At 68.2% G+C, this 54,770-nt stretch carries 54 protein-coding genes and 2 pseudogenes (2 of these 56 running past the window's edge); 22 read left to right on the top strand and 34 right to left on the bottom strand.

Annotated elements, in window-relative coordinates; genetic code table 11:
* On the top strand, positions 1–910 hold the 3' portion of the coding sequence (locus tag ACFY1U_RS30770) for an NlpC/P60 family protein (protein WP_390697372.1). 98 nt of this gene lie to the left of the window's left edge; 910 of the gene's 1,008 nt are visible here — the last part of the coding sequence; its start codon lies off the left edge, out of view; the stop codon is at positions 908–910.
* Positions 911–1,142: 232 nt separating this feature from the next.
* Positions 1,143–1,850 carry a phosphatase PAP2 family protein gene (locus ACFY1U_RS30765; protein ID WP_390697371.1) on the top strand — a complete coding sequence of 236 codons (708 nt, stop codon included), beginning with the start codon at positions 1,143–1,145 and terminating at the stop codon, positions 1,848–1,850.
* A 77-nt stretch (positions 1,851–1,927) separates the two neighbouring features.
* Here ACFY1U_RS30765 and ACFY1U_RS30760 read toward each other — a convergent pair whose 3' ends face one another.
* Positions 1,928–3,484 carry an FAD-binding oxidoreductase gene (locus ACFY1U_RS30760; protein ID WP_390697370.1) on the bottom strand — a complete coding sequence of 519 codons (1,557 nt, stop codon included), beginning with the start codon at positions 3,482–3,484 and terminating at the stop codon, positions 1,928–1,930.
* A gap of 338 nt (positions 3,485–3,822) precedes the next feature.
* Here ACFY1U_RS30760 and pstS point away from each other — a divergent pair, with 338 nt between their 5' ends.
* From pstS to pstB, 4 genes are all read left to right on the top strand, one after another.
* A complete protein-coding gene (gene pstS / locus ACFY1U_RS30755; RefSeq protein ID WP_390697369.1) occupies positions 3,823–4,953 on the top strand; it encodes a phosphate ABC transporter substrate-binding protein PstS in 1,131 nt (376 codons plus the stop codon).
* Positions 4,954–5,091: 138 nt separating this feature from the next.
* A complete protein-coding gene (gene pstC / locus ACFY1U_RS30750) occupies positions 5,092–6,096 on the top strand; it encodes a phosphate ABC transporter permease subunit PstC (RefSeq protein ID WP_390697368.1) in 1,005 nt (334 codons plus the stop codon).
* Positions 6,093–7,157 (top strand): phosphate ABC transporter permease PstA, encoded by a 1,065-nt coding sequence (pstA, locus tag ACFY1U_RS30745; RefSeq protein ID WP_390697367.1) that lies wholly within the window; start codon positions 6,093–6,095, stop codon positions 7,155–7,157. The genes pstC and pstA overlap by 4 nt, the downstream gene beginning before the upstream one ends.
* A 41-nt stretch (positions 7,158–7,198) precedes the next feature.
* Positions 7,199–7,975 (top strand): phosphate ABC transporter ATP-binding protein PstB, encoded by a 777-nt coding sequence (gene pstB / locus ACFY1U_RS30740; RefSeq protein ID WP_389086934.1) that lies wholly within the window; start codon positions 7,199–7,201, stop codon positions 7,973–7,975.
* Between the two features lie 111 nt (positions 7,976–8,086).
* On the opposite strand, the gene ACFY1U_RS30735 is transcribed toward pstB, so the two are convergent.
* Positions 8,087–9,085, bottom strand: a complete 999-nt coding sequence (locus tag ACFY1U_RS30735) for an anion permease (protein WP_390697366.1) — start codon at positions 9,083–9,085, stop codon at positions 8,087–8,089.
* A 7-nt stretch (positions 9,086–9,092) separates the two neighbouring features.
* Positions 9,093–9,713: a DUF47 domain-containing protein gene (locus ACFY1U_RS30730; protein WP_030941586.1), complete on the bottom strand. Its 621-nt coding sequence runs from the start codon at positions 9,711–9,713 to the stop codon at positions 9,093–9,095.
* A 224-nt stretch (positions 9,714–9,937) separates the two neighbouring features.
* Here ACFY1U_RS30730 and ACFY1U_RS30725 point away from each other — a divergent pair, with 224 nt between their 5' ends.
* The gene (locus ACFY1U_RS30725; RefSeq protein WP_390697365.1) at positions 9,938–10,276 is read left to right on the top strand and encodes a metal-sensitive transcriptional regulator; all 339 of its coding nucleotides are present in this window, start codon (positions 9,938–9,940) and stop codon (positions 10,274–10,276) included.
* Positions 10,277–10,304: 28 nt separating this feature from the next.
* On the opposite strand, the gene ACFY1U_RS30720 is transcribed toward ACFY1U_RS30725, so the two are convergent.
* From ACFY1U_RS30720 to ACFY1U_RS30710, 3 genes and pseudogenes are all read right to left on the bottom strand, one after another.
* On the bottom strand, positions 10,305–10,478 hold the full coding sequence (locus tag ACFY1U_RS30720) for a hypothetical protein (protein WP_390697364.1): 174 nt from the start codon (positions 10,476–10,478) through the stop codon (positions 10,305–10,307).
* Between the two features lie 112 nt (positions 10,479–10,590).
* Positions 10,591–11,418 carry a hypothetical protein gene (locus ACFY1U_RS30715; protein WP_390697363.1) on the bottom strand — a complete coding sequence of 276 codons (828 nt, stop codon included), beginning with the start codon at positions 11,416–11,418 and terminating at the stop codon, positions 10,591–10,593.
* Positions 11,419–11,703: 285 nt separating this feature from the next.
* Positions 11,704–12,045, bottom strand: a pseudogene (locus ACFY1U_RS30710) (NUDIX hydrolase); the annotation flags it as partial.
* A 10-nt stretch (positions 12,046–12,055) separates the two neighbouring features.
* On the opposite strand from ACFY1U_RS30710, the gene ACFY1U_RS30705 reads away from it, so the two are divergent.
* Positions 12,056–13,786, top strand: a complete 1,731-nt coding sequence (locus ACFY1U_RS30705; protein WP_390697362.1) for a recombinase family protein — start codon at positions 12,056–12,058, stop codon at positions 13,784–13,786.
* Positions 13,787–13,956: 170 nt separating this feature from the next.
* On the opposite strand, the gene ACFY1U_RS30700 is transcribed toward ACFY1U_RS30705, so the two are convergent.
* The 6 genes from ACFY1U_RS30700 to ACFY1U_RS30675 all read right to left on the bottom strand — a co-directional run bounded on the left by ACFY1U_RS30700 (position 13,957) and on the right by ACFY1U_RS30675 (position 18,758).
* Entirely contained in the window at positions 13,957–15,408 is a 1,452-nt protein-coding gene (locus ACFY1U_RS30700) for a replication initiator (protein ID WP_390697361.1), read from the bottom strand.
* Positions 15,409–15,567: 159 nt separating this feature from the next.
* Positions 15,568–15,903 (bottom strand): SH3 domain-containing protein, encoded by a 336-nt coding sequence (locus ACFY1U_RS30695; protein WP_390697360.1) that lies wholly within the window; start codon positions 15,901–15,903, stop codon positions 15,568–15,570.
* A gap of 470 nt (positions 15,904–16,373) precedes the next feature.
* Positions 16,374–16,565 carry a hypothetical protein gene (locus tag ACFY1U_RS30690; protein ID WP_390697359.1) on the bottom strand — a complete coding sequence of 64 codons (192 nt, stop codon included), beginning with the start codon at positions 16,563–16,565 and terminating at the stop codon, positions 16,374–16,376.
* Complete coding sequence (locus tag ACFY1U_RS30685; protein ID WP_390697358.1) at positions 16,562–17,902, bottom strand: FtsK/SpoIIIE domain-containing protein; 1,341 nt, start codon at positions 17,900–17,902, stop codon at positions 16,562–16,564. The genes ACFY1U_RS30690 and ACFY1U_RS30685 overlap by 4 nt, the downstream gene beginning before the upstream one ends.
* Positions 17,899–18,375 carry a hypothetical protein gene (locus tag ACFY1U_RS30680; RefSeq protein WP_390697357.1) on the bottom strand — a complete coding sequence of 159 codons (477 nt, stop codon included), beginning with the start codon at positions 18,373–18,375 and terminating at the stop codon, positions 17,899–17,901. The genes ACFY1U_RS30685 and ACFY1U_RS30680 overlap by 4 nt, the downstream gene beginning before the upstream one ends.
* On the bottom strand, positions 18,375–18,758 hold the full coding sequence (locus tag ACFY1U_RS30675) for a hypothetical protein (protein WP_390697356.1): 384 nt from the start codon (positions 18,756–18,758) through the stop codon (positions 18,375–18,377). Before ACFY1U_RS30675 ends, ACFY1U_RS30680 begins: the two co-directional genes overlap by 1 nt.
* Positions 18,759–19,029: 271 nt before the next feature.
* Here ACFY1U_RS30675 and ACFY1U_RS30670 point away from each other — a divergent pair, with 271 nt between their 5' ends.
* From ACFY1U_RS30670 to ACFY1U_RS30650, 5 genes are all read left to right on the top strand, one after another.
* Positions 19,030–19,818 carry a GntR family transcriptional regulator gene (locus tag ACFY1U_RS30670; protein WP_390697355.1) on the top strand — a complete coding sequence of 263 codons (789 nt, stop codon included), beginning with the start codon at positions 19,030–19,032 and terminating at the stop codon, positions 19,816–19,818.
* A 180-nt stretch (positions 19,819–19,998) separates the two neighbouring features.
* The gene (locus ACFY1U_RS30665; protein WP_390697354.1) at positions 19,999–20,781 is read left to right on the top strand and encodes a hypothetical protein; all 783 of its coding nucleotides are present in this window, start codon (positions 19,999–20,001) and stop codon (positions 20,779–20,781) included.
* A 659-nt stretch (positions 20,782–21,440) separates the two neighbouring features.
* On the top strand, positions 21,441–21,872 hold the full coding sequence (locus tag ACFY1U_RS30660; RefSeq protein ID WP_390697353.1) for a hypothetical protein: 432 nt from the start codon (positions 21,441–21,443) through the stop codon (positions 21,870–21,872).
* Positions 21,873–21,874: 2 nt separating this feature from the next.
* Entirely contained in the window at positions 21,875–25,558 is a 3,684-nt protein-coding gene (locus ACFY1U_RS30655; RefSeq protein ID WP_390697352.1) for a tetratricopeptide repeat protein, read from the top strand.
* A 187-nt stretch (positions 25,559–25,745) separates the two neighbouring features.
* A complete protein-coding gene (locus tag ACFY1U_RS30650; protein WP_390697351.1) occupies positions 25,746–26,555 on the top strand; it encodes a leucine-rich repeat domain-containing protein in 810 nt (269 codons plus the stop codon).
* A 1,224-nt stretch (positions 26,556–27,779) separates the two neighbouring features.
* On the opposite strand, the gene ACFY1U_RS30645 is transcribed toward ACFY1U_RS30650, so the two are convergent.
* The 3 genes from ACFY1U_RS30645 to ACFY1U_RS30635 form a co-directional block, all read right to left on the bottom strand.
* On the bottom strand, positions 27,780–28,136 hold the full coding sequence (locus ACFY1U_RS30645) for a hypothetical protein (RefSeq protein WP_390697350.1): 357 nt from the start codon (positions 28,134–28,136) through the stop codon (positions 27,780–27,782).
* Positions 28,137–28,860: 724 nt separating this feature from the next.
* Complete coding sequence (locus ACFY1U_RS30640; protein WP_390697349.1) at positions 28,861–29,157, bottom strand: hypothetical protein; 297 nt, start codon at positions 29,155–29,157, stop codon at positions 28,861–28,863.
* A 292-nt stretch (positions 29,158–29,449) separates the two neighbouring features.
* Entirely contained in the window at positions 29,450–29,914 is a 465-nt protein-coding gene (locus ACFY1U_RS30635; protein WP_390697348.1) for an SH3 domain-containing protein, read from the bottom strand.
* 237 nt (positions 29,915–30,151) lie between these two features.
* Between ACFY1U_RS30635 and ACFY1U_RS30630 the strand changes: the two genes are divergently transcribed.
* A complete protein-coding gene (locus ACFY1U_RS30630; protein WP_390697347.1) occupies positions 30,152–30,817 on the top strand; it encodes a nitroreductase in 666 nt (221 codons plus the stop codon).
* A gap of 65 nt (positions 30,818–30,882) precedes the next feature.
* On the opposite strand, the gene ACFY1U_RS30625 is transcribed toward ACFY1U_RS30630, so the two are convergent.
* The 9 genes and pseudogenes from ACFY1U_RS30625 to ACFY1U_RS30585 all read right to left on the bottom strand — a co-directional run bounded on the left by ACFY1U_RS30625 (position 30,883) and on the right by ACFY1U_RS30585 (position 39,311).
* The gene (locus ACFY1U_RS30625) at positions 30,883–31,686 is read right to left on the bottom strand and encodes an aminoglycoside phosphotransferase (RefSeq protein ID WP_390697346.1); all 804 of its coding nucleotides are present in this window, start codon (positions 31,684–31,686) and stop codon (positions 30,883–30,885) included.
* Positions 31,687–31,777: 91 nt separating this feature from the next.
* Positions 31,778–32,239: a glycine-rich domain-containing protein gene (locus ACFY1U_RS30620; RefSeq protein ID WP_390697345.1), complete on the bottom strand. Its 462-nt coding sequence runs from the start codon at positions 32,237–32,239 to the stop codon at positions 31,778–31,780.
* 670 nt (positions 32,240–32,909) lie between these two features.
* On the bottom strand, positions 32,910–33,350 hold the full coding sequence (locus ACFY1U_RS30615; protein ID WP_390697344.1) for a hypothetical protein: 441 nt from the start codon (positions 33,348–33,350) through the stop codon (positions 32,910–32,912).
* A gap of 56 nt (positions 33,351–33,406) precedes the next feature.
* Positions 33,407–34,636 (bottom strand): helix-turn-helix domain-containing protein, encoded by a 1,230-nt coding sequence (locus tag ACFY1U_RS30610; protein WP_390697343.1) that lies wholly within the window; start codon positions 34,634–34,636, stop codon positions 33,407–33,409.
* Positions 34,637–34,920: 284 nt separating this feature from the next.
* Positions 34,921–35,142, bottom strand: coding sequence for a hypothetical protein (locus ACFY1U_RS30605; protein ID WP_390697342.1), 222 nt, complete (start codon positions 35,140–35,142; stop codon positions 34,921–34,923).
* 157 nt (positions 35,143–35,299) lie between these two features.
* Positions 35,300–35,734, bottom strand: coding sequence for an NUDIX hydrolase (locus ACFY1U_RS30600; RefSeq protein WP_390697409.1), 435 nt, complete (start codon positions 35,732–35,734; stop codon positions 35,300–35,302).
* A gap of 82 nt (positions 35,735–35,816) precedes the next feature.
* A pseudogene (locus ACFY1U_RS30595) lies at positions 35,817–35,927 on the bottom strand (DNA mismatch repair protein MutT); the annotation flags it as partial.
* Positions 35,928–35,977: 50 nt separating this feature from the next.
* A complete protein-coding gene (locus ACFY1U_RS30590; protein WP_390697341.1) occupies positions 35,978–37,096 on the bottom strand; it encodes a CHAD domain-containing protein in 1,119 nt (372 codons plus the stop codon).
* Complete coding sequence (locus ACFY1U_RS30585) at positions 37,077–39,311, bottom strand: RNA degradosome polyphosphate kinase (protein ID WP_390697340.1); 2,235 nt, start codon at positions 39,309–39,311, stop codon at positions 37,077–37,079. The genes ACFY1U_RS30590 and ACFY1U_RS30585 overlap by 20 nt, the downstream gene beginning before the upstream one ends.
* A gap of 388 nt (positions 39,312–39,699) precedes the next feature.
* Between ACFY1U_RS30585 and ACFY1U_RS30580 the strand changes: the two genes are divergently transcribed.
* The 5 genes from ACFY1U_RS30580 to ACFY1U_RS30560 all read left to right on the top strand — a co-directional run bounded on the left by ACFY1U_RS30580 (position 39,700) and on the right by ACFY1U_RS30560 (position 44,298).
* Entirely contained in the window at positions 39,700–40,239 is a 540-nt protein-coding gene (locus ACFY1U_RS30580) for an RNA polymerase sigma factor (RefSeq protein ID WP_365833492.1), read from the top strand.
* 118 nt (positions 40,240–40,357) lie between these two features.
* Complete coding sequence (locus ACFY1U_RS30575) at positions 40,358–41,188, top strand: zf-HC2 domain-containing protein (protein WP_390697339.1); 831 nt, start codon at positions 40,358–40,360, stop codon at positions 41,186–41,188.
* Positions 41,185–42,045, top strand: coding sequence for an ABC transporter ATP-binding protein (locus ACFY1U_RS30570; RefSeq protein ID WP_390697338.1), 861 nt, complete (start codon positions 41,185–41,187; stop codon positions 42,043–42,045). The genes ACFY1U_RS30575 and ACFY1U_RS30570 overlap by 4 nt, the downstream gene beginning before the upstream one ends.
* The gene (locus ACFY1U_RS30565; protein ID WP_390697337.1) at positions 42,042–43,622 is read left to right on the top strand and encodes an ABC transporter permease; all 1,581 of its coding nucleotides are present in this window, start codon (positions 42,042–42,044) and stop codon (positions 43,620–43,622) included. Before ACFY1U_RS30570 ends, ACFY1U_RS30565 begins: the two co-directional genes overlap by 4 nt.
* Positions 43,623–43,638: 16 nt before the next feature.
* Entirely contained in the window at positions 43,639–44,298 is a 660-nt protein-coding gene (locus tag ACFY1U_RS30560; RefSeq protein WP_390697336.1) for an ABC transporter, read from the top strand.
* 95 nt (positions 44,299–44,393) lie between these two features.
* On the opposite strand, the gene mshD is transcribed toward ACFY1U_RS30560, so the two are convergent.
* Entirely contained in the window at positions 44,394–45,320 is a 927-nt protein-coding gene (gene mshD, locus ACFY1U_RS30555; protein WP_390697335.1) for a mycothiol synthase, read from the bottom strand.
* Between the two features lie 182 nt (positions 45,321–45,502).
* Between mshD and ACFY1U_RS30550 the strand changes: the two genes are divergently transcribed.
* A complete protein-coding gene (locus ACFY1U_RS30550; protein ID WP_390697334.1) occupies positions 45,503–46,678 on the top strand; it encodes a DUF2993 domain-containing protein in 1,176 nt (391 codons plus the stop codon).
* A gap of 40 nt (positions 46,679–46,718) precedes the next feature.
* Here the strand turns inward: ACFY1U_RS30550 and ACFY1U_RS30545 are convergent, their stop codons facing one another.
* The 3 genes from ACFY1U_RS30545 to ACFY1U_RS30535 all read right to left on the bottom strand — a co-directional run bounded on the left by ACFY1U_RS30545 (position 46,719) and on the right by ACFY1U_RS30535 (position 48,604).
* On the bottom strand, positions 46,719–47,366 hold the full coding sequence (locus tag ACFY1U_RS30545) for a Uma2 family endonuclease (RefSeq protein ID WP_390697333.1): 648 nt from the start codon (positions 47,364–47,366) through the stop codon (positions 46,719–46,721).
* A gap of 167 nt (positions 47,367–47,533) precedes the next feature.
* Positions 47,534–48,292 (bottom strand): PH domain-containing protein, encoded by a 759-nt coding sequence (locus ACFY1U_RS30540; protein ID WP_390697332.1) that lies wholly within the window; start codon positions 48,290–48,292, stop codon positions 47,534–47,536.
* 150 nt (positions 48,293–48,442) lie between these two features.
* Entirely contained in the window at positions 48,443–48,604 is a 162-nt protein-coding gene (locus tag ACFY1U_RS30535; RefSeq protein WP_390697412.1) for a hypothetical protein, read from the bottom strand.
* Positions 48,605–48,901: 297 nt separating this feature from the next.
* Between ACFY1U_RS30535 and ACFY1U_RS30530 the strand changes: the two genes are divergently transcribed.
* Positions 48,902–49,552 (top strand): hypothetical protein, encoded by a 651-nt coding sequence (locus tag ACFY1U_RS30530; protein WP_390697331.1) that lies wholly within the window; start codon positions 48,902–48,904, stop codon positions 49,550–49,552.
* A 17-nt stretch (positions 49,553–49,569) separates the two neighbouring features.
* Positions 49,570–49,842 carry a hypothetical protein gene (locus ACFY1U_RS30525; RefSeq protein WP_390697330.1) on the top strand — a complete coding sequence of 91 codons (273 nt, stop codon included), beginning with the start codon at positions 49,570–49,572 and terminating at the stop codon, positions 49,840–49,842.
* A 9-nt stretch (positions 49,843–49,851) separates the two neighbouring features.
* Here ACFY1U_RS30525 and ACFY1U_RS30520 read toward each other — a convergent pair whose 3' ends face one another.
* The 6 genes from ACFY1U_RS30520 to ACFY1U_RS30495 form a co-directional block, all read right to left on the bottom strand.
* Positions 49,852–51,240: an ATP-binding protein gene (locus ACFY1U_RS30520; protein ID WP_390697408.1), complete on the bottom strand. Its 1,389-nt coding sequence runs from the start codon at positions 51,238–51,240 to the stop codon at positions 49,852–49,854.
* A gap of 50 nt (positions 51,241–51,290) precedes the next feature.
* Entirely contained in the window at positions 51,291–52,028 is a 738-nt protein-coding gene (locus ACFY1U_RS30515; RefSeq protein ID WP_390697329.1) for a response regulator transcription factor, read from the bottom strand.
* A 79-nt stretch (positions 52,029–52,107) separates the two neighbouring features.
* Complete coding sequence (locus ACFY1U_RS30510; protein ID WP_390697328.1) at positions 52,108–52,308, bottom strand: hypothetical protein; 201 nt, start codon at positions 52,306–52,308, stop codon at positions 52,108–52,110.
* A gap of 29 nt (positions 52,309–52,337) precedes the next feature.
* Positions 52,338–53,384, bottom strand: coding sequence for a S1C family serine protease (locus ACFY1U_RS30505; RefSeq protein WP_390697327.1), 1,047 nt, complete (start codon positions 53,382–53,384; stop codon positions 52,338–52,340).
* Between the two features lie 164 nt (positions 53,385–53,548).
* Positions 53,549–54,571 (bottom strand): LacI family DNA-binding transcriptional regulator, encoded by a 1,023-nt coding sequence (locus ACFY1U_RS30500; RefSeq protein ID WP_390697326.1) that lies wholly within the window; start codon positions 54,569–54,571, stop codon positions 53,549–53,551.
* A 97-nt stretch (positions 54,572–54,668) separates the two neighbouring features.
* Positions 54,669–54,770 carry the end of a winged-helix domain-containing protein gene (locus tag ACFY1U_RS30495; RefSeq protein WP_390697325.1) on the bottom strand. 678 nt of this gene lie beyond the right edge of the window, so only the last 102 of its 780 coding nucleotides appear in the window; the start codon falls outside the window, past its right edge; the stop codon is at positions 54,669–54,671.

Here is a 54,770-nt window from a genome sequence, read left to right as displayed (position 1 = left end):
GAACCTGATCAACGGGGTGGGCGGCGGTACCAAGGCCCTGGCCAAGGGGGCCGTGCCCGCCGCGTACTCGGCCATCGTGCAGAAGTGGGGCAACCTCTGCCCCGCCCTCAACCCCGCGCTGCTCGCCGCCCAGCTCTACCAGGAGAGCGGGTTCAACCCGAATGCGAAGAGCGCCGCGGCCGCGGAGGGGATAGCGCAGTTCATCCCGGGCACCTGGGCCACCCACGGCGTCGACGGCAACGGAGACGGCGTCAAAAACGTCTGGGATCCGGCGGATGCCATTCCGTCCGCCGCCTCCTACGACTGTCAGCTCGCCTCGTACGTCAAGGACGTACCGGGGAACCTGACCGAAAACATGCTCGCCTCGTACAACGCGGGTGCCTACGCGGTCATCAAGTACGGGGGCGTGCCGCCGTACAAGGAGACCCAGAACTACGTCAAGACGATCACCACGCTCGAGGAGAGCTTCGCCGCGCCGGTCAGCCGGGTGGATCCCAGCAAGCAGGCCGCCGGGGCCATCTACTACGCGCAGAAGAAACTCGGCACGCCCTATCTGTGGGGCGGCGACGGGACCGCCGCGGACAACGGGCGTTTTGACTGCTCGGGGCTGACCAAGGCCGCGTACGAGAGTGTCGGGATCACGCTGCCGCGGGTCGCCAACGACCAGTACAACGCCGGGCCGCACCCCAAGCGGGACGAGCTTCTGCCCGGCGACCTCGTGTTCTTCTCCACGGACCCCACCGACTCCCGGGCCATCCACCATGTGGGGATCTATGTCGGTGGCGGGTACATGATCGACGCGCCGAGGACGGGCGCGGTGATCCGGTTCGACCCCATCGACACCTCCGAGTACTTCGGAGCCACGCGAGTCACCGAAGATGGCGCGAAAGCACTGCCCACCACGGTGTGAACCGAGCGTGAACCCACCCCCTGAGCTGCAGAGATGAGTCTCTCTTCGATAACGTCTGCGTGATCATTCGGTGGAGTGTGGAACGTAGTAACTGGGACCGTGCGTTCCTGTTCTCGTAGTCATCCGACAGTCATCCCGGTGGCTGTCCAGGACGTGACCTACAACCACGGGGGTGGGTAAGCGGGCGTGCGCGAGTACGTCCGGCAGCAGACGACGAAGGGGCCTCAGCACCATGGCTGGACTCGCCGAATCCGGGTCGAACCCCGACGTCGACCTGCTCTACGACATCAATGGCCTGGCCAAGGACGCGCCGCACTGGTTCGACCGGCTCGTCTCCTTCGTGGGCGAGTACGGGCTGCTGCTGGCCATGGTGCTGCTGGTGGTGTGGTGCTGGTGGTCCGTGCGGCGGCGGGGCGACGAGGACGCCGCGTCGTCCGTCGCCGCGTTGGTGTGGGCGCCGGTCGCTGCGGCCCTGGCGGTGCTGGTGAATGTACCGATACGAGGGTTCGTCGAGCGGCCTCGGCCGTTTCGGACGCACGACGGGCTTGATGTGCTGGTGTCCGGGAAGACCGACTTCTCGTTCGTGAGCGATCACGCGACGATCACCATGGCCATGGCGGTGGGGGTGTTTGTCGCCAACCGGAAGTTCGGGCTGGTGGGGATCGGGTTGGCGCTGCTTGAGGGGTTCTGCCGCGTTTACATGGGTGTGCACTACCCGACTGATGTGGTCGGGGGGTTTGCGCTGGGGACGGCTGTGGCGTTGCTGCTTTCGCCGGTTGCCATGTTGTTGCTGACGCCTGTGATGAAGGCTGTTGAGGGGTCGGCTTGGGGTGGGTGGCTGGTTCGGAGCCGGGGGCGGGTTGCCGTAGGGCAGGGTGCGTTGATCCCTGGGGCGCGGAATGAGGCTGTGGGGGCGGACGAGCGGGACCTTGCTGCGTAGGCGCTCCGCTCGAAGCCGGTCATTGTCTGCGGGTACGTTGTGGCTGGTCGCGCAGTTCCCCGCGCCCCTTCAGGGCGCTACAGCGACTGGGGATAGGTGAAGAAGCGGTTCGGGTCGTACTGCTTCTTTATGGCCGTCAGGCGGGTTGCCGCGTCGCCGTAGTACGCCTGGCGCCAGTTCGTCAGGGTCGGGTCCGTGTAGTTCTGGTACGCCGCTCCCGAGGCGTACGGGCGCATGGCGTTGTGCGTGTTGGTCAGCCAGGTCTGGGCCGCCCCGCCTGTGGTGCCGGCGCGCCAGGACGTCAGGTACTGGGCCAGCATCCGGGAGCGGCGGTGGACGAAGGCCGTTGCCGTGGGGGAGACGCGGTTGACCGCGCCGCCCAGGGCCGTCAGCGCGATGCTGCCCGCGCCGCCCGGGACCGAGCTGATGTTCCTCAGCAGGGTCTGGATGCCCGCCGAGGAGATCGAGCGGTCGAAGAAGTCCGAGCGGGCCGTGTAGGTCTCCCGGCCCAGGGCGCCCTCAGGGTTGCGGTTGGGGGTGGAGCCGGGGAGGTGGCACTGGGCCTCGGTGCGGAAGGACGAGCAGCCCGCGTACGCCTCCATCGCCCCCTCGTAGGTGTGCCGTTTGAGCGTCTCGCTGCGGGCCGGTGCGCCGACCGCGGAGACCAGGCGGTCGAGGGCGTTCTGCAGTTCGCCGTAGGTGCCGATGGAGAACGCGGCGACCGACACGGTGGGCGAGCCGCCGTTCTCCAGGTGGCAGGAGGACCAGATCTCGTCGGGCTGGTCGGGGCCCCACTCCTGCCAGGCCTTCACCACGGCGGCGGCCTTCGACCAGGGCCAGGTCAGATACGCCGAGACGGCCTGTGGGGCCGGGTGGGTCTTGAAGTGCAGTTCGGTCACGACGCCGAAGTTGCCGTTGCCCGCGCCGCGCAGGGCCCAGAACAGGTCCTTGTTCTCGGTCGCGTCGGCCGTCAGCTGCTTGCCGTCCGCCGTGATCAGGGTGGCCTGCGTGAGGCTGTCGCAGGTCAGGCCGTACGCCCGGGAGACCACGCCGTGGCCGCCGCCCAGGACCAGGCCCGAGACGCCGACCGAGGGGCAGGAGCCCGCGGGTATCGTCACGCCCTTCGCGGTCAGCGCCCGGTAGACGTCGATCAGCTTGGAGCCGGCACCGACGACTGCCTGGTCGCCGCTCACCCGGATCTGCTTCAGCTTCGAGACGTCGACGATCAGCTTGCCGTTGCCGGAGGACCAACCCGCGTAGGAGTGGCCGCCGTTGCGGATCGCGACCCGGATGTTGTGGGCGCGGGCGTAGGAGAGGGTCGTGCGTATGTCGTCGGCGTGGGCGACATAGGCCACGGCCGCGGGCTTCAGGCCGTCGAAGCGGGTGTTGTACAGCTGGTGGGCCGTGGTCCAGGTCGCCTCGCCCGGGCGTATCAGGGCGCCGTCGAGGTCACGGGAGAGCGCGGTCCAGTTCGCGGCGGCGGCCTGCGCGGACGTCGACCTGATCGCCGTACCGGAGGAAGCGGACGACGTGGAGGTGCTGGTGTCCGCGTCGGCGGAACCGCCCCTGCACGCGGCTGTGGCGACCGCGGCCAGCGCGGCCGCGCCGCCCCCTATGAACGTACGACGTTCCATGTTGCGCCCTCCCCGGATTGCTCTCGGGGAACGAGACGGCCCGCCGACCACACGGGTTCCGGCGGAAGTGTCACTGCTGTGTCACCGTGGAGGGAGACACCAAGAGGCCGGAACCTTCGTGTGCCCTCCCCGTAAGCGTTCCGTGACCTAACCACACCGTCGGCAGGGGTTCACCTTCCGTTCATTTCCGGCCGTAGGCGCCTTCACCTGGTCTGCCTAATTTCGGCCCTACGCGATGCGGGTCGTGCCTCGGGGAAGGTGCGTGCTGTCGTCGCCGGGACTTAAACCTCGCACGCCGCCGAATTCAGGACGGCGGCTCCTGGAAGGAACTCTTTCAAGTGAAGCTTCAGCGCATGAATCGGCGGGCCATCGCCCTCGGTGCTCTCGCCGCGTCGAGCGCCCTGGTCCTCACGGCGTGCGGCTCGGACAACACCGGCGGCGGCAGCAGTGGCGGCAGCAGCGCCTCCTCCACCACCGGTGCCAGCAAGATCAAGTGTGACGGTGCCAAGGGTCAGCTGCTCTCCGACGGCTCGTCCGCGCAGAAGAACGCGATCGACGCGTGGGTGGCGCAGTTCTCCCAGGCCTGCGGCGTGCAGATCAACTACAAGGCCGGCGGTTCCGGTGCGGGTGTCACCTCCTTCACCCAGGGCCAGCTCGCCTTCGCGGGTTCCGACTCGGCGCTGAAGCCCGACGCCGTCGCCGCCTCGAAGAAGGTCTGCTCCGGCGGCCAGGGCATCGACCTGCCGGCGGTCGGCGGCGCGATCGCGCTCGGCTACAACCTCTCCGGCGTGGACAACCTGGTCCTGGACGCTCCGACCATTGCGAAGATCTTCGACAGCAAGATCACCAAGTGGAACGACCCGGCGATCGCCGCGCTGAACAAGGGCGTGAAGCTCCCCGACCTCAAGATCCAGGCGTTCCACCGCTCGGACGAGTCCGGCACCACGGACAACTTCACCAAGTACCTCATCGCCACGACGCCCGACAACTGGAAGTACTCCGGCGGCAAGGCCTGGCAGGCCAAGGGCGGCCAGTCCGCCGCGCAGTCCTCCGGTGTGGCCGCCCAGGTCAAGCAGACCAACGGCGCCATCGGCTACTTCGAGCTGTCCTACGTCACCGACGGCGTGAAGGCCGCCAGCATCAACACCGGTGCCAGCGCCCCGGTCGCCCCGAGCAGCGACAGCGCCACCAAGGCCATCGCCGACGCGAAGGTCGTGGGCACGGGCAAGGACCTGTCGCTCAAGCTGAACTACAACACCAAGGCCGACGGCGCCTACCCGATCTCCCTGGTCACGTACGAGATCGTGTGCGACAAGGGCAACAAGGCGGACACCCTGCCCGCCACCAAGGCGTTCCTGCGCTACATCGCCTCCGAGGACGGCCAGGCCCTGCTGCCGGGCCTGAAGTACGCGCCCGTCCCCGCCGACATCATCGCCAAGGTCCGCACCACCATCGAGGGCCTCAGCTGATCCGAGTGCGGTCCGGTCCCGGGCCTGAAAACCCGGGACCGGACCGCATCGTCCGGTGCACCGCCGCCACGAGCCGTACGTCCCGTACGGCTTCGCAGAGCCGCACTCCGCGTGAGGCTCCGCAGACCGGAGAACCCGATGGACACATCTACAGAGATAACTGACACGCCACCCCCCGCCCCGCAGCCCACCGCCGAACAGAAGCGCGCGGCTCGCGGCGCCACCCGACCCGGTGACCGGATCTTCCTCGGTCTCTCCCGTGGGTCGGGCATCTTCCTGTTGGTGGTCATGGCCGCGATCGCGGTCTTCCTGACCTACCGTGCCTCCCTCGCGATCAGCAAGGACCACGGCAACTTCCTCACGACCTTCGAGTGGAACGCCACGTCCGTCCCGCCGGTCTTCGGCATCGCGGTCCTGGCCTTCGGCACGGTGGTCTCCTCGATCATCGCCATGGTCCTCGCCGTTCCGATCGCCGTCGCGATCGCGCTGTTCCTCACGCACTACGCCCCGCGCCGGCTGAGCGGTCCCATCTCGTATGTGATCGACCTGCTCGCCGCCGTGCCGTCCATCGTGTACGGCCTGTGGGGCGCGCTGATCCTCGTACCGCACATGAACGGCCTGTTCGGCTGGCTGAACGACTACTTCGGCTGGACCGGCATCCTCTCCTGGGACGGCGGTACGCCGCGCTCGATGCTCACCGTGGGCATCCTGCTCGCGATCATGATCCTGCCGATCATCACCAACGTGAGCCGCGAGGTCTTCCGCCAGGTCCCGCAGATGCACGAGGAGGCGGCTCTCGCCCTCGGCGCCACGCGCTGGGAGGTCATCCGCATGTCGGTGCTGCCCTTCGGGCGCTCCGGTGTGATCTCCGCCTCGATGCTCGGCCTCGGCCGCGCGCTCGGCGAGACGATGGCCGTCGCCACCGTGCTCTCCCCGGACTTCCTCATCCACGGCAGCCTGCTCAACCCGGGCGGCGGCACCTTCGCCCAGAACATCGCCTCCAAGTTCGGTGAGGCGACGGAGCAGGGCCGGGACGCGCTCATCGCCTCCGGTCTGGTCCTGTTCGTCATCACCCTGCTGGTCAACGGCGCGGCCCGCATGATCATCGCCCGCCGCAAGGAGTACTCGGGGGCCAACGCATGAGCCACAGCGCCAACGCCGCCATCGCCGAAAGGCCCGCCAGCACGCTGCGCGGTGCCAGCCTGCCGAAGTGGTCGCCCTGGGCGATCGCCGCCGGCTCCGTGGCCGTGGCCATCGGCATCGGTCTCGCCGCCGGCCTCGACAGCAAGGTCCAGTGGGGCCTGATCGCCGGTCTGATCTTCCTCGTCGCCACGTACGTCATCGCCGCGAGCGTCGAGGGCCGCCGTCAGGCCAAGGACCGCATCGCGACCGGCCTGGTCTGGGTGGCCTTCCTCGTCGCGGTCGTCCCGCTGGTCTCCCTGGTGTGGGTGACCATCTCGCGCGGTGTGAAGGTCCTCAACGTCTACTTCCTGACCCACTCGATGGGCATCGTCGCCGACTCCCAGCCGGGCGGTGGCATCTACCACGCCATCATCGGCAGCCTGGAGCAGGTCGCCCTCGCGACGCTGATCGCCGCGCCGATCGGCATCCTCACCGCGATCTACCTGGTCGAGTACGGCCGGGGCAGGCTCGCCCGGGCCGTCACCTTCTTCGTCGACGTCATGACGGGTGTCCCGTCGATCGTCGCGGGTCTGTTCATCCTCAGCCTCATGCTGATCTTCCAGCTGGAGCCCTTCGGCTTCGCCGGTTCGCTGGCCCTGGCCATCCTGATGATGCCGGTGGTCGTGCGCTCCACGGAGGAGATGCTCAAGCTCGTCCCGAACGAGCTGCGCGAAGCCTCCCTGGCGCTCGGTGTCCCGAAGTGGCGCACCATCCTGAAGGTGGTCCTGCCGACCTCCATCGGCGGCATCACGACCGGCGTCATGCTGGCGATCGCCCGTATCACCGGTGAGACGGCTCCCGTGCTGCTGCTGGTGTTCGGCAACCGGTTCATCAACAACAACCCCTTCGAGGGTGCGCAGCAGTCGCTGCCGCTGTACATCTATCAGCAGTACGCGGCAGGCGCTGACGCGTCGTATGACAGGGCCTGGGCGGCCTCGCTCACCCTGATCGCCTTCGTGATGATCCTGAACCTGGTGGCCCGCGGCATCGCCCGCTGGAAGGCCCCGAAGACCGGTCGCTGACGCGGCCATATGCGACCGAGAATTCTGGAAGTGACGTAATCATGGCCAAGCGAATCGACGTAAGCGGACTGACCGCCTACTACGGTGCCCACAAGGCGATCGAAGACATCTCGATGACCGTCGAGCCGCGTTCGGTGACGGCCTTCATCGGCCCCTCCGGCTGCGGCAAGTCGACGTTCCTGCGCACGCTCAACCGTATGCACGAGGTCACGCCCGGCGGCCGGGTCGAGGGCAAGGTGCTGCTGGACGACGAGGACCTGTACGGACAGGGCATCGACCCGGTGTCCGTGCGCCGCGAGGTCGGCATGGTGTTCCAGCGGCCGAACCCGTTCCCGACGATGTCGATCTTCGACAACGTGGCGGCGGGGCTGCGGCTGAACGGCTCGTACAAGAAGTCCGAGCTCGCGGAGATCGTGGAGAAGTCCCTCAAGGGCGCGAACCTCTGGAACGAGGTCAAGGACCGGCTGAACAAGCCCGGTTCGGGTCTTTCCGGTGGTCAGCAGCAGCGTCTGTGCATCGCGCGGGCGATCGCGGTCGAGCCGAAGGTGCTGCTCATGGACGAGCCCTGCTCGGCCCTCGACCCGATCTCGACGCTCGCCATCGAGGACCTGATCGGTGAGCTCAAGGAGCGGTTCACGATCGTCATCGTGACGCACAACATGCAGCAGGCGGCCCGTGTCTCGGACCGTACGGCCTTCTTCAACCTGGCGGCCGTCGGGCAGCCCGGCAAGCTGATCGAGATCGACGACACGGAGCGGATCTTCTCCAACCCGTCGGTCCAGGCGACGGAGGACTACATCTCCGGCCGCTTCGGCTGAGCCCTCGAGACCCCTCGCGGTGCTGCATGGCGGTGCCACCGCGAGGACGATGAAGGGCCCGCCCCTGGCTCCCGGGGGCGGGCCCGTCGTCGTACCTGGGGGCTCCGCCCCCTACAGGAACGCCAGGTCCACGATCCCGAAGGAACCCGCCGCCACCAGCGCCGCCGCCGGCATGGTGATGAACCAGCCCAGGACGATGTTCTTGGCGACGCCCCAGCGGACCGCGTTCACGCGCTTCGTCGCGCCGACGCCCATGATCGCCGAGGTGATGACGTGGGTCGTCGAGATGGGGGCCTTGAACAGGTACGCGGTGGTGAACATGATCGACGCACCGGTCGTCTCGGCGGCGAAGCCCTGCGGGGGGTCGAGCTCGATGATCTTCCGGCCCAGCGTGCGCATGATGCGCCAGCCGCCGGCGTACGTGCCGAGGGACAGCATCAGGGCGCAGACGATCTTCACCCAGACCGGGATCGGGTCGGCGTAGGTCTGGTGGCCGGAAATGACCAGTGCCATCACGACCACGCCCATGGTCTTCTGCGCGTCCTGAAGGCCGTGGCCGAGCGCCATGCCGGCCGCCGAGACGGTCTGCGCTATGCGGAAACCGCGCTTGGCCTTGTGCGGGTTGGACCGGCGGAAGAGCCACATGATCGCCAGCATCACCAGGTAGCCGGCGACCAGGCCGACCATCGGCGACACGAACATCGGGATGACGACCTTGTCGAGGACGCCGCTCCAGAGCACCTCGGTGCCGCCCGCGAGCGCCGCGCCGACCAGGCCGCCGAACAGCGCGTGGGAGGACGAGGAGGGCAGGCCGAAGTACCAGGTGATCAGGTTCCAGACGATCGCGCCGGTGAGCGCCGCGAAGAGGATGCCCATCCCCCGGGAGCCTTCCGGCGTCTCGATCAGGCCCTCACTGACCGTCTTGGCCACCCCGTTGCCGAGGAACGCACCCAGCATGTTCATCGCCGCGGCCATCGCCAGCGCCGCCCGCGGGGTCAGCGCCCGGGTGGAGACGGACGTCGCGATCGCGTTCGCCGAGTCGTGGAAGCCGTTCGTGTAAGTGAAGAAGAGCGCGACCGCGATGGTCACGACCAGAGCGAAGGTGTCCATGGAGGGGTCAGGACTCCTTGACGGCGATGGTCTCCACCGTGTTCGCCACGTGCTCGAACGCGTCCGCCGCCTCCTCCAGCACATCCACGATCTGCTTGAGCTTGAGCACCTCGATCGCGTCGTACTTGCCGTTGAAGAGGTGCGCGAGCAGCTTGCGGTGGATCTGGTCGGCCTGGTTCTCGAGGCGGTTGACCTCGATCCAGTACTCGGTCAGATTGTCCAGAGTGCGGAGGTTCGGCATGGCTTCCGCCGTCAGCTCGGCGGCCCGCGCGAGGACCTCGATCTGCTGCTCGACGCCCTTGGGGAGTTCCTCGACGTTGTAGAGGACGACCAGGTCGACGGCCTCCTCCATGAAGTCCATGATGTCGTCGAGGGACGAGGCGAGGGAGTAGATGTCCTCGCGGTCGAAGGGCGTGATGAACGAGGAGTTCAGCTGGTGGAAGATCGCATGAGTGGCGTCGTCACCCGCGTGTTCCGCGGCCCGCATACGCTCTGCGATCTCGGCCCGGGCAGGTGCGTCCGCCCCGAGCAGTTCCATCAGGAGCTTCGAGCCGGTGACGATGTTGTCCGCGGATGCGGCGAACATGTCGTAGAAGCTCGTCTCCCTGGGGGTCAGACGAAAGCGCACGTGGGGTCCTCGGGGTGCTTCGGTTTCGGTCAGGGTGATGCTAGGCGCATCATCCGGCCACGGCTAATGGGCCGTCCCCCAGTGTCGCCCATCGGGCACAGTGGTCGGCACGGGGGCGGTACGCAGGCCCGGTCCACGCAGGGACCAAGGGCCGTATACCCAGCAAAGTTCGATACCATATACCCACCAGGGGTATATGTCCGCATGTCTTACGGGAGGACGCGATGACGACCACCGAGGCCGGCGCGACGGCGCCCTCCGACGACAGCACGCAGAACGCGACGCACGGCTACCACAAGCAGAAGGACGAACACCTCAAGCGCCTGCGCCGGATCGAGGGCCAGATCCGTGGCCTGCAGCGGATGGTCGACGAGGACGTCTACTGCATCGACATACTCACCCAGGTGTCCGCCTCCACCAAAGCCCTGCAGTCCTTCGCGCTGCAGCTGCTGGAGGAACACCTGCGGCACTGCGTCGCCGACGCCGCCCTCAGGGGCGGTGACGAGATCGACGCCAAGGTGGACGAGGCGACGAAGGCGATCGCCCGGCTGCTGCGCACCTGAACCTGCCGGGGGCGGGCCTCGCCTCCGGCTAGTCGCCGGAGGCGGCGCGCTCTTCGGCCACTTTCAGCACCTCGTCGATGCTCTCCAGGCTGAGCCGGTCCTCCGCGGCCGAGGCTGCGATGATCAGCTCTCCGCACAGCTCGATCTCGGCGAGGGCCACGTGGTCCTGAACTGCCGTACCGCCGACCGGAGCCACGTGCATCACCTCATCTCTGCCGTTGCCGACTTCCTAGAGTAGGGAGCGGCTACACACCGCGCATGGCACGGACGGGCTAGTTCTTGACACCCGTCCCTCATCCTCCGGCAGGGGCCCGCTACTCGGCGATCTTCCCCGCGTAGATGTCCTTCGAGGCCGGGAGGCGTACGTCGACGGGGGCCCCGAAGTCGTACAGCAGCGTCGTCGAGGCGACCGCCACGGTGCCCTTCTGGAGGCCGTTGACGAAGCTGAACCGGTGCCGGATCTTGCGGATTCGGCCCTGGTCGTCGAGGTAGGCATCGAACGGGACCTCAGCCGTGGCGAACCCTTTCGCCGCCGCCACGAGGGCCTCCCGGACGCCCTTCGAGGCGTGCCGCGCGGCCAGGGTGAGGTCGGCGGTGCCGCGGTAGTGCCGCACCTCGACACCGGCGAACTCGGTCCGGCCGAGATACGTCGCCGTGCGTGTCCCGCGCAGCAACTCGGCCGCGGCGTACGGGTCGGTGGCGCCGCCGGTCACCAGATTGCCGTCGGAGAGGGTGGCCGTGTCGACCCGTACCCACTTGTCGGCGGGCACTCCCGCGCCCCGGTTCTTCATGAACAGGGCGCCGGGCGCGAGGAGTTCGGTGATCGGGCGGTGGTCGTCGGTGCCGGCGGGGCTCTGCGGAAGCTGCACCTTCAGCCGGCCGATCTGCCGACGGTAGTTGTAGTCGCCCTCGCCCCGGATGGTGACGCGGGTGCCGCCGATGGCCATCTCCATCGAGGTGGTCGCCCTTGAACTGCCCGCCTCCACCAGGGTTTCGGCGGCGCGGTGCAGGATCTCGACGGGATCGGAGGCGCGGGGGTCCTCGGCGGCGGACCCGGTGCCGGAACAGCCGCCGGCCCCCATGCAGACACAGACCATCAGTCCCGCCGTGACGACCGTCCCCCTGTGCTGCCGCTCCGCCATCGCCTCTCTACCCCCAAGCCGGTACGTCCGTCACGGGCCCCCTGTCGTTCCGGATAACGACGGGTGGGTGGGGCCGTCACGCGCATACCGGCTCCGCTGCCGGAGGCGGCTGGATGAATGCGGCCCGGCGGTGGGTAACGTTGTCAGCGTGGCGCAGCAGGAACATCGCACGACGACGGTCGAACAGGGCCGGTTCTGTATGGCCCGGTGCAGCTGCGGGTGGCGTGGGCCTGCCCGCAGAGCACGCAGCCAGGCCCGGGCGGACGCCGAAGGGCATGTGAGCCTTCAGGCGTGACGGAGCGTCGTGAGTAGTTCGTCGACGAGGGTGCGGTCGCGGTACTGGGTCAGCCGGCTGCGGGCCGCGGCGGGGGAGAGCCACAGGATGCGGTCCACCTCCGTGGTGGGGGTGAAGGTGCCGGAGACCGCCTCGGCCGCCCAGTAACGGACCTGTTTGGGACGGCCGTTGGCGAAGTAGCGCAGGGTGGACAGCTCGGCGCCCGGTTCGGCCGTGTAGCCGGACTCCTCGGCGACCTCGCGCAGGGCGCCCGTCAGGTGGTCCTCGCCCCGCTTCAGCTTGCCCTTGGGGTGGGACCAGTCATCGTAGCATCGGTAACCACGGTGCACTACAGTCGCCTACATGATTGACACCCGGAACCCGGCACGTCCGTCTAAGACGTTCTCCCGCTCCTACATCTCACCTGAGCTGCAAGCCCACTTGGACCAGGGCGGCACGGTCGAGGAGTGGCTCGGCGGAAGGACGCCGATCGCCTCCATGGCACGCATCTCGGCCGACCGGCTGAAGGGGGACGCCATCGGGGTTGGCCGCCAGCACAAGAACAACGCGCGGAACGCAGCTCTGCACAACTGCGCCGTCGTCGTGTGCTACGAGGACAACAACCTAACGGCCGCGAAGCGTGAGGTAGTTCGCCCTGCCTTCCTCCAGATGGTCAAGGACATCACCCATGGCTACGAGGAAGAGACCGGCATCCCGCTCAAGGGCTGCATCGCGGTTGAGCGCGAGCGAGTCTGGCGGCTACCCCGCGACTTCATCGCCCTGCAAGACGCCTTGGTGCTGAACGGCACGGGGACCTTCATCGAAGACAAGACGCCCCTCAACCTCGTCGATGATGACGGAACGATCATTGCTGGCTTGGTGACTTCCGGAACGGGTGAAGCTGAGGTTCGCAAGATCCGGAAGAGGACCACGCGCAACGCCAAGGATCGAGCTGAAGAGGGAGGTGTTCCCGGCGGCCCCCGCCGCTTTGGCTGGCTTGGATCGGATAAGCGACAGGGCCGCCTTGGCAACGAGAAGAAGAACCACCTTGAGTGGCCCTATTTGATTCAGATGGTCAAGAAGCGGGCTGAGAACCGCTCTTGGCGCCATATCACGGGTTGGATTAACAAGCAGAAGTTCGAAGACGGGAGCCCTGTCCTCACCGCTCGGGGTGGCAAATGGTCTGAGCAAGGAGTGAAGGGCGCCGTCGCTAATCCATCCTGGTGGGGTGGCCGAATTTTGGGCGGGGAAATCGTTACGGATCCCGATACGGGCGAACCTAGGCTGGGCAAGTGGGAGTACGCCGATCCGGAAGTTGACGGGGTGGGCTATGAAACCTGGAAACAGATCATGGCAGGAGTGAACGCGAACCGTCTTCATCGCGGGATGGCGAACACCGCCACTTCCGAAGCGTCAGGGGGAGAGCCTAGCCGCGTAGGGAAGTATCTTTTCTCAGGAATTCTTCGTTGCGGTCGAATCAATGACCTCGACGAGGTGTGCTACTCGAAACTCAATGGGAATAAGGCGAGCGGAAAGAACGCTAAGTATGGCGACTACTACCGGTGCGGTGATGCTAATTGCAAGGGTGTAGGTCGCCGAGTCGCGCCAGTGGACGAGTTTCTTGAGGAATTGGTCTTGTCTTATCTGGACAAGCACTTTTCAGGAACCAAACCCCGAACTGCCCCATGGAGGGGAAAGGAAAAGCTTGATGGCCTAATTATTCAGCGCAGGAAAATTAAAGGCTCCGTAGCAGAGGGAGAGGTTGATTGGAGTGACGTCCACGATATGCTCACGACCCTCAATAGGAACATTAAAACCCTTCAGGATGAGGAGCAGGAACATCTCCGGACGGAGTCCAGGAAAAATCTTCTCCGCGGTTGGAGTCGAAAGAAGTGGGAAAAGATGGAACTGGACGAAAAAAAGGAGGTCATTTCTCAAGTTCTCGTCTCGGTTGTAGTTCTTCCAGTGCCGAAACAGCGGAGCGACAAGGCGCCGTTTGATCCCAACCTTCTGCAAATCTCTTGGCGCAAAGAGAAGGAGGCTAATCCTCAGGATCAAGGCCCAGAATCGCCGCCAAGGCCCGACGCTGCGTAGGTCCAGGATCGGGCGCTCTCTCCAACTGGACCCGAACCCATTCATCAATCGGGATCATGGTCTTCCCGTTCCAAACCCCCGGCTTTGCTCCGGGGGCTTTTTCTACTTGCAGCACCTCTTGCCCGGATTCATCTATCGCACCACCGGAATGAGAATATCCCGCGCGATCCTTACGCAGCATATTTCCACCCTTCGGCGATCATTTCTCGTCTGATGTCGCGTAGATTCGCGAGGTCTTCGGCTATGCCATATGCAATGTCCGCTTCGGCCGGAGAGTGCCCGGAGCCGACGTAGCGCCAAGCAGACTCGGTGACGGGGTCCCGCTCCTCCAGGACGAGGAGGCCGCCCCCGTTTTGGTGGTCCGTGCGGACTGCGCGCAGTGCTCCGTAGGTGGTGGAGTACTGGCGGGATTTGGTGAGGACATGGCCCCGGAAGCCGAGGGTGTGAGTCCATGCCCGCAGGTTCAGTGCCTCCAGCTCGGGCAGGCCGCCCAGGCGCCAGCAGGCAGTCATGAGGGCGCGCAGGTGAGCGTTCACCGGGGCGAGCCGGATGCTGTCGAAGTCGGTTATGCGGTAGTCGATTCCGCCCGCGTCGCCGACGCTCTTGGAGACGTACTTAGCGACGTAGGCAGCAACGGCGCTGTCGGTGACCGCCGAGGAGTCGGTGAATGCGTCGCTGCGGATCGGGTGCACGTCGAGCTGTTCGCCCCACTTGAGGACGCGTTCACCGGTCGCCGGGGAGTACGGAGTGTGCACCTCGACGGAGTCCGCAGCCGAGTGCACAGCGCCCGTCAGCAGGTCGGTTGTGGCCCACGAGGGCGGAAGCGAGGCAGGACCGTCGGGCCCGTCAAGCCGGATCACCGCATGGAAGTGCACTGCGCCACGTTTTTGGTATTCGGCGACCTTCGCGAAAGACACGGTGAGGTGTTCTCGCAGGCAGGTTTGTGTGATTCCTGCGGCCGTTGCCAAATGCCGCCTGAGTGTGCGGCAAAAGCGATTCCACAGTGAGCCGGCGGATGCGTGCCACAGGACGTGTCCGGCGTAGTCGTAGCAGTCCGGGCACAGCGGCTGACCGACCGCAGAATCGGTGTCCTCGTGCTTGCGTCCGCAGCCCCGGGGCCGCCCATGCTCGCAGACGCCGCCGTCCCGTCGAGGGCGGCACCGAGCCCCCTCAGGACCGCTGACACCGTGCACCGGGCCGAACGAGGGGGCGGTCAGAGTGACGAACAGCCGGGGGTGGCGCTGGACATTGCTCGTGATGCCCTTGCCGCCCAGCAGGCCGGAGCGGACCAGGTGGAAGGTGTCGCCTGCGTGCAGGTAGGAGCACGGGGCGCAGCGCGTCTCCCGGCGGTTGCGGCAGCGCACCGGCATGCGCCCGCCGGGTTCCTCGCTGGTGTCGTAGCGCCGCAGAATCTCGCCCGTCACGGCGTCACGGATGGTGGTGTGCCCCGCGAGGTAGATGGGGTGGGCACAGCCGCCAATGGATTTGATCTGTTCGAGCCAGCGCGGGAATCCGGGTTCGTGGACGAGCCGGATCAGGTCGCGTTCGGTAGACGAAAGAAGGCGCAGACGCTCAGCCTCATTGAGAACTGAGCGCCGCGCCTCATCCGACATCGGATACATAGGAGGCCCCCTTTCACGAGGGATGGGCACGGCGTTCATGGGTCAACTCCTGCTTTGGCTTGTCTCAGCTATTAATTCGACTTGGCTTCGAGGGAGAGGAGATAGGGAGGGGTGAATGCTTCAATGTTCGGGAGATTCGCGGTACGCGTCAGCGCTTTTCTACGACCGAATGTAATACGCGCTGACCCAGCCCTTTTTCCCCTTGTTGGCGCCGCTGGTCACCTTGCCGTAATACCACAACAAATCCTTGTTGCAGTACATGTAAATTCGGGTTCCCTTGGTGAGGATTCCCAGGGAGGTGTACTTTGTTCCAGGACCTTTACGGAGATTCACGTTCTCCGTCGTTTTGTAGTAGTCCTGCCACATCAGGCCGCACCCTTGCGGCAGGGAAGCAGCCTGCGCCGTTCCGGCGGTCGAGGCGACACCGACCGCCGTCATCGTGAGACCGAGCACGCTTGCCGCAACGGCGTAAACTGCCTTGTGGCTGATCTTCATTTCTTTTCTCCTCATCTGGTTTCTTCAGTCGGCCATGCAGGGGTCGGTGGATTTTTAGTCGTCCTGCATTACACGCAGTCATCCACGTACCGCTTGGCAACCCATCCGACGGAATTCTTGGGTAGCCCCGTCGCCGACTTAGCGCCGAGCCGCAGCTTTACCCAGGACCCCTTCGCGTCGATCTTCCATCCCCAGTCGCCCCTATAGAGCAGGCCCCGTGACTTGTATGTGGCGCCGGGGCCAGTACGGAAATTGACACCGTTGGTGTTGATTTCGTAATAGGAATTCGGTATGCACGACGTCTCTGCGGCACTGGCAGCGGGAGCCATGGTCACGGCCCCGCCGAGGAGCACGGCAGCGGACGCCATACCAGCCGCTACACGGGTGGGGATTCGCATTCTTCTTCTCCTTTGAATTACGGAACGGCGAGACGGCCCTGTTGCCGCCTCTGGGGGTTTTCTTTTCCGGGGTCAGCCGAAAAAGAGGCTTCCGAGAATCTTGACGATCTCCCAGACGGGATATGAGAACGGAGTTCCTGCGAGCAGGAATCCGAAGAGGGAAATCAGGGTTGCCTGATACCAGCGGATTTCCCGTGACCGGGCGATCAGGACCACGTACAGCAGAAGGAACGTGTCGATCACCCAGAGTTCGTTCTGTGTCATGCCGCTACTCCGTCCTTGTCGAAGGTCACGGGGTCCGGTTGGGTCAGGAACGGGTTCACCGGGGGATCCGTGCGGGCGATTGCGGCCGCATCGGCAGTGGTGACCAGGCGGGAGCGGGCCCGCATCCACCGGCCGCCCATGGCGGCCACGGCGACGCCCTGTTCGTCCTCGGTGATGTTCTGCGCGGTCACCACGGCGTCCGGGTTGATGTCCCCGAGGGTCATCTCCGCCGATGCCTCGTCGTGTGCACGGTGGGCGATGCGTCCGCCGAGCTGTGCGCGAAGGGCGGTTACGCGGGGGCCGATGTCGGAGCCGACCCGTTGTCCGGCGATGACCAGATGCACGCCGAGCGCCGCGCCGAGCTGGGCGACGCGCAGCAGCAGCGTTCCGCACTGCTCCGCCTCGTCCCTGGACTCCCGCGAACCGTCGGAGAGGTACAGCTCCGCGAGTTCGTCGACGATGACGACCAGGGGCACCGGCCGATCCGGCTCGGGCAGCTCCCACACGGACCGCTTGCCCAGCGCCCGGCATACGCCCATGCGTGCCTGGATCTCCTCGACGACCCCGCCCAGCAGGCCGACCGCTTGCGTACGGTTGGTCGCCAGGGCGGAGAGCCGTCCGCCGAACAGGCCGAGTTCCATGCCGCCCTTGCAGTCGATGCCGACCAGGGCGACCGGCTGAGGCGCCAGCGCGAGCACCAACGAGGCCAGGAGCGAGGACTTGCCGGACTGCGTGGCCCCCGTGACAAGCCAGTGCGGAACGCGCCGCAGGTCGATCAGCCAGGGCTCGCCGTCCTCGACGCGGCCCACGTCAGCCGCCAGGAGCACAGGTGCCGGCGAACGGGTCTCAGGGACGTCTCCTTTCAACGGATCCATGGCTGTGACCTGCACGATTACCTGCCCGCGGCGGGGCGAGGTGACCCGCACGGAGTGCACTCGCCAGGCGTGTTCCATGGCGCGAGCCGCCGCGTAGTACGGCGCGGGAGTCTGGCCCGGATGCAGTTGGACCCGCAGCATCAGCCCGGTTTTCGTGGGCACCGGCCAGGACAGGCGAGGAGGCTTCGGCCGCAGCGCGGTTCCCTGCACCACGAGGTCACGGCCGATCACCCGGTTGTTCGGCCGCATGCTCACCGACAACCCGTTGAGGTAGGCCAGCCGCCGCCACGTGAGGAAGATGCGCAGCGTGGTTTCCGGGTAGCCGACCAGCCACCAGCGCCACGGCCACCGCCGCACCGGCACACCGCGCGCCTCAAGACGAGGCTCCCACCAGCGTTGCGTCAGGACGCCGACGATGAGCAACGCGGTCAGGATCCATACGACCAGGGAGGCGGGCATCATTCCTCCCCTTCCTTGGGCTCCTCGGTCTTGAGGCGGGCCAGCACGAGGCGGGCGCGCATCATGGCCGTCTCGGCATGACGAGCCGTCAGGGAGAGGAGGAAGCGGAGCGTGGAGGTCTCGTCGGACGTGGTCAGCAGCGCTTCCGTGCCGGACAGCGTCTTCAGGTCGCGCAGCAGCGAGCCGAAATGGCCGTCCACGCAGAACACACCGTTCTCGCACTCAGCCATGTCGTCCACGTCGACCGCATTGGCCGTGCCCGTCGCAGCGGCCCGCATCGCTCGGGCCATGCGCTCAGTGTCATCAGCGATCTTTCCGGCGCACGGTTCCTTGCAGACGAACACCTGCGACTCGTCCGCCGGATTCCGGCCCACCGGAACCGCCGTGATCTTCGCCGTCAGGAAGTTCGCGCCGCAGACCACGCAGGCCATGCCGTCCGCCTGCTCCGCGTTCAGATGCCAGAAATAGCGCTCCATCAGGAGTCACCGCCGGCCGACTTCCCGCGCGGACCAGGCGCCGCGGCAGCCGGGCCCGAGACGGCACCGGAGCCCGGAACGGGGGTAATGGCGTCGGCGCGGTAGGTGGTACCGGTCCGGCCGTCCACCGCCCATTCATTGGCCATCAGGCCGGTGATCTTGACCTCGCCGCCTTCTATGAGGCCGGTCGGCTGGCCGCTGGTGACCACGTGAATGACGTCCGTGCGTCGCCCCTCTGCCTGCCGGATGGACAGGCCCGTGACCCACAGCGGGTTTCCCTCACGGTCCCGGCGCTGCTCGCCCTCCAGCGTCGTGCGCGGCTCCGGGGCGATCACGCAGCGGATCGTGCCCAGCCGGGCCGTGTCGATCGGCTTGTTGTCCATGGGAGTTCACCTCTCTTCTCAGCAACACCCACCCAGCCACTTATCCAGATGAGTGGAGGGATCATCCTCACTCGACACCCGGAGCGACGTCAACCACTTATCCGGATGAGTTAGGCGGGGTGGTGTGGCAGTCGGTCAACCACTTATCCTCATGAGTGCACAGGCCCGCCCATACCACGGACCACTGACAAGCAACCCGGCTCACCAACCCTGCTCCACCCCACGAGGAGCGCCGTTGAAGGACTTACCGCCGACCGGAGAGGGGCACGCCATGGCAGCCCGAGAGCACATCGAGCGCCGTCCAGCCATGTACATGCAGGTAGCTCAGCGCATGGCTGACGACATCCGGCGAGGCCGCTACCAGCCCGGCGAACTCCTGCCGTCCGAAGCTCAGATGGTGGAGATGTACGGCATCGGCAAGGCCACCGCACGGGCCGCCGTCGCCGAGGTACGTCACATGGGACTGGCCGAGTCCCGCCAGGGCAAGGGAACCATCGTGCTCGCCTCGGGCGAAGCCATGCCCCAGACCAAGGTGGTCCGCTCCATCCACCGTACGGCGAAGGGAAGTTGGAGTCTTCCGGAGACGACCGAGGCGGAAGCGCCCGCCGTCAGCCGCACCGCGCTCGACGGGCGCCCCGCACTCCTGTTGGGCCAGCAGGACCAGGACGCCATCAGTGTCGACCGCATGCTCTACGACCCGGCAACCGGTGCCCGCATGGCTCACCGTCTCCTCATCCCCATGGCCACATCCGCCGACGTGCCCTCACTCGCCGAGCAGCCCGACGCCGAAGTCAGCGACCTGTACCGCCAACTCGCCGAAGCCGGACTCAGCCTCTCGTTCACCGACCACGTCACCGCCCGCACCCCGTACCCGGACGAGCGCACCGCACTCGGACTCAGCGACGCCAGCCCCCTCCTGATCACCTACCGCATCACCGCCGACGCCGACCAGGAACGTCCCCTTTTGTGTGAGGAGCTGAAGGCGCCCGCCGCCACGTGCCAGCTCACCTTCCCTGTGACGCCGACGAAGCCAGCCGCCCGGCGCACCGCTCGCCGCTGATCCTGATCGGTCAAACTTCCTTTTACTTTATTCTTGCAATTCTCATACGCATCACTGCGCAACCGAAAACTGCATGGCGGCATGCGCCCGAACCTTCCCCTTGATCGCTTGTACCCGTAACCTTGACCAATCCCTTCGTGACCTGCCAAAATCCCTGTCGCACCCCGACATGGCGGGTGCATGACGAGTCTGACCAACCGTCATGAGTACGGCCGAAATCGCCGCAAGGCGCAATTCGGCGCAAAGCTAGGAAGACATTTGAAGACTAAGATTTCGCGTGCCACTGTTCTGGCATTGGCCGTTGCAATGACGGGCACGCTTATCGGGGGATCCGCCGGCACGGCAATCGCAGCCTCGAAGATTACTCGAGTCACCGCGCGAGCTGACCACCAAACGGCTTCACTCGCACCGGTCCCGTCAAGTGAGGTCGCCCCGGCCTCCAGCCCGCTGCACGTGCTAAACGGCTACGTCTCATACTCAGAGGCCGGCTACCAAATCGACGCTCCGGCCTCCGTGCTGGCCGAGGTTCCGAAGGATGACCTCGACAAGTTCAATGCCTACATTGACGCTGTGAACAGCGACATCAAGAGTGGCAACCTCGTGATGTCTGGTGACGGAGTGGCGGAGTCTGCTCCAAGCGAGGCACTCGCACGCAAGGCCTTGGCCGTCGAGCAGGCAGCCGCACACAGGGGCCACGGGTACATAAAGACTCACTGGTACGGCATCGAAGTAGGACTGGACAGCTGGCTGACCAACAAGGTGGAAGGCGGTGCCTGGACCGGCGCCGGGATCGCGACGCTTGCCAGCTATCTCGGCGGAGGGAAAACCGCCGGTATTGTGGCGGCGGCACTCGGCATCGCGGCGGGCGCAATACAGGTCTGCCAGCACAAGGACGGCTGGACAATCCTGTACTTTCTCGGTCCAGTCGGCCCCACCGGGTTCGTGTGTAACCCATTTGGCTAAGATGGAGAAATTCTGATGAGTCCAGCAATAAAGCAGGTCGTGGCCACGACGACCGTAGGAGTTCTCGCCCTCCTCGCTCTAATCTCATTCTTCGCTCAACTGCACTCCTCGGGTAACTATGCGAAGATCTTTGGAGCGGCCGCTGTTGTCGCGGGGGCTGTCTTCTTTGCGCTCGGCTGGGTAAAGCGGAAGAATTAGCTCTTCAACGGTGGCGGTTCGTGTTATGAGTAAGTGAGGACACGAACCGCCACCGTTGAGCATTCCAGGCACGATCACACCCTGGGAAATAGAGGCGCGTCACCGCCCGCACCCCGTACCCGGACAAGCGCGCCGCACTCGGGCTCAGGGACGCCAGCCCCCTCCTGATCACCTACCGCATCACCGCCGACGCCGACCAGGACCACCCTCTGCTGTGTGAGGAACTGAAGGCCCCCGCCGCCACGTGCCAGCTCACCTTCCCCGTCACGCCGCGCCCCCGCCACAACTGAAAATCCGCACGGAGGCACGCCCTCAGAGCCAGGAGTCGCGCCAGCCGTTGCGCCAACGGATACTCTTTCCCGATCCGGCTACCAGCTGCGCCAACTTGCCTCCGAGCGTGGCCGATTGCCGTCACACTGTAGGGCACGGCTTCGCGACGGTCTGCCACGGGGGATGAAGGTATGCAAGACGACCTCTCGTCGAGAATTCACCAAGCGGATCAGCAGGCGCCCGATGGCATCGAGGTGCTGCTGATCGTCCTGCCCGATCCCGAGTTGGATGCGGAGGCAGGGGAACGGGTGATTCGCCGGCTCAGGGCCGAGATTGCCGATCTGGACGTCGACGCGGTCCACGCTGGCCCCAACATCCAGGCCCCTGACACAGCGAAAGGCACCGATGCCGTCACTCTCGGGGCCATCGTCGTGGCGCTGAGCGCATCCGGCGGCGTGTTCACGGCGCTCATCGAGACCGTACGTGACTGGCTGGGCAGGTCCTCCGCACGACACCGTGTCTCGCTGACCATCGACGGCGACACGATCGAGCTGGAGCGAGCGTCCGACGCCGAGCGCCAAGCCCTGATCCACGCATACGTCCGGCGCCACACTCGCGACTAGCCATGGGTCGCCGCCTGGCGTTGCTTATCGCCACCTTCCACTATCAAGACAGCGCTCTGCGGCAGTTGACCGCTCCTGCACATGACGCGGAGGCGCTCGCTGCGGTGCTCAAGGATCCGGACATCGCCGGGTTCGAAGTCACTCCCCTGATCAACCAACCGCACTATGTCGTCGGCAAGGCCATCGGTGACTTCTACCGCAATGCGCGCCGTGACGACCTCACCCTCCTGTACTTCACGGGCCATGGTCTCAAGGACGACGACGGCCTCCTGTACCTGGCGATGGCTGACACGTACCGCGACGATCTGCTGTTCACCGCACTGGGTGCCGAGCGGATCAGCCAGGCCATGAAGGGGTGCAACTCTCGGCGGAAGGTGCTGATCCTCGACTGCTGCTACAGCGGGGCGTTCCCGGCCGGCAGGATCTCCAAGTCCGACAGCGCCGTGCACACCGCGGAGCGGTTCCGTGGCCGCGGGCACGTCGTGCTGACCGCTTCCGACGCGACCCAGTACTCGTTCGAAGGAAACCAGGTGCACGGTGCAGCCGTGCAGTCAGTGTTCACCCGCTACTTGGTGGACGGTATACGTGACGGCAGTGCGGACCTCGACGGCGACGGCGACATCACCCTCGACGAGCTGTACGGCTACGTCTACGAGCGGGTCGTCGACGAAATGCCGCAGCAACGGCCCAAGCTGCAAGGCGACGTTGAGGGCCGCATCGTCATCGCCCGTAACGTCAACTGGGCCCTGCCTCCCTACCTGTCCAACGACCTTGCCAGCCCGAACGTGGACGACCGGCTCACCGCTCTCGACGAGCTCGCCCGTCTGCACCGCAAGGGCAACGACGTCGTACGCAGCAGTGTCATCGAGGAGATCCAGCGCCTCACCGACGACGACAGCAAACGCGTGTCCAGCGCCGCCGCCCGCCTACGCTCTCTCCTGCCACTGGCGCAATCGTCGTCGTCGGAAGCGCCGCCACCACCGGCGCCCGAGAGCACTCCTGAGCAACCGCAGCCGCCCCGCCGTGAATCCCCAACGCCGGAGGTGACCGAGAGGTCGGTAACCGGACTGGAGGATGCAGTCACCCTTGGCCGCCGTGGGCAGGCCCACCGGCAGATGCATCGCTTCGACGAAGCGATTTCCGATTTCACTGCGGCACTCAACCAAGACCCGACACTCAGTTGGGTCCTCGCTGAGCGTGGTGTGACGCACCGCGAGTGCGGTCGCTACGACGAAGCGATTTCCGATTTCACCGCCGCACTCGACCTCGACCCCCAGTACGCCTGGGCCCTCGCTGAACGCGGTGAGGCCCACCGGCAGGCCGGTCGCTACAACGAAGCCATCACCGATTTCACCGCGGCACTCGACCTCGATCCTCAATATGCCTGGGCCCTCGCTGAACGCGGTGAGGCCCACCGCCAGGCCGGTCGCTACGACCAAGCCATCACTGACTTCACCGCGGCACTCGACCTCGATCCCGCACTCATCCGGGCCCTCGGTCGTCGCGCTGAGGCCTACCGACAGGCGGGTAACTTCGACGAAACGGTTTCTGTTTTCACCGCGGTACTCGACCTCGACCCCACACTCAGCGGGGTCCTCGGTCAACGCGGTATGGCCCACCGGCAGGCAGGTCGCTACGACGAAGCGATTTCCGATTTCACCGCGGCACTCAACCAAGACCCGACACTCAGTTGGGTCCTCGCTGAGCGTGGTGTGACGCACCGCGAGTGGGGTCGCTACGACGAAGCGATTTCCGACTTCACCGCCGCACTCGACCTCGCCCCCCAGTACGCCTGGGCCCTCGCTGAACGCGGTATGGCCCACCGCCAGGCCGGTCACTTCGACGAGGCCATCACCGACCTCACCGCCGCACTCAACCTCAACCCCCAGAACGCACACGCCTTGGCTCAACGCGGTGAGGCCCACCGCGAGTGCGGTCGCTACGACCAAGCCATCACCGACCTCACCGCCGCACTCAACCTCACCCCCCAGGACGCCTGGGCCCTCGTCTCCCGCGGTCAGGCCCACCGCGAGGCCGGTCACTACGACCAAGCCATCACCGACCTCACCGCCGCACTCAACCTCACCCCCCAGGACGCCTGGGCTCTCGCTGAGCGCGGTGAGGCCCACCGCGAGGCCGGTCACTTCGACGAGGCCGTCACCGACTTCACCGCCCTACTCGACCTCGACCCCTGGGACGCGGGGGCCCTCGTCTCCCGCGGTGAGGCCCACCGCCAGGCCGGTCGCTACGACCAAGCCATCACCGACCTCACCGCCGCACTCAACCTCACCCCCCGGAACACAGGGGCCCTCGTCTCCCGCGGTGAGGCCCACCGCCAGGCCGGTCGCTACGACCAAGCCATCACCGACCTCACCGCCGCACTCAACCTCAACCCCCAGAACGCACACGCCTTGGCTCAACGCGGTATGGCCCACCGCCAGGCCGGTCGCTACGACGAGGCCATCACCGACCTCACCGCCGCACTCAACCTCAACCCCCAGAACGCACACGCCTTGGCTCAACGCGGTGAGGCCCACCGCCAGGCCGGTCGCTACGACCAAGCCATCACCGACCTCACCGCCGCACTCAACCTCACCCCCCAGGACGCCTGGGCCCTCGTCTCCCGCGGTCAGGCCCACCGCGAGGCCGGTCACTACGACCAAGCCATCACCGACCTCACCGCCGCACTCAACCTCACCCCCCAGGACGCCTGGGCTCTCGCTGAGCGCGGTGAGGCCCACCGCCAGGCCGGTCACTTCGACGAGGCCGTCACCGACTTCACCGCCCTACTCGACCTCGACCCCTGGGACGCGGGGGCCCTCGTCTCCCGTGGTGAGGCCCACCGCCAGGCCGGTCGCTTCGACGAGGCCACCGCCGACCTCACCGCCGCACTCAACCTCAACCCCCAGAACGCACACGCCTTGGCTCAACGCGGTGAGGCCCACCGCCAGGCCGGTCGCTACGACGAGGCCATCACCGACCTCACCGGCGCACTCAACCTCAACCCCCAGAACGCAAAGGCCCTCGTCTCCCGCGCTGTGGCCCACAGCGAGGCTGGTCGCTTCGACGAGGCCATCACCGACTTCACCGCCATACTCGACCTCAACCCCCAGAACGCAGGGGCCCTCGCCTTCCGTGGTCAGGCTCACCGCCAGGCCGGTCGCTTCGACGAGGCCATCACCGACCTCACTGCCGCACTCGACCTCGACCCCCAGAACGCAAGGGCCCTCGTCTCCCGCGGTGTGGCCCACCGCCAGGCCGGTCGCTTCGACCAGGCCATCACCGACCTCACCGCCGCACTCGACCTCAACCCCCAGAACGCAAGGGCTCTCGCTGAGCGCGGTGAGGCCCACCGCCAGGCCGGTCGCTTCGACCAGGCCACCGCCGACCTCACCGCCGCACTCGACCTCAACCCCCAGGACACATGGGCCCTCGCCTCCCGCGGTCAGGCCCACCGCGAGGCTGGTCGCTTCGACGAGGCCATCACCGACTTCACCGCCGCACTCGACCTCAACCCCCAGGACGCCTGGGCCCTCGCCTCCCGCGGTCTCGCTCACCACGAGTGCGGTCGCTTCGATAAGGCCATCACCGACTTCACCGCCGCACTCGACCTCAACCCCACACTCAACTGGGCTCGTGTAGGCCTGGAGACCGCGAAGAGGGCCAGCGCAAGGAAGACTGGCTAGGTGTGCTGTCCGGACAGGTTGGTGAACATCTGCTGTCCGTTCTCGTGGACAAAGCCACCCCCCTGTGGAACTCCACGTAATTCCCCATCGGCAGCGTCAGGTTCCCCAGCCAAACGTTCGAGCGCGGCAGTGGGGTCGCTGTGTTCTCACCCGGATAATCCTGGGGCGGCCTCCGTATCTTGGCGCCATGACGGACGAGGCAGTGCCGAGGCTCAATCTGAACCGCTGGGGCGACACATCGGACCCGGCCCCGGAGCGATGGGGGCCCCGCCAGGACGCGTGCTCGTGCTTCGATCAGTCCAGGCCGCATCCGCGCGCCCGAGTCGGATTTCACGCCGAGCGGCAGGACACCTCAGCTCCGGGCTGGCGCCGCCTGCTGGAGCTGATCGACGAGGCCGCCGCCGACGGGCGCGAAGAGTTCCGCCCTCTGACCGAGCTCAGTCCTGAAGAGCGGCGGCAGATCATCACCCTGCCACCGAGCATCGCCCAGCTGACGGCGGTCAAGCACCTCGTGCTCTACAGCAGCAATCTGGTCCGGATCCCGCCCGAGATCGGAGCCATGACCAACCTGGAAGAGTTCACCCCCTACACCTCCTACCGGCTGCACTGGTTCCCCTACGAGATCACCCGATGCCGGAAGCTGACCCGCAGCACGGTGAGCACGCGCGCATTGTTCGGCAACTACAAGTTGCGACCGCCGTTCCCACAGCTACAGCCTTCCCTCAACTCCGTCGCGGACCTCGATCCGGGAAACCTGGATCCTCGGCACTGGGGCTTCACCACCATCCACAGCTGCAGTGTCTGCGCCCGTCCGATCGAGCAGAGCGCACTCCATCAGGTGTGGATCTCACTGCGCGTGGCCACTGACGTACTGCCCCTGCTGGTCAGCGCCTGCTCGGCGGCGTGTGTCGGCACCCTGCCCGGCGGTGCTCGTGACTACATCCCCACACCCCACAAGGGCGGCCGAGTCGACCAGCCGGCATCCGACTGGGACTGACCAGCCGAACCTCGCCCTCCGGTCAGTCGCTAAACGACCACGATGGTGTGACGACGGGTCGAACGTCTGGGCGGGGAAGCTGACGCTCGCGATGGGGAAATACATGACCGTCGACACCCCCCGTAGGCGAGAGTTCGCCGGGCCTGTTCCCCACTGACCGCCGGCATCGCTTGCCCGCCATCCAGCAATCCCCGGCATAGCTGAAGGCCCCGTAGCCACTTGCCAACTCACGTTTCCCGTGACGCCGACAGAGCCAGCCGCCTAGCGCGCCCCTCGCGGCCAATCCTGATCGGTCCAACTTCTCTTTACTTGCTCAAGGGCGCGCGCTCCGCGCGCGCCGGGCGGCCCTGGCCGCCTCGGCCGGGCATGCGGCCTTCGGCCGGTCCCGTCCGGACGGCCGGCCGCCCGACACACCCAGCCCGCCCCCGGACCAAGCAGAGAAGCCCCCCGCCGAATCATGGCGGGGGGCTTCGTCGTCTGCTCTGTCAGCCACCGGGGAGACGAGCCGCGCGGAGCGTGGCCCACGCTCCGCAACCACAGGCGCCCACACTGCTCGGGCCGATCCGACAGGTGCTCGCTGGTCTCAGGCACGTCGGTGGGTCTCGTGTGCTCCTCGGGAGCTTCCGAGCGCCATCACCCCAGGAATACCGGTACAGGAGGGCCGCGACCGGGAATGCTCCCAGCCCATTCACATCTGTGCCAACGAGCACACATATTCAGGAGGCCTGCCACATGAGACCCGTACGCCGGTTCGTCACTGCGGGAGCAGCAACCGTCCTTCTCGCACTCGGCAGTATCACGCTGGCCGCCCCCGCTCAGGCCGCCCCTGACCCACTTGGAGGGCTCACGAGCCCCGTCGGGTACGTCTCCGACTCAGTCGCGGGCCTCCTCGGGAAGGGGGATTGAACGGCTAGAGCCCCTCCGATGGTTCCGAGTCCGTGATCTCTCACATCGGTACCTCACAGAGGCCAACGCAACCCACCGTGGCACACAGCATCGTGACAAACCCTCACCTGGGGCCGGTGGTACCAGGGGCGCTATAGCGCACCCCTGGACCCCGCCCAGCGTGGCAACCTCACGCGCGAATGCGGGTCTCGTCGTGGCCCGGATCCGTGCGCGCGTGAGATCACCACGCACGCGATCTCACACGGTGCCGCCGTCGTGAGGAACTGCAGCCGACGACACGCAGTCAGCCGGCACAAGCACGACGAAACAGTCCTGCCGCTAGTCGGAAACCTCAGACCACACCGTCACCTGTGCCTGGTCGCCGGTGTCGGAATCGTTGCTCGTCTGCGTGATCGTCAGCACGGCGATGCGCCCGGCATCAGTCCGGACGCAGACCACCGTTCCTTTCTTCACCTCTACTCTTGTCCCCCCTTGGGTGGAGAGCAGGTCGGAGCAGCCCTGCCTGTTGGGCATTGTCGAGCCTGTCCAGAGTGCCAAACGGGGCTCGTTCACCACGCTGTAAGCGTCTATATGTGACGGGTCAAATGGGGCGATGACAATGTCGGGGTCAGGGTGGGAGGTGCCGATTTTCGGAGGGACGACGTCGAGGTCCGGCCCTGCGTTCGCGATACGCACAGGCCCTGTGTACTGGATCGCTTTCGGGTCAGAGCTCGAAGTTACGCTTGGTGCGGGGGCTTCCGAGGAACCAGACTCGGTGGGCTGCTTTGTTGGCGGAGTAGCAGTCGCTGGTGACTCGGTCGTGCCTGGCGTCTCGGAGGCCTGTACCGATGGCTTATCGTCCTTCTCGGCGTTGGTCAGGAGGGTAGGGGCGACAGCGGTGATCAAGCCGAAGACGCCCCCGCCAAGGGTCGTGATCACAGCTCCGATGAGCGCGACCTTGCCGCCTTCACTCAGCCCCGCGAACCAATCCCGGGCGCGGCGCAGGGCTGACCGTCGAGGCTGTGGGGGTGGTGGCTGTGAGCCGGAGCCCGGGTTGGGCGTCGGGCTCGGATTGTTGTTGTGAGAAGGCGATGGTGATGCTGAAGACACCCGAACTCCCCAACTGCGACTGTTAGTTGCGACACGAAAGAGTAGAGCAGTCGAGCATCTGTCCCCGCCGAGGTGGCGGTTACCGGAGCGGCCCTTCGGAACGACCTAGTTCCGGCAGCTCCGCGCGTGCTGCTCAGCGGCGAACCGCGCAGGCCCCGCACCCGTGATCAGGATCGGTCGTCGGCATCCCTCGCACCGGATGAACTCACCCCGCCGGTCCGTCTCGATCCAAACCCGCGAACCCGCCGCCGTCTTCCAGTCATCCCGAGCCATCCCGTAACCCCTTCTCGGTCTCGTCTGCCATGCGCCCTCAGGACGCCCGCCGGTGCCTCTCGCCCCGTCGCTCTCGCGCCGCCTCATGCAGCCTCGCCGCGAGCAACCGCGCACCGTCGAGGTAGAGCCACACCACCGGCTCACCACGCGGCCCCGTGTGCGCCACCGCACGCACCACCCGCACATCAAGGCCCAGATCCTCCGCCGCTGCGATCAGCTCCCGGGCGACCTTGTCCGCCTCTCGCCAGGGCGACACGTGGTCAACTCCCGGCACGAACACGGCATCATCCAGACCGCCGTATCCCCCGTCGCCCGGTGATGTGCTCTCCACCATCACGCAACTCTCTCCCCGCTAGCCACAGCCGAATTGGTCAGGAACGACCGGCCACCCCCGTGATGTCGAACGCTTGTGCAAATCGAAAACAGGGCACGCAGTCTACTTTGAGCCAGCCACTTACGCGCCAGTAGCGATCCTTCAGCCTGGGCAACCGCTTACATCAACACACTCCCCGCACAACGCACCCACTCGGCGATCACATGCCAACGGCATAGGACAAGAAGCGGCTCCCTCCCCGCCGAGGCCGAGAGGGAGCCGCCCCACCTACATCACTCCGCTCATGAGATGGTCAGTAGAGGTATTCCTCGGTGACCCAGCCGACATAACCAGCGGGCAGGCCGCCCGCCGAATTCGTCTGCAACATCACCTCGTCCCACCGCTGACCCGTCCAGTCGCAACGGGTGGCGATCACCTGCACCGGCTCACCGTCGTAGACCAGGCCGAGGATCGTGTGCCCCGCTCCCGGACCGGTGCGCACCCGCAGCCCATCGACCGTCACCGACTTGAATATCGACTGATCCGTGCTGCTGATCCCCGTCCGGCCCTGGCTCGGCGAATACCCCGACGGGTCCGGAACCAGCGCCGACGCCGTCGAGGCCCCCATCAAGCCGACACCGGTCACCAGCGCGCCCGACACAACCAGCGACCGCAGAACCTTACGCCCCATGATCAACTTCCCTTCACTCGAAACAGGGTGGGCGGTCTGGTTCAGACCTGGCGAACCCGACCACTCATCCGGATGAGTTGTCAGCATCAGCCATCGAGATCCATATGGTCAACCACTTATCCGTATGAGTCGTCCGAGCGATCCCGACACGGTGAACACGCAAGAGGCCCGCCGTCCCGACGAAGGGGAACGGCGGGCACCTGGCCAGCGAACCGAGCGCCAGCCCACGACTGACTGATCGTCGGAAGTCGTCCAGCCCCCAAGGATGCTCGGTGCTGACCACTGAATACGGTGGAGGCCGGTTGAATGAGAGGGCGCGGGGACTTGGATGTGTATGAGGCCGTGGAGAGCCGCCGGGCCGTACGGGCGTTCAGCGATGAGCCGGTGCCCAGGGAGGTCCTCGAACGAGTGCTGACCGCGGCAACGCGGGCTCCGTCCAGCGGGAACCTCCAGCCGTGGCATATATATGTCGTGACCGGTGAACCACTGGCCGAACTGAAGAGGCGTGCGACGGCCAGGGCGCTGGCGGGGGACCCGGGTGATGAGCGGGAGTATCCGATGTACCCGGACGAACTGACCTCGCCGTATCTAAACCGCTTCTCCGCTGCCGCCGCCCAGCGGTACGAAGCCCTCGGGATCGAGCGTGACGACCCCGACCGGCCCCAGAAGATCGCCACCTTGAACTCGGAGGCGTTCGGGGCGCCGGTCGTCCTGTTCTGCTACCTCGACCGGACGATGGGCCCCGGGCAGTGGGGTGACGCGGGAATGTACTTGCAGACGGTCATGCTGTTGCTGAGGGCGGAAGGGTTGCACAGCTGCCCTCAGGTGATGTGGACCATGTACCGCAAGACCGTCAGCCGAACAGCCGGAGCCAATGACGAGTTCGTGCTGTTCTGCGGCATCTCGGTGGGATTCGAGAAGGAAGGCGTGCCACCGCTGCGTACCGGGCGAGCGGACATGACGGAAACGGTGAGCTTCATCGGAGTGTGACCGCTGATGGCCGAGATCGACAGGAGCGGCGCGGCCGATCAGGGAGAGAGGGCGTGAACGCCGCTCTACCGCCCTTCCTCACGGTGTGCTGCCCACGCCCCCGCGGCGGCAGTGAGGGCGGCCCGGTGAGGCAATGGACGCGTCCGCTCCCAGTCATCCCACTCGGCATGGACGGTGCGCGCGAAAGTGGTGACGGCGACCGGACTGGCCCCGCGGTACGCGGGAACCTTCTGAGCGATCGTCTCGGCCTGTCGCGGTGTGTGGCCAGCGGAGATGAGCCGGGGGATCGTCAGCGCGGTATCTGCCCATGCCGGGGCTGGGCAGGAAAGGGCCCAGTCCACTAGCAGCAACTCGCCGGCAGGCGTCACCAACATGTTGTGCGGAGACATGTCCGTGTGGGCAAGCCCGCGGCCTTGCAGTCCGGACGGCACGTCCGCGGGTAGAAAGCCGCTCCATCGGGTGTGAAGAGGCTTCTTGCGGATGGTCTCGGGCCATGGCACCTCGGACATGACGGTGAGGGTGCGCACAAGAGCGTCGAGATCGTCGGACCCCGGGGCGAGGTTCGGATGTCGGCCATCGACGTACTCGTACCCACACAGCAGCCACCCGCCGGCGTCGACCTCCCAGAGCACGTGGGGCGCGAGCGGTGCGCGCCGCGTGACCTGTGATTCGTGGTGGTACACCCACGCTTGTGGGTCGTCTTGCCGTGTGCCCTTGACGAACGATCGGCCCGCGCGGGTGTGGACGGTACAGGCAAGCCGGGACATGACTCCGTGCGGCGCGGTCTCGGCCTTCTCGACCGGGCCCGTGTGTTGCTCAACGGCGGTTCGAGTCTCTGCCGGTAGATCGTGCCATTCGATGCGGTCCACCCGCGCACCCCTGGATCGGTCGAGCAAAACGGGGCCGACCCCCGGCCTGGCCACAGCCTGGCACAGACCGAGGGCCGGTAGAGGGGAACCCTCAGGGGTGGTTCGGGCTGTCCGAGCAGTTCGCGTGGCACTGCGAGCACTCCGCGAGGTCCAGCTCGGGCCAGAACTCCATGTCGATCTCGTACCCGGCGAGGGTGATCGCGTCGATGGTCCGAGCGCGCAGCACCTTGCCGCCCCCGTGCTCCTCCGGGTTGAGGTAGCCGGGTTGGTGGTCGAGGAACCGGCCGAAGTTCTCCTCACAGAACTCGCGATACGCCTTGGTGTGGAGCAGGAAGGCGTGCCAGAAGTCGTCCACGAGCGGGGAGGGGCTGAGCGGCTTCTCGCTGTAGGCACACGCCGCGAGGAAGGCGAGCATCTGTCCGACGCCGCGGGCGGCCTTCTCCTCAGTCAGCTGCGGGAACTTGGCGCGCATGTTGTCCACCAGAGTCTCACGCAGTTCCGTGCTGATGAGCGTCCGCGCGTCGGTGGCGGTGCGCTTCTGTGCGGTGGTCATGTTCCGTGCCTCCTTGTATTGGGTGATGCTTCGGGCGTGGTGGTGCGCACTGCGGCGAGCCCCTGTTGGCGGCCTCGGCCGCGGTGGAGTCCCCGCCCGCCGGAAAAGAGAAGCGATGTCCGAACGGGCGGGAGCCTGTTTCCGCGGAGCGCGGTGATCTACAGCGCGGCGAATGCAGCCGCGGGCTGGCACCCGGCCCCCGCCGGGGAGGGGATACACCCGGCAGGGGGCGGGAACTGTGGGGGGCGCCGGACAGGTACGGGGGCTGCAATCAGGGAGTACCGCGCATCGCTGTCCGTGACGGTGAGGTGGTACGAGACGTGCGCGGCCAGCTTCTGTATGGCGTCCGCGTACTTCGCTGGGTCTCGGACCCACGTGCGCAGGACGTCGGCGGAGTGTGTGTCACCCGTGAGGACGACTGGGGCGTCGTGCAGCCATGGGGCGAACGGGTCCGGGTCGAGGCGCCGCGCGAGTCGCTCGGCCTGCCCTTGGAGCCATCGTGCGGCAAGGCGTGGTGAGCGGGCGTTGTGGACGGCGAGAACGACCGCACGTTTGTCGTCGAGAGGTGTTGCGAGAGCTTCGCACCGGTAGCCGACTAGGTGGGGCGCGGTTGGGGTGTATGAGATGGCGCGTAACTGCCGGGGCTTGCGGCCTGCGGCGTGGCGTCCGCTCACAGCTTGCCCCCGAGGGCTTTGTCGCGCATGGCGAGGATGCGCCCAACTTGGTAGTGGTACAGCTCCAATTGGGAGGGGTCGAGCACGAGCAGGGACTCGGCGGTGCCTCCGTCGTCGTAGTGGACGGTGATCGGCAAGCCGCCCTGCCTGGCGCGGGCGTCATACGTCACGTCGCGTTTCTGCGGTGTGACGTGCGTGACCTGCGGTTGCACGGGGCGCAAGGTGTTGCCGTCGTTGGGCGCCGACCACTTGTCACCGCCTCCGGGCGGGCACAGGTGGTAGGTGTTCCTCCCCTCGCCCGGTAACGCGACCACGACGCCGATTTCCCCGCCTCTCGACGTGTCCCGAGCGAGGTCGCCGAGTCGGGGGTAGAAGGGCGCGGCGGTGCCCAACTGGCTGCCTTGTGAGGGCTGGTGGGGGGTTCCTCGTCGACTCATGCCTCCGAAGCTAAAAGTGCGTCAGGGGGCCAATATGAATCAGAGGAATACGACCCTCATCCGTCGAGGTGGAAGCGGTTTGACATGCGGCGCAGCTTCTCGCGGGTGGCCGCGCGCTCGTTGTAGACGATGCTGCGCAGCGTCGAGCGGGCGATCGGATGATTGCGAACCAGCTGCGGGGCGATACGTTCCGCCGTCTCCAGTTCGGCTAGTGCCTTGTCGCGGTTGCCGTCCCACAGCCACGCGCGCGCGATGTCCATGTGATGGTGCCCCTGGCGGGAGTTGGGCAGCGCGGTGACCAGTTCGGGGCTGGTGCGCCGGTTGATGGAGAGAGCCCGTGCTTGTTCACCGCTCTCCAGCGCGACGCTGATCGCGTGAATCTGGACGTTGCCGGGTGAGAACGTCACGGAATGCCGATCGTAGACGGGCGGCCCTTGATGGTCGTTCATACGGTCGGCGGCGGCGCGAGCGTGAGCGATTCGGTCCTCGGATTCCGACGGCCGACCCGCTCGGGCGGCCGACACGGCGGCGCGTAGCTGGAGTGACCCCCACATGCGGACCGCAAGCGGGTCGCCGCGGTCGTAGTCGTCCTGAATGGTGCCGAGAGCCTTATCGGAGAGGGACAAGGAATCGTCCCAATCCGCGGTTGCCCACATGTCCCAAACACGCATCCAGTCGGCAAGCGCGGGCATGACAGGGTCGCCGGACAGCCGGGCGGACCATGCAGCGCGCTCGGCGGCCAGGGTGATCAGTTCGGCGTGCCCAAGTGCATGCGCGGCAGTGTGGGCGAACTTGCAGGCGACGGCGTAAACGGCGTACGCCTCTTCGCGCTCGTGGCCCGTGGCGACTTCGGCGAGGGCGCGGGCCTCCCGCAGCAGGTCGGGCAGCACGCTCAGGATCGCGACGTTCGCCGCAGCGTCCCGTAGACGGTGCAGCCTGGTCATGTCGCGCCACAGCTCACTGGACGACCGAGGGGTGCCATCAAATGCGGGTGTGAGGTCGTAGCGGCGCAGTTCGCGCAGGATGGACCCGGCGGAGACCTGCCACTGGTTCTCGGCAGGGCTACTCGTGTACGGGCGTCCGATCAGGTCGTTGGGGTGTACGTGCAGCTCGGCCGCAATGGCATTGAGCAGGCCAACGCGGTCTATCTCGATTTGTCCCCGTTCCATCTTCGATACCCACCCCTGAGACTTCCCCAGGGCGACGGCGAGGTCCGCCTGTGGCATGCCAAGGCGCAGGCGCGCGCGGCGAATACGGCGGCCGATCTCCTCGGCTTCTTCCAGCATGCGCGGGACTCCATCCGTTCGGGCTCTCCCAAGCACGGTACCCATGACTCGCGGTGGATGTCGTGGACGATCGTGGAACGGCAGAAGCCGTCAAGAACGACATGCGCGCCGCCGCAGCCGTCCCTACCTCAGCAACCCCAAAGCCCGCCCATTGGAAGAACGGGCGAGGGCGCCGGCTAGCTCGGCAGAAGGCCGCTGCCTGACTGAAACAAGACGGCCCCCTCTCACCTTGGGTTCCGAGAGGGGGGCCGTCTCCATATCAACTGACCTGCGTCATACGGCCGTCATACGGGATCCTTCGCCCTGTACGACACCCGCATATCCGGTATGACTCCAGGCGCTTCGTGGCCGTTCTTCCACGCCAGTTCGAGGATGTTGGCCGCGATGGTCAGCGCCCACTTGGTTGCGTCACTGTCCGACATACCCGTCTGACCGATAACGCTCAAGGCTCGCCTCAACCTGTCGTCCCGGCGGACAGACAGCACCTTGGGAGTCTTCTGGCTCATGCTGCTGCCTCCCCCCGAGTCGCAGAGTTGAACAGAGTGGTCAGCGCCCCGCGCTGATCCTCGCCAGGCTCGGGAGCCTTTGCCAGCTGTGCCGCCACCCAGTCGGCAACGCTGACTGTCGACGGCCCGTCCCAACGTGGCTCCTCCTGCTCACTCATCACAGCCCCCTCGCGTCCTCGTTCGTGGCGATCGCGAGCAGGGCCGAGGAGATCATGTCTCGGTCCCTCGGGTGTGTCACTCGTTCACGGGCCTCGTCCGGCGTGAGCCAGACGAGGTCACTGATTTCGTCGTTGGGCGTGAAGGATCCGCCGGTTGCCTCAGCCACCCAGTAGCGGACTTCCTTGAGCCGGCCCTGATGATCGACGTACCGAGCCGACGGGAGCGCCGCCCCCAGCCGGCAGGTCTGGCCGGTCTCTTCCAGCACCTCACGATGGGCTGCCTCTTCGTGAGTCTCGCCCCTCTTGAGCTTGCCTTTGGGCCAGGACCAGTCAGCCCACTTGGGCCTGTACACCAGAGCCAGTTCCAGCCGATGCGCGGGCGAGCGACGCCAAAGCACGCAGCCCGCCGCATGGACCATAGAAGCACGTCCCATGGCTTCCCCTACGTTGCCGTGTTGCTTCCAGATGCCCTCTGACCTGCGGATTTGTTCACCGTGGTTGACGATCATACGGGTCGTCGTACTTCGGCCGGTGGACGAGGCAGATCTCCAGCTCGCCGTCGACCGGGGAGCGTCGCCACAGGACGCAGCCGGATGCGTGGACGATGGTGTCGTTGGTGTGGGTCACGGGTGGGTCACCGCTCCTTCGACAGGGGTTGGGGCGCCGGGGTGGCCGGCTCAGGGCGTGCGCAGCGCCTGTTTCTGCCAGGACTGCTGGAAGGCGAAGCGGGCCGCCTCCACTTCGTGCCGCTGGTCCGCGTGGAGCACCCCGAGTGCGTACGCCGTCGCCGGGGCGATGCGGGGGGTGCGGGCCGCGGAGGCCGCGGCCGCCGCCGCCTCCGAGGCGTCGCGGTGCCGGTCCAGGGCCTGGCCCGCGGTCAGCAGGCGCAGGTCGGTCGGGCCGCCGGTGCCGTGGAGGGCCTCGCGGGCGTAGCGGTGCAGGCGCAGCAGCAGGCGGACCTGGTGCCAGGGGGCGTCCTGGGGGTGCGGGGACGGGTCCGGGGAGAGGCCGTGGATGAGGGCCTCCGCGTTGTAGGGGCTGCCCGCGGTGACCAGGGGGAGGGCGGTGACGGCGTCCGTCAGGCGGTCCTCGGCCGCGGCGGCCAGCGGGTGGAGGGGGGTGGTGGGGGCGGCGGGGGTCAGGGGGACTTCGCTGGCCAGTACGGCGATTTTGTCTGCTACGGCGTGGAAGCGGGAGGAGCCCAGTGCCTGGAGGGCTGTGCTGTGGGCCCGGGTGCGGGCGAGTGTCAGCTGGCGTTCGAGCAGGGCGCCTGCTTTTGCTGCGCCAACTGTGAGGTTGCCGCGGTCCGTTGTGGGCGCGGGGGTGGGGGGGCCGGCGGTGCCTTGTGCCGTTTTCAGTGGGACGGGCTCCGCCCCGGCGGAACGACTGCCCACCACGGCGCCGATGGTCGAAGACGTGGCCGCCACTGCAGACTGCGCCGGGAAAACCGTGGCCCCCGACAACCTGTGCAGCGCCAGCAACAGCCGTTCCTGCCGTGCCGCGTACGCGTGTTCCATGGTCAAGGTGCCGGAGAGCCAGGCCAGTTCGGGCTGGAGGGACTCCGACCATTCCGGCTCCAGGAGAGGGCGGAAGGTGTGCAGGCTGGCGCTGATGCGGCGGACCGAGCGGCGCAGGGCGAGGGCCGCGTCGGCGGGGTCCTCCGTGCCGTTGCCGGTCGCACCGCCGGTTTCCCGGTGCAGCCGCAGGGCGCGGAGGAACTCCGTGGCCTGGGCCCTCAGGTAGCCCGCGAGGGCCTCGCCTGTGGGGTCCGTAGGGTCAAGGTGTTGCTGTGCCACGCCGGCGCCTCCGGGCGTCTATGAGCATCTCCTGGATGTTTCGCAGGGGCCCGCCGTCCGCGTCGGTGGCATGCCGCGTCCACTCGCCGTCCGGGCCGAGGTGCCAGGAGGCGGTGGTGTCGGACATGCCGGTCTCCAACAGCCGGTTCAGGGCGGCGCGGTGGGCCGGGTCGGTAACCCTGACCAGGGCCTCGATACGGCGGTCGAGGTTGCGGTGCATCATGTCGGCGCTGCCGATCCACACCTCGGGCTCGCCGCCGTTGCCGAAGGCGAAGACCCGGGAGTGTTCGAGGAAGCGGCCGAGGATGGAGCGGACCCGGATGTTCTCCGACAGGCCCGTGACGCCGGGGCGGATCGCGCAGATGCCGCGGACCCACACGTCGACCGGCACGCCGGCCTGGGACGCCCGGTAGAGCGCGTCGATGAGGGCCTCGTCGACCATCGAGTTGACCTTGATGCGGATGAAGGCCGGACGGCCCGCACGGTGGTGCTGGGCCTCCTTGTTGATCCGCGCGATCAGTCCGTCGCGCAGGGACTTGGGGGCGACGAGCAGACGGCGGTACGTCTCGCGGCGCGAGTAGCCGGACAGCCGGTTGAAGAGGTCGGAGAGGTCGGCGCCGACCTGCGGGTCGGCCGTCAGCAGGCCGAGGTCCTCGTACAGCCGCGCGGTCTTCGGGTGGTAGTTGCCGGTGCCGACATGGCTGTAACGCCGTAGCGTGTCGCCCTCCTGGCGGACCACCAGGGACAGCTTGCAGTGGGTCTTCAGACCGACCAGGCCGTAGACGACGTGGCAGCCGGCCTCCTCCAGCTTGCGCGCCCACTTGATGTTGGCGTGCTCGTCGAAGCGGGCCTTGATCTCGACCAGGACGAGGACCTGCTTGCCGGCCTCGGCGGCGTCGATGAGCGCGTTGACTATGGGGGAGTCGCCGGAGGTCCGGTACAGGGTCTGCTTGATCGCGAGGACGTCCTCGTCCTCGGCCGCCTGCTCCAGGAACGCCTGCACCGACGTGGAGAAGGAGTCGTACGGGTGGTGCAGCAGCACGTCCCGGCTGCGCAGCGCGGCGAATATGTCGGGCGCGGACGCAGACTCGACCTCCGCGAGGTCGCGGTGGACGCCGGCGACGAACTTCCGGTACTTCAGCTCGGGGCGGTCGAGGCCGGCGACACGGAAGAGGCCCGTGAGGTCCAGGGGACCCGGCAGCGGGTACACCTCGGCCTCGCTGATCTTCAGCTCGCGGACCAGCAGGTCCAGGACCTCGCGGTCGATGGACTCCTCGACCTCCAGACGCACCGGCGGCCCGAAACGGCGCCGCATGAGCTCCTTCTCCAGGGCCTGGAGCAGGTTCTCGGCGTCGTCCTCCTCGACCTCCAGGTCCTCGTTCCTGGTCAGCCGGAAGGCGTGGTGCTCCAGGACCTCCATGCCCGGGAACAGCTCCTCCAGGTGGGCGGCGATGACGTCCTCTATGGGGACGTAGCGGCCGGGGGAGCTCTCCAGGAAGCGGGACAGCAGCGGCGGGACCTTCACGCGGGCGAAGTGCCTGTGGCCGGTGACCGGGTTGCGTACGACCACGGCCAGGTTCAGGGAGAGGCCCGAGATGTACGGGAAGGGGTGCGCGGGGTCGACCGCGAGGGGGGTGAGCACCGGGAAGATCTGGTGGCGGAAGAGGGTGAACAGGCGGGCCTGCTCCTTCTCCGTGAGCTCGCTCCAGCGGACCAGGTGGATGCCCTCCTCCGCGAGGGCGGGGGCGACGTCCTCGTGGTAGCAGGCGGCGTGCCGGGCCATGAGCTCGCGGGAGCGGGCCCAGATCATCTCCAGGACTTCGCGGGGCTGCAGGCCGGAGGCGGATCGGGTGGCGACACCCGTCGCGATACGGCGCTTCAGACCGGCCACCCGGACCATGAAGAACTCGTCCAGGTTGCTGGCGAAGATCGCGAGGAAGTTGGCGCGCTCCAGCAGGGGCGTGTTCGGGTCCTCGGCCAGCTCCAGGACCCTCTCGTTGAACGCCAGCCAGCTGCGCTCCCGGTCGAGGAAACGGCCCTGCGGCAACTGAGGGCCGTCGTACGGCGACTCCTCGTAGGCATCGAGATCCGCGTCGATGTCGGGTTCCAGGTCGGAGACCGCGGCGGCCACCGTGTGCGGGCGGTGCGCGGCTATGGAGCCCACGGAGGGCTGCGCGTGCTGGACCTGTGCCTGGGCGGTTTCTGGCTGACTCATGAACCCATTCTTCCGCGTTCCCAGCGATACGGGCGCGTCGGAAAGCGCGGGCGGGAGCGCATTCGGGAGAGCGCTTACGGAATCAGGGCCGGAGCGGAGGGCGTCCCCGTCCCCCGCGGGCCCCTCGGGGGGCGGCGAAGGCTGTGGCACGGAGGGCGTCATTGGCCGAGCGTCGCAAGCCTGTCTGAACCGTTGGTTACGGCGACATGGCGTGCGGGATATCTGGGGGCGGCTCCGGGGCGTCTACGCCGGCGGGACCCTCGTAACAGACTGCTGGGAGCCGCCCCGAGGATACGTACGTCCATCCCGCCAGGGAAGGACGTACCCGCATCGGATGCCTCACACGGTTGGAGTGAACCGATCCGCGGGACCGGTCCGATGAGGGGACGTGAGCGAAACGAGAAGCGACGGTGAGCTGCTGCGGGCCGCCGCGGACGGGGACCGGCGCGCCTTCGAGGAGCTGTACCGGCGGTACGCGCCGTGGCTGACCGCCCGGCTGCGCGGCCGGTGCGCCGACGCGGGCGTGGTCGACGACGTCGTACAGGAGACGTTCCTCGCGATCTGGCGGGGCAAGGCCCGCTACCGGGAGGACGGCGACGTCGCCGGCTGGCTGTGGCGGATCGGCTCGCGGCGGCTGATCGACGCGCTGCGGGGCGACGGGGCCCGGGGGCGGCTCAGGCAGGCGCTGGCCAGGCTGCGGCACCGGGACGAGGCGTCCGCGGAGGAACGCGTGCTCGCGGGGGTGGAGCACGGGGACCTCGCGGGCGCCCTGGTCCGGCTCTCGCCGGAGCTGCGCGCGGTGCTCCAGGCCACCGTCATCGACGGCCTGACCACCCGGGAGGCGGCCGTGCTGCTCGGGATACCGCCGGGGACGGTCAAGACACGGGCGATGCGGGCCCGTAAGCAACTGCGGGAGGCACTGACATGAGCGGGCGGGTGTGCGATCGGGTGTGCAGGGCCGCGCCCGGGCGTGGGGGCGGCGGAAGGGGCAGGCAGATGGGCGACCGGGGGCTGCCGGGCCGTGGGCCGGTGCAGGAGGTGGTGGCATGACCTGGCATGTGGATGCCGAAGACCTGCGGGCCTACGCCCGGGGAGAGTTGGCGCCGCCCGCGCTGTGGTCCGCCGACACCCATCTGGTCGCGTGCGCGCGGTGCCGGGGCGTGCTCGCCGAGGTCGGTGACCCGGAGCGGGTCGACGTCGGCTGGGAGCGGCTGGACGCCGAGCTCGACGCGCCCCGGCCGGGGGTGCTGGAGGGGCTGCTGATGCGGCTGGGAGTCGCCGACCACACCGCGCGGCTGCTCGCGGCCACGCCCGTGCTGCGCCGTTCGTGGCTCGGTGCGGTCGTCGCGGTGCTGGTGATGAGCGTGGTGGCGGCCCGCACCGGCACGGCGGCCGCCTCGCCCACGCTCTTCCTCGCCCTCGCGCCGCTGCTGCCCCTCGGCGGGGTCGCGCTGTCGTACGGGCCCGCGCTGGACCCGACGTACGAGATGGCGGTGGTCGCGCCGATGCACGGGTTCAAGCTGCTGATGGTGCGGACGGTCGCCGTGCTCACCGCCGTGCTCGGCCTCAGCGGCCTGGCCACCCTCGCGCTGCCCGGGTACGGGCTGGGCGCTCTCGCCTGGCTGCTGCCCGCGCTGGCCCTGACCTCGACCGGGCTGGTCCTCACCGCCCGGCTCGGCCCGGTGCTGGCGCCGTCGCTGGTCGGCGGGGTGTGGGTGGCGGTGCTGCTGGCGGCCCACGCCTATGACGCGGGCGCCACGCCCGTCCCGTTCACCGCGGCCGGCCAGGGGGTGGCGGCGGCGGTCGCCGCGCTCACCGGCGGGCTGCTCGTCCTTGTACGTGACCGTTTCGACCGCTTCCAGGGGGATGCCGTATGACACCGACCGTTTCCGCCGCAGGGCTCAGCCTCCGCTTCGGCCGGACCCAGGCCCTCGACGAGGTGTCGCTGCGGCTCACCTCGGGCGTCACCGGGCTGCTCGGTCCCAACGGGGCCGGAAAGACCACCCTGCTCAGGGTGCTGGCCACCGCCGTGCCCGCGGACCGGGGCGCCTTCACCGTGCTCGGGCACGACCCGGCGACGGCGGCCGGCCGGCAGGAGGTGCGGCGCAGGCTCGGCTATCTGCCCCAGACGCCCGGCTTCCACCCGGATTTCACGGCCTTCGAGTTCGTCGACTACGTGGCGATCCTCAAGGAGATCACCGACCGGGGCGCCCGGCACCGGGAGGTGCGGCGCGTGCTGGACGAGGTCGATCTCGCCGACGTACGCGCCAAGCGCATCAAGAAGCTGTCCGGCGGAATGCGGCAGCGGGTGGCGCTGGCCGCCGCGCTGGTCGGCGACCCGGGGTTCCTCGTCCTGGATGAGCCGACTGTCGGGCTCGACCCCGAACAGCGCATGCGGTTCCGGGAGTTGATCGCACAGGCAGGGGAGGGGCGCACCGTTCTCCTCTCCACCCACCAGACCGAGGACGTGGCGATGCTCTGCCACCGGGTGCTGGTGATGGCGGGCGGCAGCATCCGCTTCGACGGCACCCCCGCCGAGCTGACCGCACGGGCGGCCGGACGGGTGTGGAGCAGCACGGAACGCGACCCCGGCGCGAAGGCGGGCTGGCGCACCGGCACCGGCTCCTTCCGCAACATCGGCAGCCCGCCCGACGGCGCCGACCTGCTCGAACCCACCCTGGAGGACGGCTACTTGCTCACCCTGGACGGCGCGGGCGCGGAGGTGGCGGCATGACCACGGTCATGGAGGCGACGGCCCCGCCCGTCGTCCACGGCGAACAGCGCCGCAGCTGGGCGGCCGTGTTCGCCCTCGCCCGCTTCGAGGCACGCGAGCTGGTCCTGCAGCTCCCGGTGGCGGTGACCCTCCTCGTCTACGTGGGCTACACCGGCTGGAAGCTGCTCTTTCCACCGGACGGCATGGACGCCTACCCGGCGCTCCAGGACGTCGACCGCGCGACCCAGACCACGCCCACGCTGCTCGGCATCGTCCTGTTCATCGCCGTCAACCGGGCCGCGCTGCGCTCCCGCCGGCGCGGGACCGACCGCCACTTCGACGTGCTGGTCATGGAGCCGTGGCGGCGCACGGCAGGGCACGCCCTGTCCCTGGTGCCGTTCGGCGTCGTCACCGCGCTGGTCGTGCTGGCCCAGTTCACCTGGCAGGCACTGCGGCCGGGCGCGGTGGGGCACGGGTCGGTGGCCGAACTGGCCGTCGCTCCCCTGTACGTGCTGCTGTGCGGAGCCGTCGGTCTGCTGATCGCCCGGCTGATCCCGTCCGTGTTCGCCGCGCCGCTCACGGTGCTCGGTCTCTTCACGTTCCTGATGTTCGTCGCGACGGGGACGTCGGGGGCGCAGTGGAGCCGCTGGCTGTCGCCGGTGGTGAGTGAGAACAGCAACTCGACGTTGCCGTCCGACCTGGTCGGTCGGCCTGCGGGGTGGCATGCGCTGTACCTGGGCGGGTTGGTGCTGGTGGCGGCTCTGGCCGCGGTGCTTTGCGCTCCGCGGGACGCCGTTGATCGTCTGCGGGGCCGTCGTGGCTGGTCGCGCAGTTCCCCGCGCCCCTATGGGGCGCTGGGCCTCGCGGGGGCTATTGCGCTTGCGGTGACCGGTGCTGTCGGACAGTCCGGCGGGGTGTCCCCGGAACTCGCGACGGCCCGGGAACGCGCCTCGGTCTCCCCGGAGAAGGAGCAGTCGTGCGTACGGCACGGCGTCTCGCAGTACTGCGCCTTCGGCGAGTGGAGCGCCCGCACGGGCACCTGGGCCGGAGTGGTCGACCGGGTCCAGGCCCTTGCCGGTGGTACGGCCGCGAGCCGGCCCCTGCTCGTACGGCAGCGGATCGACGCCCGCTACGGCCTCGACGGCGACGCGGCGATCGCACCGTCCACCACACCCGGCCAGGTGACGGTCGGCACGCGCTGGGGCGGCAACCGGGTCCCGGAGTTCGCGGTCGCCGTCGCCTCCGTGCTGGTCGGCGGCGACGAGAAGAAGGGCAGCCAGCTCTGCGACGGCCGCGTGGTCACGGTGATGTGGCTGGCCCTGGGCCGCGACGCGGACCCGGTCGCCGACCTGAAGAACGTCCGGCTCGACGACAGCCTGAGCGGCCCGGCGATCGCGCTGACGCCGACCAGCCCGTTGTCGATGTCGGCCGGACAGACCGATGTCGTACGGGAGTTGCTCTCCCGTCCGCGTGCCGAGGTGACGTCCGCCGTCAAGTCCCACTGGGCGCAGCTGACGGCCCCCGGGGTGAAAACGGCCGAGGTGGCACGGGTGCTGGGGACCGAGGTGCCGAAGGGGGCGGACGAGTGTGGGAAGTGACCGCAGGAGCGTGCCGGTGAGCGGGGCGCTGGTGGCGGCCGTGGCGCGTACGGTGCCGTGGCGGGCGCTCGGGGCGGGCGCGGCCGTGGGGCTGCTGGTCGTGGCTCTGCCACGGCTGTCCGACGGCCCGCCCGAACCCTGGCTCGCCCTCACCGTGCTGCGGGCCGCAGCCCTGGCCTTCGCGCTGGGCCTGACGTTCCTGCTGGACGACCCGGCCCGGCACCTCACGACACCCGTCACCACCCCGCGTTGGGTGCGCACGGGCCTGCGGGTGGCGCTGGTCGCGCCGGTGGCGGTCCTGTGGTGGACCGCCGCCCTGGCCCTCGTACCGCACGCCGTGCGTCCCCCGGTCGGCGCCGTCACCCTGGAGGCCGGCGCAACCGCCGCACTCGCCCTGGCCGCGGCGGCCACCGCGGTACGCCTCACGGACGAGCCGCAGCCGGGCCCGTCGGTGGCGGCCGCCGTCCTGACCACGGCGGCCCTGGGGGCCCTGCTGATCCCGGCCCGCTGGACCCTGCTCGCCGCGACCGGCGATCCCCGCTGGGGGGCTGCGCATGAGCGGTGGGGGGTGCTGCTGGGGGTCGGGGTGGTGGCTTGGGGGATGTGTCAGCCCGAGCCGAGGCGGGCGCTGTGCTTCGGCCGCCGGTCAGGCACTTCCAGCCCGTCCGGCGTTTGAGGACGAGGCCGCAGGCCGATGGGGGTCTGGGGGCGTAGCCCCCAGGGACGCGCACCCCACGTGCCCGCACAACACACCGCTCGCCCGCCGGAGGCTCACGTCTCGGTGCGGTACATCAGGTCCGTCTCGTACGTGGTGAAACCAAGCCGCTCGTACACCGACACCGCCGCCTTGTTGTCCCCGTCGACGTACAGCATCGCGGTCGGCAGCCCCTGCGCCTCGAGATGCCGCAGCCCGATCGTCGTCAGGGCCTTGCCCAGCCCTCCGCCCTGCGCCCCCGGCCGCACGCCGAGGACGTACACCTCACCCAGCCGGTCGGCCGCATGGACCTTCGTCCAGTGGAAGCCGATGAGTTCGCCGCCGCGGAAGGCGAGGAAGAAGCCCGCGGGGTCGAACCACGGCTCGGCCTTGCGGTCGTCGAGGTCGCGCTGGGTGAGGGAGCCCTGCTCCGGGTGGTGGGCGAACGCGGCGGCGTTCACCGCGAGCCAGGCGGCGTCGTCCTCGCCGGGGACGAAGGTACGGACGGTCACACCCGCCGGCAGCACCGGCTCGGGCAGGTTCAGGTCCGCCAACGGCCGCCGCATCTGCCGCAGTTCGCGGAAGAGCGTGAGCCCCAGGACCTGCGCGAGATGCCGGGCCGCGGAGTGCCCGCCGTGCGCCCACACCCGCAGCCGCTTGCCGGAGGCCGCGAGCAGCGCCGAGCCGAGCGCCCGCCCGTGCCCGTGCCCGCGGTGCGCGGGGTGCACGACCAGTTCGGCGGCCGGTGCCTCCACCGGGTCGGTGTCCTCCAGCTGCGCGTACCCCAGGAGCTCGTCGCCGACGCTGAGCAGCAGATGGGACACGCCCTCCCGCTCGCCGCCGCGCAGTTGCAGCCGTCCCTGTTCGGACACCGCCTGCTGGCCGTCGTCCTGGGCGGCCGCCGCGAGCAGGGAGAGCACGGCCTCGGTCTGCGCCGGCGAGAGCGCGGAGTAGGTCTCGATGGAGCGGGTCCGGCCGGGCCGGGCGGTGTCGTCGCTGGTCATGCGTACGAGGGTAAGCGGAGGAAGGCGCAAAGTGAGGGGGTGAGGGGGTCGCGTACCTGGGCGAGCGAGTCCCACAGCGGGGCGGCTGGGCACGGGCGGCCTGGTCGGGACGATCGTGAGCTGGATCGCATACCTGAGGTACCGCTTGCGGGTGGGGGGCGTTCGCATGATCGGATGGATCGATGCGTGCCCCCCACCACATAACGACGCATCCTGGTACAAACATCAACGACTTTTCCGAGGGTGCCTTTGTCGCGAGCGAAACCGAGGAAGAGCAGGACGAGCCCTGGGCTCCGCCCAACCACCGCCGCGGCGGCCGCCGCAGGCGAAACCGCTTCGCGGGCCTCCCGCTCGCGCTGAAGGCGGTGGTGGGCGTCGTCGTCCTCGCCGCCTTCCTCACCCTCGCCGACCGCTGGGCGCTTCTGTACGCCGAGCGCCGGGCGGCGGACGAGCTCAAGGCCCGGATGCACCTGAGCGCGGCGCCCGAAGTGGACATCGACGGCTTCCCCTTCCTGACCCAACTCGCCGACGACAGGCTGCAGTCGGTGAAGGTCACCGTGCCGGACGTCGCCGCCGACCGGGTCACGCTGGCCAGGGTGACGGCGACGGCGCACGACGTACGGCTGAACGCGCCCGACGGACCAACCTCCGTACGGGGCGCGGCAATTCCCCGGCTCGACGGCGACGTACTGCTCTCCTTCGACGACCTGAACCGCGAACTCGGCGCGTCCCAGGTGACGTTCACCGGACACGGCCACGACCGGGTGCTGGCGCGCGGCACGCTCCCGGTGGCCGGGCACGACCTGAGGCTGCGGGCCGACGCCCGTATCGGCCGGGACGGCGAGCACGGCATCGCCACCCAGATCGGCGGAATGCGCCTGGACATCGGGGACCTGGCCACCTACCGGCCCGGCACCCGGGCCTCCGAGGGCCTGCATCTGACCCGCCGCTCCGCCGCACGCCTCGCGCACGAGACGAAGAAGGCGAAGGCGCTGTTCGCGGTCCCGGCGGTGGTACGCCGGCTCGGCGTACCCGACTCCGCCGTACGCGCGGCCCTGCGCTCCGACGCCGAACTGGCGCGCGTGACCGGCTCACCGCGCTTCATCCACCAGGCCATGCGGCTCAACCTCATCGACCTGGCCCTGCGGCACCCGGCCCTCCTCAAGCGCCTCGGCCTCGACCCGTCGCTCCTGGACGCCCTGCCCCGGCTCACCCGCCCGGTCCTGGCCGACCGCCTGTCCTTGGGCTTCCACCTGCCCACACCGCACCGCGGCGAGCTGCGGCTGCGGGACGTACGGGTGGAGAAGGACGGGATCAGGGTGCGGCTCGAGGGCTCGGGCCTCGCCGTCGGTCGTTAAAACGATGTTCCTCAGGCGGTAGACCTGGCCGCCGCCCGGTTCACCCCCGCTTGGGGCCGGTGATCGCCTCGCCGATCACGAAGCCCTTGGCGGGGCCTTCGGGGATGGTGATCTCGGTGCCGTAGGGGACGCGGTGGACTCCCACCCAGTCGGCCTTGTCGGGCTCGGGCTCGGTGAGAACGGTGACGGTGCCGTGGCTGTCGTAGTCGTCGATGATGACGTAGACGGGGATCCCGGCGCGGGCGTACTCGCGGCGCTTTCGGATGCGGTCGCGGTCCTGGTTGCGCTTGCCCGGGGAGACGACTTCGACGATGAGGTGGACAGCGGAGGCTTTCACCCCCAACCCTTCCTCGTCGGCGTGCGGCTCCAGGTCTTCTGGAGCGACCAATGCGTCTGGGATCCACCCCTTGCGCTTGTGGATGACATTGGTGTCCTGGTGGCACGCGTGCTCGCCGCCGTCCAGGAATTTATCCAGTGCCCGCCGCAGGCGGTTCGTGATCTGGGCGTGGGTCAGACGTCCGGTGGGCGACACCTCGATGGCTCCCTCGATGATCTCGGCGCAGTAGCCCTCGGGGAGTTCCATGGCCTTCCAGGCCTGCCATAGGACCTCGTCCAGGTCGGGTCCGTTCAGGGATTCAGCGGGAGCGTGGGACATGGTCTCGGGCCTCTCGTGCGCGAGAGCGGTCAAGGTGACACCTCCTCCTCAAGTGTGGGCTGGGTGTGCCTGCGGCACAAGCAACGCGATCACCGTAACGACGGCTATGGGGATGACCTGGGGCGTTGTCGTGGGATCACTCGATCGGGCGATCGGAAGGCGAACAGCCGGACCGGGGCCGGCAGCCGGATGTGCGTGAGCTACGGCTGCTGAGCGAGGGAGCCCGGCGGACGGCTGGTCCAGTACCGGTCGAGTACGGCGCCCAGGACGGCGAAGGAGGCCAGCGGTACGCAGGCGAGCAGCAGGAACGGGTGGTCCGGCCGTCCGTCGGTGATCTCCAAGAAGTCGACCACGAACATGACGGCCAGCACCCCGAGCGCACCGTAGAGGGCCCACGTCCACGCCTTGCGCCGAGCCGCCCCGCGCAGGATCAGCGCCTCGACCTGGGGGCGCGGCTCCCAGGCCAGACTGCGGTACGGCGCGGCCGACAGGCACAGGTCCGAGACCTCGGCGTACGGGTCGGCCAGCTGCCAGTCGTCGAGATGCCACAGCAGGCGCCGGCGGCCCTCGACGTCGTAGAGGTAGGTGAGCCACTGGGGACCCATCCCGTTCGTACCGCGCGGGGCCCGCTCGACCCGGATGTCGTACACGTCCTGCCAGGCCCAGGAGCGCGAGCGCAGCCGACCCTGGACGGTGATGCCCGCGGCCGTGACGCGGGTGTGCGCCCGCAGTTGTTCCAGGGCGACCCGGGCGAAGGCCGTCACCACGAGCAGCCCGAACACCAACGGCGGCCAGCCGGACGGTCCGTCGCGGTGGCCGTACGGATCGCCGAACAAGCGGCTGGACTGGAAGAAGGCGTTCACGGCGAGCAGCCCCATCAGACCGAGGTGCATCAACGGCGGCCTGCGCCGTCGTCGGTACACCCGCTCGATCCCGCCTGTGTCCCCGTTCCCGCCCATACGCCCTCCCCGGCCTCCGTGTCCGAGGTGATCGTAGGGCGGGGGCTGTGGGCGTCGGGACGGGGGCGGCGTCAGGAAGTCGTCAGGACGAGGAAGGTGTCCAGCCGCCCAGCCAGCCCGCGACCTCCTGGTCCGTGGCCTGGGCGTCGGTCAGGTGAGGCCGGTCGCTGCTCGCGGCACCCGAGCCCGCGTGGCGGCGGAGGCTTTGGGCTGGGTGCCGGGGAGCAGACCGTGGCCGACGGCTCCGGTGGCCGCGAGGATGAGAGGGACGGCGATGGCGAGGGCGGTTTTGCTCCGGCGGTGGTGAGCCATGGGGGGTCTTCGAGGTTGAGCGGTGCATCGCTGTGACGGGACCGGCCGACGGGTCGCGCAAGTGTGACAGATTGCCGCGAGGTGTCACACTCCTGGGCAGGTGGCATCTCCTCCTGGCAGGCGTCATCGGGGTCGATACACCGCTCAACTTCGAAGACCCGCCTTGGAGGGACTCCGTTCCGTGCGGGCGATGGACAGGACGGGCGATGCGTCGTCACCCCGGGCGGAGAAATTGCCGGACTCCTGCTCCCTGCCCAAGCCCCCAATATTTGCCAGGGAACCTGACGAAGGAATCCAATGAACCAGTTGCTCCAGTCCCTTCAGGAGTTCACGGTCTCGGCCGACTACAGCCGGACGCACACCACCTGGGAGGTACGGGCAGCCGGGCAGCGCACGCCGGTGCTCCTGATGCACAAGGATTCCCCGCACCACTCCCTACCCGAATACCGGGTGTACGCACCGGAACGCCCGGACGAGATCCTGGGCTTCGTCCTCTCGACGGGGATGGCATTCGCGGCCGACCGCACGCAGATCGGCAAGGTGCGCACCGGGCCTTGGGAGGACCGTGAGTGGATCCTGGTGCAGCAGGACCTCGGGGAACTGACCGGGAAGTGGAAAGGCAACACCAGGCTGCGCCGCGCCCCGGTCATCGACAACTTCCTCGGCCACGAGAGCCTCGACGCCCTCCTCTCCGCAAAAGTGCGCTTCTCCGGACCGCAGTCCGAGGGCTTCGACTTCGCCCGGAGCGCAGGCATCCGGGCGGAATACGAGGTCACCGTCCGCGACCCGCGCGTGGACCGGCTGCTGATCCTGGCCTGGGTCGTGCACTTCAACTGGCACCACTCGGTCGATCCGCGCAAAACCGCGGTCGACCTGACCACCAACCCGTTCCGCGACTTCGGTGCCGCACGCCGAGCCAAGAAGCGCAGGCAGACCGGGCAGAACTGAGCGGAAGGAACCGGAGAATGACCATGCCTTCGTACGACGCCTACGGTCACGGAGACCGCCAAGGCCAGGACGACCCGGCCGCCCAGCGACGCGCGGCCCAACTTGCCGAGCTGGGCGAGGAGTTGGTGGCAGGCCAGACCTGGCCTCAGAAGGAGATCGCCGGCCGGATCTACGAGGAGCTGAAGGCCGGCGCCCACGTCGACGACATCAAGCCCCTCATCTCGCAGCTGCGCCGCACCACGATCGAGGACGCCCGCGACCGGGGTACGGACAGGCGCGGCCGACGCTGAGCGGTAGGGCTACGGCCCCTCCGGCGGCGGCATCGGCGCCCCCGGCAGCCGTACCGTCGCGATCGCGCCGCCGCCCTCCGCTCGGGCCAGGGTGACTTCGCCGCCCGCCTGCTCCACCGTCCGCGCGACTATCGACAGACCCAGGCCCGATCCGGGCAGGGCGCGTGCGCTGGGGGAGCGCCAGAAGCGGTCGAAGACGTAGGGGAGTTCCTCGGCGGGGATGCCGGGGCCGTGGTCGCGGACCGTCAGGATGCCGCTGCCGAGCTCCACCTCGATGGTGCCGCCCTCGGGGCTGAACTTCACCGCGTTGTCGAGGATGTTGACGATCGCCCGCTCCAGGGCTGAGGGCTCCGCCCGTACGTACCAGGGATGCAGGTCCGCCGTGATCGTCAGCTCCGGCCCGCGCAGCCGTGCCCGGCGCAGCGCCGCCTCCACGATGTCCTCCAGCGAGACCACCTGAACGCGCTCGCCCCGCTGCCCCTCCGACCGCGACAGCTCCTGCAAGTCGCCGATCAGCGCGGCCAGTTCGGTCATCTGCGCCTTCACGGAGTCGAGGAGCGCCTTGCGGTCGGCCGGGGGGAGGGGACGGCCGGTCTCCTCGCTGCGGGTGAGGAGTTCGATGTTGGTGCGGAGGGAGGTGAGGGGGGTGCGCAGTTCGTGGCCGGCGTCGGCGATGAGCTGCTGCTGCAGGTCGCGGGAGCTGGCCAGGGACGCGGTCATCGAGTTGAAGGAACGGGACAGCCGGGCCACCTCGTCCTCGGCGTCGTCCTCGACCGGGATGCGGATGCCCAGGTCCTCGGTACGGGCGACGTGTTCGACGGCCTCGGTGAGCTTGTCCACGGGACGGAGACCTGCGCGGGCGACCGCGAGACCGGCGGCTCCTGCGCCGAGCACTCCGACGCCGGAGACGAGGAGGAGGATCAGGGCGAGGTCGTTGAGGGTGTTCTGGGTGCTCTTCAGGGGTACGGCGACCGCTATTCCGACGTTGGGGCCGGCCTCCCCGGTGGCAGTGGTGGTGGGGCTCAGGAACCGTGTCATCACGCGCACCGGGTTGCCGTTCCCGTCAGTGCCGTCGCGGAAGTAGACCCGGCTGACGTCCCCTGCCTTGATCTCGTTCTTGTCGGCCTGCGTGACCCTGATCGTGCCCTTGGAGTCGCCGAAGACGCAGACCTTTCCGGTCTCCGTGACCAGCTGGGTGTAGTTGCCCCGGTAGAAGCCGTTGCCCTGCGGGGTCTTGGAGCACTCGTTGAGGACGGCCTGGGCCTGGAGCTGATCGGGCCCCCGCATGCCCCTCTGCAGATCGTTGTCCACCTGCTCATACAGCTTCCCCTGCACGATGAACCAACACGTCACCGAAACCGCCGCCACCGCAAAAGCCACCGCCGCAGCCACCAGCATCGCCAGCCGTGAGCGGATCGGCAGCGTCTGGAAGCGGCGCAGCACCTTCCTCACTCCGCGCCGCCCTGCCGCAGCACATACCCCACGCCCCGCACGGTGTGCACGAGGCGCGGCTCGCCGCCCGCCTCCGTCTTGCGGCGCAGGTACATGACGTACACGTCCAGGGAGTTCGAGGACGGCTCGAAGTCGAAGCCCCAGACCGCCTTCAGGATCTGCTCCCTGGTCAGCACCTGGCGCGGGTGTGCCATGAACATCTCCAGGAGGGTGAACTCCGTGCGGGTCAGCTCCACCGGGCGCCCGCCCCGCGTCACCTCCCGCGTCGCCAGATCCATCCGCAGGTCCGCGAAGGTCAGCGCCTCGTCCTCGTGGAGGGCCCCGGCGGCCGCCGCGGCGGCGTACGAGCTGCGCCGCAGCAGGGCACGGACGCGTGCGAACAGCTCGTCCAGCTCGAAGGGCTTGACCAGGTAGTCGTCGGCGCCGGCGTCGAGGCCCGTCACCCGGTCGCCGACCGTGTCGCGTGCCGTCAGCATCAGGATCGGCGTCGTCGTGCCCGCCCCCCGCATACGGCGGGCCGCGGTCAGACCGTCCATGCGCGGCATCTGGATGTCGAGGACGACCAGGTCGGGCTGGTACGCCGTCGCCTTCTCCAGGGCGTCGGCGCCGTCCACCGCGACCTCCGTCTCGTAGCCCTCGAAGGCGAGGCTGCGCTGGAGTGCTTCGCGCACGGCCGGCTCGTCGTCGACGATCAGGATGCGCTGCGGGTCACGGTCGCCTTCGGCGGGGCTCATGGGCTTCGGATTCCTCGGGTGCGGTGGGACGACAGGGGGGAGGCAGCAGGCAGGTGCTCAACGCCTTCAGCCTCGCATATCAGCCGCGCATCGCCGCGAGCCTGTTCAGCGGCACCTTGCGGCGGTGCGGGCGGGCGGCCGTGGTGTGCAGGCCCATCAGCTGCGGGGCCACCTCCGGCGCCCGGGTCGTCGGTGCGTGGAGTTCGTGCGCCACCGCGAGGGCCTGGGCGAGGCCGGCCGGATCGGTGCCGGCGACGGTGTGCGAGATCTGCTTGATCATGGCGTACTCCCTGCTGGTGAGGTGCGGGATCAGTTGGTGGAACCGGACCGGAGGTTGGCCAGGTCGGACTTGACGGTGTTGATCGGGATGGCGAAGCCGAGGCCGACGCTGCCGGCGTCCGAGGAGCCCGAGGACGACTGCGAACTGGCCGAGTACATCGCGGAGTTGATGCCGATGATGTCGCCCGCGGCGTCGATCAGAGCGCCGCCGGAGTTGCCCGGGTTGAGGGACGCGTCGGTCTGGATCGCCTTGTACGTGGTCGTCGAGGATCCCGTGTCGCCGTTGAACTGCTGGCCGCCGAAGGAGAACGGCCACCGGCCGTCACCGCCGCCCTGCCCCTGGCCCTCGTCGGTGGAGACGGTGACGTCACGGTTCAGGGCCGAGACGATGCCGCTGGTGACCGTGCCGCTCAGGCCCTCGGGGGAGCCGATCGCCACGACCGTGTCGCCGACCTGGACGCCGGAGGAGTTGCCGAGGGTGGCCGGCTTGAGGCCGGACGCGCCCTCCAGCTTGATCAGGGCGAGGTCCTTCTTGCTGTCGGTGCCGACGACCTTCGCGGTGTAGGTCTTGCCGTTGCTGGTCGTCACCTTGATCGACGAGGCACCGGAGATGACGTGGTTGTTGGTGACGATCTCGCCGCTACTGGTGATGATCACGCCGGAGCCGGTCGACGAGCCGTTGTCCAGGGTGGCGCTGATCTCGACCACGCTCGGGCTGACGGCCGCGGCGATGGTGGCGACGTCGCCCTTCTTGGCGGCCGGCACCACATTGGTGCTCGTGCTGCTGGTGGCGACGGTGTCGTTGCCGGTCAGCTCCTGGAAGGCGTACGCGGTGCCGCCGCCGATCGCCGCGGCGACGATCGCAACGGCCGCCAGCAGGGCCAGGGGGCCCCGGGCCCGCTTCCTCGGCGCCGGGGCGGGGGGCTCGGCCATGACCTGCTGCACCGGCGGCTGCGCCGGCGGGGGCGGCCACTCGGGATTCACAGGGGAGGAGGCGTGCTGCGGGGTGCCCTGCTGCGGGTTCCCGTAGCCGTCATAGCTCTCGTACTCGCCGCTGCGGCGGAAGCTCTCGGTCATGACAACGAGCTTGAACCGTGACCATGAGAGCTTCCTGAGTGCCGACTGAGAAGCCCGGCAGAACCTTGTTTGCCCGATATAAAGGCGGAGCTCGCAGCGCGGCGGGGACCTTCAGACAACCCTCATGTACCGAGGCACGGCCTTCATGTGCCGGGGCACGGCCCTCATGTGCATCCGCAGGAGGTCCGCACGACCAGGCGTGACGGGAACTGCTTGAGCCGTTCCCGCCGCGCCCCCGCCACCCTGAGCCCGTCGTCGAGTACGAGGTCCACGGCCGCCCGGGCCATCCCGGAGCGGTCCGAGGCGATCGTGGTCAGGGGCGGGTCGGCCAGGGCCGCCTCCTTGATGTCGTCGAACCCGGCGACCGCGAGCTCCCCCGGCACATCGATCCGCAGCTCGCGGGCGGCCCGCAGCACGCCGATCGCCTGGTCGTCGGTGGAGCAGAAGATCGCGGGCGGCCGCTGCGGCCCGGAGAGGATCTCCAGAGCCACGCCGTACGCGTCGTAGCGGTTGTACGGCGCCTCGAAGAGCCGCCCCTCGGTGGAGATCCCGGCTTCGCCCATCGCGCGCCGCCAGCCCTCGACGTGGTCGGAGACCGGGTCGCCGACCGCCGGGGTCTCGGCGGTGCCGCCCATGCAGGCGACGTACTCGTAGCCGTGCTCGATGAGGTGGCGTACGGCGAGCTCGGCGCCGCCCAGGTCGTCGGTGACGACGGCGACGTCGTCGATGGCCTCGGGCCGCTCGTGCAGCAGGACCACCCGGGCGTCCCAGGCCTCGATCTCCGCGGCGGCCTGGTCGTTGAGGGCGTGCGAGACGAGGATGAGCCCCGAGACCCGCATGCCCAGGAAGGCACGCAGATAGTGGACCTCGCGCTCGCTGACGTAGTCGGTGTTGCCGACGAGCACCATCTTTCCGCGCTCGGAGGCGGCCTGTTCGACCGCGTGCGCCATCTCGCCGAAGTACGGCTGGCGCGCGTCCGGGAGGATCAGGCCTATGAGGTCCGTGCGGCGGGACGCCATCGCCTGGGCGACCCGGTCCGGCCGGTACCCCAGCTCCTTGATGGCGGCGAGGACACGCTCGCGCGTGGCCGGGGCGACCGGCCGGGGTCCGTTGTTGATGACATAACTGACGACGGCGGTCGAAGTTCCCGCCAGCCGCGCCACATCATCCCGAGTCACCTTGGCCACGCGCGGAGTCTACGCGGATATACCGGCCCTGGGCAGGGCGAGAAGGAGCTTGCTCCCACGCCTTCTGTGCGGAAGCAATGCCCCTTCCGGCGGTCGGCTATGCCTCGGCCGACACCTCGGCGGCGTCCAGGGCGGCGGTCTCGTCCGCATCCTCCGGCTTTGCCCGTTCTGCCTTGGCCTTGACTTCGTCGGAGACGCG

It is taken from the genome of Streptomyces sp. NPDC001351 (assembly GCF_042896045.1).
Lineage (GTDB): Bacteria > Actinomycetota > Actinomycetes > Streptomycetales > Streptomycetaceae > Streptomyces.
Note: the sequence above shows the minus strand (reverse complement) of the source record. Positions and strands in the feature narration are given on the sequence as shown.

What these genes read in the sequence shown, in the direction of transcription:
- ACFY1U_RS30765 (WP_390697371.1), top strand. Translation starts at nt 1,143, where the DNA reads ATGGCTGGACTCGCCGAATCCGGGTCGAACCCCGACGTCGACCTGCTC.
- ACFY1U_RS30505 (WP_390697327.1), bottom strand. Translation starts at nt 53,384, where the DNA reads ATGACCGAGAGCTTCCGCCGCAGCGGCGAGTACGAGAGCTATGACGGC.
- ACFY1U_RS30510 (WP_390697328.1), bottom strand. Translation starts at nt 52,308, where the DNA reads ATGATCAAGCAGATCTCGCACACCGTCGCCGGCACCGATCCGGCCGGC.
- pstC (WP_390697368.1), top strand. Translation starts at nt 5,092, where the DNA reads ATGGACACATCTACAGAGATAACTGACACGCCACCCCCCGCCCCGCAG.
- ACFY1U_RS30540 (WP_390697332.1), bottom strand. Translation starts at nt 48,292, where the DNA reads ATGGGCGGGAACGGGGACACAGGCGGGATCGAGCGGGTGTACCGACGA.
- pstA (WP_390697367.1), top strand. Translation starts at nt 6,093, where the DNA reads ATGAGCCACAGCGCCAACGCCGCCATCGCCGAAAGGCCCGCCAGCACG.
- ACFY1U_RS30700 (WP_390697361.1), bottom strand. Translation starts at nt 15,408, where the DNA reads ATGTATCCGATGTCGGATGAGGCGCGGCGCTCAGTTCTCAATGAGGCT.
- ACFY1U_RS30665 (WP_390697354.1), top strand. Translation starts at nt 19,999, where the DNA reads ATGACGAGTCTGACCAACCGTCATGAGTACGGCCGAAATCGCCGCAAG.
- ACFY1U_RS30655 (WP_390697352.1), top strand. Translation starts at nt 21,875, where the DNA reads ATGGGTCGCCGCCTGGCGTTGCTTATCGCCACCTTCCACTATCAAGAC.
- ACFY1U_RS30720 (WP_390697364.1), bottom strand. Translation starts at nt 10,478, where the DNA reads ATGCACGTGGCTCCGGTCGGCGGTACGGCAGTTCAGGACCACGTGGCC.
- mshD (WP_390697335.1), bottom strand. Translation starts at nt 45,320, where the DNA reads ATGACCAGCGACGACACCGCCCGGCCCGGCCGGACCCGCTCCATCGAG.
- ACFY1U_RS30670 (WP_390697355.1), top strand. Translation starts at nt 19,030, where the DNA reads ATGGCAGCCCGAGAGCACATCGAGCGCCGTCCAGCCATGTACATGCAG.
- ACFY1U_RS30530 (WP_390697331.1), top strand. Translation starts at nt 48,902, where the DNA reads ATGAACCAGTTGCTCCAGTCCCTTCAGGAGTTCACGGTCTCGGCCGAC.
- ACFY1U_RS30705 (WP_390697362.1), top strand. Translation starts at nt 12,056, where the DNA reads ATGATTGACACCCGGAACCCGGCACGTCCGTCTAAGACGTTCTCCCGC.
- ACFY1U_RS30650 (WP_390697351.1), top strand. Translation starts at nt 25,746, where the DNA reads ATGACGGACGAGGCAGTGCCGAGGCTCAATCTGAACCGCTGGGGCGAC.
- ACFY1U_RS30600 (WP_390697409.1), bottom strand. Translation starts at nt 35,734, where the DNA reads ATGGGACGTGCTTCTATGGTCCATGCGGCGGGCTGCGTGCTTTGGCGT.
- ACFY1U_RS30525 (WP_390697330.1), top strand. Translation starts at nt 49,570, where the DNA reads ATGACCATGCCTTCGTACGACGCCTACGGTCACGGAGACCGCCAAGGC.
- pstB (WP_389086934.1), top strand. Translation starts at nt 7,199, where the DNA reads ATGGCCAAGCGAATCGACGTAAGCGGACTGACCGCCTACTACGGTGCC.
- ACFY1U_RS30550 (WP_390697334.1), top strand. Translation starts at nt 45,503, where the DNA reads ATGCGTGCCCCCCACCACATAACGACGCATCCTGGTACAAACATCAAC.
- ACFY1U_RS30570 (WP_390697338.1), top strand. Translation starts at nt 41,185, where the DNA reads ATGACACCGACCGTTTCCGCCGCAGGGCTCAGCCTCCGCTTCGGCCGG.
- ACFY1U_RS30715 (WP_390697363.1), bottom strand. Translation starts at nt 11,418, where the DNA reads ATGGCGGAGCGGCAGCACAGGGGGACGGTCGTCACGGCGGGACTGATG.
- ACFY1U_RS30535 (WP_390697412.1), bottom strand. Translation starts at nt 48,604, where the DNA reads ATGGCTCACCACCGCCGGAGCAAAACCGCCCTCGCCATCGCCGTCCCT.
- ACFY1U_RS30635 (WP_390697348.1), bottom strand. Translation starts at nt 29,914, where the DNA reads ATGCTGACAACTCATCCGGATGAGTGGTCGGGTTCGCCAGGTCTGAAC.
- ACFY1U_RS30760 (WP_390697370.1), bottom strand. Translation starts at nt 3,484, where the DNA reads ATGGAACGTCGTACGTTCATAGGGGGCGGCGCGGCCGCGCTGGCCGCG.
- ACFY1U_RS30725 (WP_390697365.1), top strand. Translation starts at nt 9,938, where the DNA reads ATGACGACCACCGAGGCCGGCGCGACGGCGCCCTCCGACGACAGCACG.
- ACFY1U_RS30575 (WP_390697339.1), top strand. Translation starts at nt 40,358, where the DNA reads ATGACCTGGCATGTGGATGCCGAAGACCTGCGGGCCTACGCCCGGGGA.
- ACFY1U_RS30660 (WP_390697353.1), top strand. Translation starts at nt 21,441, where the DNA reads ATGCAAGACGACCTCTCGTCGAGAATTCACCAAGCGGATCAGCAGGCG.
- ACFY1U_RS30520 (WP_390697408.1), bottom strand. Translation starts at nt 51,240, where the DNA reads ATGCTGGTGGCTGCGGCGGTGGCTTTTGCGGTGGCGGCGGTTTCGGTG.
- ACFY1U_RS30695 (WP_390697360.1), bottom strand. Translation starts at nt 15,903, where the DNA reads ATGAAGATCAGCCACAAGGCAGTTTACGCCGTTGCGGCAAGCGTGCTC.
- ACFY1U_RS30515 (WP_390697329.1), bottom strand. Translation starts at nt 52,028, where the DNA reads ATGAGCCCCGCCGAAGGCGACCGTGACCCGCAGCGCATCCTGATCGTC.
- ACFY1U_RS30680 (WP_390697357.1), bottom strand. Translation starts at nt 18,375, where the DNA reads ATGGAGCGCTATTTCTGGCATCTGAACGCGGAGCAGGCGGACGGCATG.
- ACFY1U_RS30610 (WP_390697343.1), bottom strand. Translation starts at nt 34,636, where the DNA reads ATGCTGGAAGAAGCCGAGGAGATCGGCCGCCGTATTCGCCGCGCGCGC.
- ACFY1U_RS30615 (WP_390697344.1), bottom strand. Translation starts at nt 33,350, where the DNA reads ATGAGTCGACGAGGAACCCCCCACCAGCCCTCACAAGGCAGCCAGTTG.
- ACFY1U_RS30585 (WP_390697340.1), bottom strand. Translation starts at nt 39,311, where the DNA reads ATGAGTCAGCCAGAAACCGCCCAGGCACAGGTCCAGCACGCGCAGCCC.
- ACFY1U_RS30735 (WP_390697366.1), bottom strand. Translation starts at nt 9,085, where the DNA reads ATGGACACCTTCGCTCTGGTCGTGACCATCGCGGTCGCGCTCTTCTTC.
- ACFY1U_RS30640 (WP_390697349.1), bottom strand. Translation starts at nt 29,157, where the DNA reads ATGGTGGAGAGCACATCACCGGGCGACGGGGGATACGGCGGTCTGGAT.
- ACFY1U_RS30565 (WP_390697337.1), top strand. Translation starts at nt 42,042, where the DNA reads ATGACCACGGTCATGGAGGCGACGGCCCCGCCCGTCGTCCACGGCGAA.
- ACFY1U_RS30675 (WP_390697356.1), bottom strand. Translation starts at nt 18,758, where the DNA reads ATGGACAACAAGCCGATCGACACGGCCCGGCTGGGCACGATCCGCTGC.
- ACFY1U_RS30620 (WP_390697345.1), bottom strand. Translation starts at nt 32,239, where the DNA reads ATGACCACCGCACAGAAGCGCACCGCCACCGACGCGCGGACGCTCATC.
- ACFY1U_RS30605 (WP_390697342.1), bottom strand. Translation starts at nt 35,142, where the DNA reads ATGAGCCAGAAGACTCCCAAGGTGCTGTCTGTCCGCCGGGACGACAGG.
- ACFY1U_RS30685 (WP_390697358.1), bottom strand. Translation starts at nt 17,902, where the DNA reads ATGATGCCCGCCTCCCTGGTCGTATGGATCCTGACCGCGTTGCTCATC.
- ACFY1U_RS30690 (WP_390697359.1), bottom strand. Translation starts at nt 16,565, where the DNA reads ATGACACAGAACGAACTCTGGGTGATCGACACGTTCCTTCTGCTGTAC.